This is a genomic window from Staphylococcus sp. HMSC062A01 (assembly GCF_001836805.1).
GTDB lineage: Bacteria > Bacillota > Bacilli > Staphylococcales > Staphylococcaceae > Staphylococcus > Staphylococcus haemolyticus.
This window is the reverse complement of the sequence record NZ_KV830621.1, coordinates 57672-100924: the sequence shown is the minus strand read 5'-3', so window position 1 is coordinate 100924 and position 43253 is coordinate 57672. Positions and strand designations below refer to the sequence as shown.

At 30.6% G+C, this 43253-nt stretch carries 48 protein-coding genes, 1 pseudogene and 1 riboswitch (1 of these 50 only partly in view); of the genes and pseudogenes, 3 read left to right on the top strand and 46 right to left on the bottom strand.

All coding sequences use genetic code 11. The annotated features are described in order from the left end of the window. Positions 1-150: 150 nt before the first annotated feature. The 17 genes from HMPREF2715_RS05850 to HMPREF2715_RS05770 all read right to left on the bottom strand — a co-directional run bounded on the left by HMPREF2715_RS05850 (position 151) and on the right by HMPREF2715_RS05770 (position 15998). Positions 151-1128, bottom strand: coding sequence for an aromatic acid exporter family protein (locus HMPREF2715_RS05850; RefSeq protein WP_070581631.1), 978 nt, complete (start codon positions 1126-1128; stop codon positions 151-153). A gap of 12 nt (positions 1129-1140) precedes the next feature. Next, positions 1141-1578: a bacilliredoxin BrxB gene (gene brxB, locus HMPREF2715_RS05845; protein ID WP_070581629.1), complete on the bottom strand. Its 438-nt coding sequence runs from the start codon at positions 1576-1578 to the stop codon at positions 1141-1143. A 102-nt stretch (positions 1579-1680) separates the two neighbouring features. Further along, the gene (locus tag HMPREF2715_RS05840; protein WP_070581628.1) at positions 1681-3009 is read right to left on the bottom strand and encodes a dihydrolipoamide acetyltransferase family protein; all 1329 of its coding nucleotides are present in this window, start codon (positions 3007-3009) and stop codon (positions 1681-1683) included. A gap of 12 nt (positions 3010-3021) precedes the next feature. Continuing rightward, positions 3022-4005 carry an alpha-ketoacid dehydrogenase subunit beta gene (locus tag HMPREF2715_RS05835; protein ID WP_070442873.1) on the bottom strand — a complete coding sequence of 328 codons (984 nt, stop codon included), beginning with the start codon at positions 4003-4005 and terminating at the stop codon, positions 3022-3024. Then, positions 3998-4999, bottom strand: a complete 1002-nt coding sequence (locus HMPREF2715_RS05830) for a thiamine pyrophosphate-dependent dehydrogenase E1 component subunit alpha (protein WP_070442870.1) — start codon at positions 4997-4999, stop codon at positions 3998-4000. Before HMPREF2715_RS05830 ends, HMPREF2715_RS05835 begins: the two co-directional genes overlap by 8 nt. A gap of 17 nt (positions 5000-5016) precedes the next feature. Beyond that, complete coding sequence (lpdA, locus tag HMPREF2715_RS05825) at positions 5017-6441, bottom strand: dihydrolipoyl dehydrogenase (RefSeq protein ID WP_070581626.1); 1425 nt, start codon at positions 6439-6441, stop codon at positions 5017-5019. Between the two features lie 176 nt (positions 6442-6617). After that, positions 6618-8303 carry a DNA repair protein RecN gene (gene recN, locus HMPREF2715_RS05820; RefSeq protein WP_070581624.1) on the bottom strand — a complete coding sequence of 562 codons (1686 nt, stop codon included), beginning with the start codon at positions 8301-8303 and terminating at the stop codon, positions 6618-6620. Positions 8304-8318: 15 nt separating this feature from the next. Beyond that, positions 8319-8771 (bottom strand): transcriptional regulator AhrC/ArgR, encoded by a 453-nt coding sequence (gene ahrC / locus HMPREF2715_RS05815; protein WP_037550574.1) that lies wholly within the window; start codon positions 8769-8771, stop codon positions 8319-8321. Between the two features lie 296 nt (positions 8772-9067). Beyond that, a complete protein-coding gene (locus tag HMPREF2715_RS05810; RefSeq protein ID WP_070581622.1) occupies positions 9068-9949 on the bottom strand; it encodes a polyprenyl synthetase family protein in 882 nt (293 codons plus the stop codon). Then, entirely contained in the window at positions 9927-10157 is a 231-nt protein-coding gene (locus tag HMPREF2715_RS05805) for an exodeoxyribonuclease VII small subunit (RefSeq protein ID WP_011275689.1), read from the bottom strand. Before HMPREF2715_RS05805 ends, HMPREF2715_RS05810 begins: the two co-directional genes overlap by 23 nt. Continuing rightward, complete coding sequence (gene xseA / locus HMPREF2715_RS05800) at positions 10150-11487, bottom strand: exodeoxyribonuclease VII large subunit (protein WP_070839619.1); 1338 nt, start codon at positions 11485-11487, stop codon at positions 10150-10152. Before xseA ends, HMPREF2715_RS05805 begins: the two co-directional genes overlap by 8 nt. Positions 11488-11505: 18 nt before the next feature. Next, positions 11506-11892, bottom strand: a complete 387-nt coding sequence (gene nusB / locus HMPREF2715_RS05795) for a transcription antitermination factor NusB (protein WP_011275687.1) — start codon at positions 11890-11892, stop codon at positions 11506-11508. A 31-nt stretch (positions 11893-11923) separates the two neighbouring features. Beyond that, the gene (locus HMPREF2715_RS05790) at positions 11924-12283 is read right to left on the bottom strand and encodes an Asp23/Gls24 family envelope stress response protein (protein ID WP_011275686.1); all 360 of its coding nucleotides are present in this window, start codon (positions 12281-12283) and stop codon (positions 11924-11926) included. Between the two features lie 13 nt (positions 12284-12296). Then, complete coding sequence (gene accC / locus HMPREF2715_RS05785; protein WP_037536540.1) at positions 12297-13652, bottom strand: acetyl-CoA carboxylase biotin carboxylase subunit; 1356 nt, start codon at positions 13650-13652, stop codon at positions 12297-12299. Next, positions 13652-14137: an acetyl-CoA carboxylase biotin carboxyl carrier protein gene (gene accB, locus HMPREF2715_RS05780; RefSeq protein WP_070442849.1), complete on the bottom strand. Its 486-nt coding sequence runs from the start codon at positions 14135-14137 to the stop codon at positions 13652-13654. Before accB ends, accC begins: the two co-directional genes overlap by 1 nt. A gap of 217 nt (positions 14138-14354) precedes the next feature. Beyond that, the gene (gene efp / locus HMPREF2715_RS05775; RefSeq protein WP_011275683.1) at positions 14355-14912 is read right to left on the bottom strand and encodes an elongation factor P; all 558 of its coding nucleotides are present in this window, start codon (positions 14910-14912) and stop codon (positions 14355-14357) included. A gap of 27 nt (positions 14913-14939) precedes the next feature. After that, positions 14940-15998: a M24 family metallopeptidase gene (locus HMPREF2715_RS05770; protein ID WP_070581618.1), complete on the bottom strand. Its 1059-nt coding sequence runs from the start codon at positions 15996-15998 to the stop codon at positions 14940-14942. A gap of 103 nt (positions 15999-16101) precedes the next feature. On the opposite strand from HMPREF2715_RS05770, the gene HMPREF2715_RS05765 reads away from it, so the two are divergent. Beyond that, complete coding sequence (locus tag HMPREF2715_RS05765) at positions 16102-16683, top strand: putative periplasmic lipoprotein (protein ID WP_070442843.1); 582 nt, start codon at positions 16102-16104, stop codon at positions 16681-16683. Between the two features lie 14 nt (positions 16684-16697). After that, positions 16698-16913 carry an SA1362 family protein gene (locus tag HMPREF2715_RS05760; protein ID WP_070581616.1) on the top strand — a complete coding sequence of 72 codons (216 nt, stop codon included), beginning with the start codon at positions 16698-16700 and terminating at the stop codon, positions 16911-16913. Between the two features lie 43 nt (positions 16914-16956). Here the strand turns inward: HMPREF2715_RS05760 and HMPREF2715_RS05755 are convergent, their stop codons facing one another. Continuing rightward, on the bottom strand, positions 16957-17787 hold the full coding sequence (locus HMPREF2715_RS05755) for a lipoate--protein ligase family protein (RefSeq protein WP_070581615.1): 831 nt from the start codon (positions 17785-17787) through the stop codon (positions 16957-16959). Positions 17788-17938: 151 nt separating this feature from the next. On the opposite strand from HMPREF2715_RS05755, the gene HMPREF2715_RS05750 reads away from it, so the two are divergent. Beyond that, positions 17939-18325, top strand: coding sequence for a rhodanese-like domain-containing protein (locus HMPREF2715_RS05750; protein ID WP_011275678.1), 387 nt, complete (start codon positions 17939-17941; stop codon positions 18323-18325). Between the two features lie 178 nt (positions 18326-18503). Here HMPREF2715_RS05750 and gcvPB read toward each other — a convergent pair whose 3' ends face one another. The 28 genes and pseudogenes from gcvPB to dnaG form a co-directional block, all read right to left on the bottom strand. After that, positions 18504-19982 (bottom strand): aminomethyl-transferring glycine dehydrogenase subunit GcvPB, encoded by a 1479-nt coding sequence (gene gcvPB, locus HMPREF2715_RS05745; protein WP_070581614.1) that lies wholly within the window; start codon positions 19980-19982, stop codon positions 18504-18506. Then, positions 19969-21321, bottom strand: coding sequence for an aminomethyl-transferring glycine dehydrogenase subunit GcvPA (gene gcvPA / locus HMPREF2715_RS05740; RefSeq protein WP_070581613.1), 1353 nt, complete (start codon positions 21319-21321; stop codon positions 19969-19971). The genes gcvPB and gcvPA overlap by 14 nt, the downstream gene beginning before the upstream one ends. A gap of 16 nt (positions 21322-21337) precedes the next feature. Beyond that, positions 21338-22429 carry a glycine cleavage system aminomethyltransferase GcvT gene (gcvT, locus tag HMPREF2715_RS05735; RefSeq protein WP_070839616.1) on the bottom strand — a complete coding sequence of 364 codons (1092 nt, stop codon included), beginning with the start codon at positions 22427-22429 and terminating at the stop codon, positions 21338-21340. Positions 22430-22505: 76 nt separating this feature from the next. Then, a riboswitch (glycine riboswitch) is annotated at positions 22506-22622 on the bottom strand. After that, positions 22619-23137, bottom strand: coding sequence for a shikimate kinase (locus HMPREF2715_RS05730; protein ID WP_070581611.1), 519 nt, complete (start codon positions 23135-23137; stop codon positions 22619-22621). (Overlaps the previous riboswitch by 4 nt.) A gap of 159 nt (positions 23138-23296) precedes the next feature. Then, positions 23297-23548 (bottom strand): hypothetical protein, encoded by a 252-nt coding sequence (locus HMPREF2715_RS12230; RefSeq protein WP_240556425.1) that lies wholly within the window; start codon positions 23546-23548, stop codon positions 23297-23299. A gap of 157 nt (positions 23549-23705) precedes the next feature. Next, positions 23706-24005: a hypothetical protein gene (locus HMPREF2715_RS05720; RefSeq protein ID WP_011275672.1), complete on the bottom strand. Its 300-nt coding sequence runs from the start codon at positions 24003-24005 to the stop codon at positions 23706-23708. Next, the gene (gene comGD, locus HMPREF2715_RS05715; RefSeq protein WP_245164761.1) at positions 23986-24438 is read right to left on the bottom strand and encodes a competence type IV pilus minor pilin ComGD; all 453 of its coding nucleotides are present in this window, start codon (positions 24436-24438) and stop codon (positions 23986-23988) included. The genes HMPREF2715_RS05720 and comGD overlap by 20 nt, the downstream gene beginning before the upstream one ends. Next, the gene (gene comGC, locus HMPREF2715_RS05710; RefSeq protein WP_011275670.1) at positions 24419-24739 is read right to left on the bottom strand and encodes a competence type IV pilus major pilin ComGC; all 321 of its coding nucleotides are present in this window, start codon (positions 24737-24739) and stop codon (positions 24419-24421) included. The genes comGD and comGC overlap by 20 nt, the downstream gene beginning before the upstream one ends. 13 nt (positions 24740-24752) lie before the next feature. Continuing rightward, positions 24753-25817: a competence type IV pilus assembly protein ComGB gene (gene comGB / locus HMPREF2715_RS05705; RefSeq protein ID WP_070581608.1), complete on the bottom strand. Its 1065-nt coding sequence runs from the start codon at positions 25815-25817 to the stop codon at positions 24753-24755. Continuing rightward, positions 25789-26763, bottom strand: coding sequence for a competence type IV pilus ATPase ComGA (gene comGA, locus HMPREF2715_RS05700; protein ID WP_070581607.1), 975 nt, complete (start codon positions 26761-26763; stop codon positions 25789-25791). Before comGA ends, comGB begins: the two co-directional genes overlap by 29 nt. Positions 26764-26814: 51 nt before the next feature. Next, positions 26815-27441, bottom strand: a complete 627-nt coding sequence (locus HMPREF2715_RS05695) for an MBL fold metallo-hydrolase (protein WP_070839613.1) — start codon at positions 27439-27441, stop codon at positions 26815-26817. Between the two features lies 1 nt (position 27442). Continuing rightward, complete coding sequence (locus tag HMPREF2715_RS05690; protein ID WP_011275666.1) at positions 27443-27766, bottom strand: MTH1187 family thiamine-binding protein; 324 nt, start codon at positions 27764-27766, stop codon at positions 27443-27445. Beyond that, positions 27766-28752, bottom strand: coding sequence for an ROK family glucokinase (locus HMPREF2715_RS05685; protein WP_070581605.1), 987 nt, complete (start codon positions 28750-28752; stop codon positions 27766-27768). Before HMPREF2715_RS05685 ends, HMPREF2715_RS05690 begins: the two co-directional genes overlap by 1 nt. Further along, positions 28749-28952: a YqgQ family protein gene (locus HMPREF2715_RS05680; RefSeq protein ID WP_070581604.1), complete on the bottom strand. Its 204-nt coding sequence runs from the start codon at positions 28950-28952 to the stop codon at positions 28749-28751. The genes HMPREF2715_RS05685 and HMPREF2715_RS05680 overlap by 4 nt, the downstream gene beginning before the upstream one ends. Then, the gene (locus HMPREF2715_RS05675; RefSeq protein ID WP_070839611.1) at positions 28936-30393 is read right to left on the bottom strand and encodes a rhomboid family protein; all 1458 of its coding nucleotides are present in this window, start codon (positions 30391-30393) and stop codon (positions 28936-28938) included. Before HMPREF2715_RS05675 ends, HMPREF2715_RS05680 begins: the two co-directional genes overlap by 17 nt. 15 nt (positions 30394-30408) lie before the next feature. Further along, entirely contained in the window at positions 30409-30945 is a 537-nt protein-coding gene (locus tag HMPREF2715_RS05670; protein ID WP_070581602.1) for a 5-formyltetrahydrofolate cyclo-ligase, read from the bottom strand. Between the two features lie 236 nt (positions 30946-31181). Further along, a complete protein-coding gene (gene rpmG / locus HMPREF2715_RS05665) occupies positions 31182-31331 on the bottom strand; it encodes a 50S ribosomal protein L33 (protein ID WP_011275661.1) in 150 nt (49 codons plus the stop codon). Between the two features lie 117 nt (positions 31332-31448). Further along, the gene (locus HMPREF2715_RS05660; RefSeq protein ID WP_070839608.1) at positions 31449-33494 is read right to left on the bottom strand and encodes a peptidoglycan D,D-transpeptidase FtsI family protein; all 2046 of its coding nucleotides are present in this window, start codon (positions 33492-33494) and stop codon (positions 31449-31451) included. A gap of 127 nt (positions 33495-33621) precedes the next feature. Continuing rightward, positions 33622-34221, bottom strand: coding sequence for a superoxide dismutase (locus tag HMPREF2715_RS05655; protein ID WP_037558187.1), 600 nt, complete (start codon positions 34219-34221; stop codon positions 33622-33624). A 457-nt stretch (positions 34222-34678) separates the two neighbouring features. Beyond that, positions 34679-35101: a Fur family transcriptional regulator gene (locus HMPREF2715_RS05650; protein ID WP_070839605.1), complete on the bottom strand. Its 423-nt coding sequence runs from the start codon at positions 35099-35101 to the stop codon at positions 34679-34681. After that, positions 35088-35950: pseudogene (locus HMPREF2715_RS05645) on the bottom strand (metal ABC transporter permease). Before HMPREF2715_RS05645 ends, HMPREF2715_RS05650 begins: the two are co-directional and overlap by 14 nt. 62 nt (positions 35951-36012) lie before the next feature. Beyond that, the gene (locus HMPREF2715_RS05640; RefSeq protein ID WP_070839602.1) at positions 36013-36789 is read right to left on the bottom strand and encodes a metal ABC transporter ATP-binding protein; all 777 of its coding nucleotides are present in this window, start codon (positions 36787-36789) and stop codon (positions 36013-36015) included. Between the two features lie 247 nt (positions 36790-37036). Further along, the gene (locus tag HMPREF2715_RS05635) at positions 37037-37927 is read right to left on the bottom strand and encodes a deoxyribonuclease IV (protein ID WP_070581598.1); all 891 of its coding nucleotides are present in this window, start codon (positions 37925-37927) and stop codon (positions 37037-37039) included. Positions 37928-37936: 9 nt separating this feature from the next. Next, a complete protein-coding gene (locus tag HMPREF2715_RS05630) occupies positions 37937-39283 on the bottom strand; it encodes a DEAD/DEAH box helicase (protein ID WP_070839599.1) in 1347 nt (448 codons plus the stop codon). Positions 39284-39329: 46 nt separating this feature from the next. Further along, positions 39330-40430 (bottom strand): Nif3-like dinuclear metal center hexameric protein, encoded by a 1101-nt coding sequence (locus tag HMPREF2715_RS05625; protein WP_070581596.1) that lies wholly within the window; start codon positions 40428-40430, stop codon positions 39330-39332. Beyond that, positions 40420-41109 (bottom strand): tRNA (adenine(22)-N(1))-methyltransferase, encoded by a 690-nt coding sequence (locus tag HMPREF2715_RS05620; protein ID WP_070581595.1) that lies wholly within the window; start codon positions 41107-41109, stop codon positions 40420-40422. Before HMPREF2715_RS05620 ends, HMPREF2715_RS05625 begins: the two co-directional genes overlap by 11 nt. A 241-nt stretch (positions 41110-41350) precedes the next feature. After that, entirely contained in the window at positions 41351-42457 is a 1107-nt protein-coding gene (gene rpoD / locus HMPREF2715_RS05615; protein ID WP_011275651.1) for an RNA polymerase sigma factor RpoD, read from the bottom strand. Positions 42458-42758: 301 nt separating this feature from the next. Beyond that, on the bottom strand, positions 42759-43253 hold the 3' portion of the coding sequence (gene dnaG / locus HMPREF2715_RS05610) for a DNA primase (protein ID WP_070581593.1). The gene runs 1311 nt beyond the window's last position; the window shows 495 of its 1806 coding nt (coding positions 1312-1806); its start codon lies beyond the right edge, outside the window; the stop codon is at positions 42759-42761.

Below are 43253 nucleotides of genomic sequence, written 5' to 3'. Positions count from 1 at the left end.
AAGACTACAGGCTGAAGCTGTCCCCTAAGAAAGCGAGCCAAGAATACGAAGTATTGTAAATAAAGAAGCCAGTAAATGAATTTATAAAAATTCATTTACTGGCTATTTTGCTAGGAATTATGTACCAGCCTTTTTTTATTTAATCACTAATTATATTTCATTGTGTAACCGTAGTGATCCAAATTGAGATTTAATGTTTAAATACTTTTCTAGTTCATTTAATATTTGCATCATACTTGAACGTGATTTTAAAGATTGATGAGATTTAGGAAGTGGTAATTCGTCTAGTGATAAACGGATTTCATACAGTGAATGTAATCGTAAAGCAGTATAATCATTACTATTTACGTTATTACCAATTTCTGACATTAAATGAGATACATCAGTCAGTAATGGATCATCGACAGTGACTTGATTTAATAACGGTTTAATTCTACGCAATAATTCAAGTTGTTCTTGTCTCATATCAAAATAGTGATAATATGAATTTTCATTTCTAATAAAATGATTTTTAACATCTCTAAATGCGATAGATTTGGCCTTTCGAATGTCTAATTGGAGTTTTTCGAAAGATAAAGTAAGATCATTATTATAATTTGAGCAAGCTTCGCTATATGTCATAAAGATTTCTTTAAAGCCTTTTTCTATATCTTTCTTAAAAGAAACTAATGTTTTGTCTAAACTTGGCATAATTAAATTCATAATGAATGCGATTCCTAGTCCAATAGTTAATAAGAGTAATTCATTAATGATTAAATGTAAATTAATCGTAGTTGCATTGAAAACATGTAATAATATAACACAACTAGTTACAACACCCTCTTGAACTTTCAACATAACAGTTATCGGAATAAATAATAATACAATTAATCCCAAAACAATCGCATTCTGACCTAATAAGCTAAAAACCAATGAACCAAACAGTAGAATTAGTATACAAGATACAAATCTTGATACGATAGCTTGTACTGAGTGAACTTTAGTATGTTTAATACATAATACAATGAGGATAGCACTTGATGCATAATTATCAAGCCCCATCCATTTAGCTAAAATAACACCTAATGTGATACCTACTGCTGTTTTAAGCGTTCTTAATCCAATCTTATAAGGATTTAACTTTAACATTAGTAAATCCTCTTATCTTTCGTTGCAATATTTATCAAATAGGCCTTGTAACTGATTAATAACATCCATTACATCATGACCTTCAATTTGATGACGTTCAATCATTTCAGTGATTTTACCATCTTTAATTAATGCAAATGATGGACTTGAAGGTGCATAACCCTCAAAATAGTCTCTAGCCTGTTGTGTAGCCGCTTTATCTTGTCCAGCAAATACTGTAACAAGTCTATCAGGTAGTTTATCATAGTGTAATGCATGTGATGCTGCTGGACGTGCAATTCCTCCCGCACATCCACAAACTGAATTAACCATTACTAATGAAGTACCATTTTGTTGTAATACTTTGTCAACTTCATCTGCAGTTGTTAATTGTTCATATCCCGCATTTTCAATTTCATTACGAGCTTGTTCAACCACGCCGTTCATATATAAATCAAAATTTAAATCCATTTTAATCACCTTTCAATCTTTTATTTATTCAATGCTATTCTACTAAATATAAGTGTTAGAGTTCAAACAGCTTGTCCATGGAATATGATATATCATTTTAAACTAGTAAATACTTGTATTTTCTATTGTGAATTGTTCAATACGTTCTTTAACTTGAGACATGAAGCGCCCTGTTTGAACACCATCAAGTATTCTATGATCAATCGAAATACACAAATTAACCATGCTTCTAATTGCAATCATATCATCAATAACTACTGGTTTTTTTACAATAGATTCTACTTGTAAAATCGCTGCTTGTGGATGATTTATAATTCCCATTGATGAAACGGATCCAAATGTACCGGTATTATTAACGGTAAATGTTCCACCAGACATATCTTCTTGGGATAATTGTTTGTTTCTTGCTTTAAGTGCTAGTTCATTTATCTCTCTAGCAATACCTTTGATTGATTTTTCATCAGCGTGTTTAATAACAGGAACATATAATTTATCTTCATCTGCTACAGCAATTGAAATATTAATATCTTTATGAAGAATAATTTCTTCTCCATCCCAGCTACTATTTAATAGTGGGTTTGATTTTAATGCTTCTGCAACAGCTTTTACAAAGAATGCAAAGAAAGTTAAATTATAACCTTCGTTCTGTTTGAACGAATTTTTATGATGATTTCTAGTTTTAACTAAGTTAGTTGCATCAACTTCAAGCATCATCCAACCATGTGGGATTTCAGTTACACTTGTCACCATGTTTTGAGCTATTGCTTTACGAACACCTTTGACTGGTATAGATTGACCAATTTGACTCTGATTAGAATCCACGTTGGATTTCGTATGTTCAAAACTAGATTGTGAATTGTTATTTATTTCAGGTTCCTGATGACTTGAATTAATATAATTTTCAATATCTTTTTTAGTCACACGTCCTTCGAAACCTGTGCCAGGAACTAATGATAAATCAATATCATTTTCAGATGCAATTTTAAAAACTACTGGTGAATATCGACCGTTATTAAGTAAAGATGCTTGTGTATGTGCATTTGTTTTAACAGAATGATGAACTTCTTTATCAGAAGTATTTTTTGAAGCCGATGCTGACGTTTCGACTGTTAAAGTATCATTACCATTTATATTTAAATTTGTTGAATCCTTAACGGTTTCAATATCGATATTTTTAGTGTTGGTAGAATTATCTGTTTCAGAAGTTTCAATTTTACAAATAACATGATCTATTTGAACGGTTTCACCTTCTGAAACTAAAATTTCAGTGATAGTACCAGAAACAGTTGAAGGTACTTCAGCAGTTACTTTATCAGTAATTACTTCACATAAGGGTTCATATTCATCAACATAGTCACCCACTGAAATAAGCCATTGCTCAATAGTACCTTCATGAACACTTTCGCCTAGTTTTGGCATTTTTATATCCATAACTTTTCCTCCTTAAAATTGTGCAAGTTCTCGCATTTTTTCTAAGATTTTATCAGGATTCATCATAACTTCATTTTCAAGATTAGGAGAAAATGGCATTGAAGGAACATCTGGTCCAGCTAATCTCATAATAGGTGCATCAAGTTCAAATAAACAGTTTTCAGCTATGATTGCAGAGACTTCTGACATGACACTGCCCTCAAGATTATCTTCTGTTACTAATAAAATCTTGCCATTCATTTTAGCACGTTCAATAATTGTTTCTTTATCTAGAGGATAAACAGTTCTCAAATCAACTATTTCAACACTAATACCATCTGCTGCTAAAATATCAGCAGCTTGCATACAATAATTTACACACAAACCATATGTAAATACAGTTATGTCATTCCCTTCACGTTTTACATCAGCTTTTCCAAGAGGAACTGTATAATAATCTTCTGGCACTTCTTCTTTCAAGAAGCGATATGCTTTTTTATGTTCAAAGAATAATACTGGATCATTTGACTCAATAGAGGATAATAATAATCCTTTAGCATCATAAGGAGATGAAGGTATGACAATAGTTAGCCCCGGTGTAGACGCAAAGATGCTCTCGATACTTTGAGAATGATATAAACCACCATGTACCCCACCACCAAAGGGTGCTCTGATTGTGATAGGACATTGCCAGTCATTATTTGAACGATAGCGCATTTTAGCTGCTTCACTAATAATTTGATTAACTGCTGGAAGTATAAAATCTGCGAATTGAATTTCTGCAATTGGTCGTTTACCAATCATTGCTGCTCCAATAGCAGTCCCTACAATATTAGATTCAGCCAAAGGTGTATCTATTACTCTTTCAACACCATATTTGTCTTGAAGACCTCTAGTTGCACCAAAAACGCCACCTTTACGTCCTACATCTTCACCTAATATAAATACGTTATTATCATGTTCCATGGCTAGGTCTTGCGCTTGTTGTATTGCTTCAATATAACTCATTTTACTCATTGCCCATACCTCCTTCTGGGTCATAAACAAATTGATATGTTTCTTCTACAGATGGATATGGCGCTTTTTCTGCATCTTTAGTGGCTTTATTAATAATTTCTTTATGCTCTTGCTCTATATTGTCTAACCATTCTTGATTAATAATCTCTTTTTCTAATAAATAATCTTTAAATTTAAGGTTACAATCAAAAGTTTTTAATGCTTCTCTTTCTTTTTTCGTACGATATGTATCATCATCATCTGAAGAATGTGGTGTCATACGATGTGTTATAGCTTCAATTAGAGTGGCACCCTCACCATTTAGTGCACGTTCTCTAGCATCTTTCATAGCTTTATACATTGCTATCGGATCATCCCCATCTACTGTCTCACCATATATGCCATATCCTAAGGCTCTATCAGAAAGTTTTTCTGCGGCGTATTGTAATGTATTAGGCACAGATATCGCATATTTATTATTGATGATGACACAAACAAATGGTAATTTATGAACGCCTGCAAAGTTTAAACCCTCATGAAAATCTCCTTGATTTGAACTTCCCTCACCGACAGTTGCCGTAGCAATATTTGGTTTTTTATCCATTTTTAAAGCTAATGCAGCTCCAACTGAATGTGGTATTTGTGTAGCAACTGGAGAACTTTGTGATAATATGCCCTTTTCACGATGACTAAAATGGGAGGGCATTTGTTTTCCTCCAGAATTAATATCATCTTTTTTTCCAAATGAAGCTAGCATTGTATCATATGGAGAAATCCCCATAAAAGTAACAAATGCTAAATCTCTATAATATGGAGATGAAATATCTCCTTCTTTCATAGCGTATGCCATTCCTATTTGTGTAGCCTCTTGTCCTTGTCCACTAACAACAAATGGAATTTTACCTGCGCGGTTTAATAACCATAATCGTTCATCTACTTTTCTACCTAAATCCATCCATTTATAGATTTCTTTAAGGTCTTCTTCTGAAAGTCCGACAGATTTATAATCAATCATCTTTTATGTTCCTCCTGTTAAACGTTTATTGCTCTATTTTCTACTTTCAATCCCAATTCCATAAGTACTTCTGATATAGAAGGATGTGCATGTGTTGTCAGACCTAACTCAATTGCTGAACCATTCATAAATTGCAATAAAGAGGCTTCGTTGATTAATTCAGTAACCTGAGGACCTATCATATTAATACCGATAATTTCATTAGTTTCATCATTAATTATCATTTCACAAAATCCTCTGTCATTAGTAGTTTCCTCTATAACTGCTTTACCAATTGCATTAAAGCTTACTTTAAATGATTTGGTTTTAATGTTTTTGGCTTCGGCTGATTCTTTATTGTAACCAATTGAAGCAACTTCTGGGTGTGTATATATGCATTTCGGCATCTTGTCATAATTTAGAGGTAGGCCATTGCCATTAAACATGTGTTCAACAGCAAGTATTGCCTCTTTAGAAGATACATGTGCTAATTGAAGCTTACCTATGCAATCACCTGCAGCATAAATATGCTTATCTTCGGTTTGTAAAAAGTCATTAACAAGTATATTACCGTTATCATCAGTTTTAATTTTAGTATTATTTAATCCTATATCATCAGTATTAGGCTTGCGACCAATTGATACTAAAACTTTTTCTACTTCTATAGTTTTATCTTTATTTACTTGTATAGTTACAGAATTAGAGTTGACTGTAACTGCAGATTCATTTAAAGCGCAATTTTCATAGAACGTTACTCCTCTTGCTATAAGTGATGTTTTTAGAAAATTTGCAATTTGAGCACTCTCATTAGGCAAGATTCGTTCGCCAGCCTCTATCACACTAACATTTACACCTAAGTCAATTAATAAAGAAGCAAATTCAAGACCTATCACTCCACCGCCAATGATTGCTATGCTTGCAGGTAAATCTGTGAATTGCAATATGTCATTACTAGATAGAACTGTATTGTGATTGAAAGGCAAGAATGGTAATTGAGTTGGTAGTGAACCTGTAGCTATCAATACATTCTGATTAGGTAATAATTCAGATTCTCCATTATCATATTCAACTGAAATGGTACCACTTTGAGGTGAGAAAATAGATGTCCCCATAATTCTACCTTTGCCATTAAATATATCTATGTGATTTTTCTGCATTAAACTTTCAATACCTTGATGCATTTGATTAACAATTTTGTCTTTACGTTTCATCATAGATTTTAAGTCAAATGAATATTGACCAACATTCACTCCAAAATGAACTGAATCTTTAACTGTTCTTAAAATTTCAGCAGATTTTAATAAAGCTTTTGTAGGAATACATCCTTTGTGAAGACAAGTGCCACCCAACAAAGATTTCTCTACTATAGCTACTTTTTTACCTAATTGTGATGCTCGAATTGCCGCTACATAACCAGCGGTTCCTCCACCTAAGATGACTAGGTCATATTGCTTTTCACTCATAATTTTACTCCTAACTTGCTTTGCGATTGGATTTAATAACGTTAATCTGTAAGTGACTTTAAATTTTAAATGAATTTAGTAACTCAATGAGTAGGTTACATATAAAATTAAAATATTCATTTTATAATGTTAATATTTATTTTACAGCAATTATAAATATTAATAAATTCAATGAATTACTTACTACTTTTTCTTTGATTTTGGCTAATCATTTCTTTTGCATTTTCTTTAGTTAATTTAGTAACACTAGCACCAGAAATCATTCGTGCGATTTCATCAATTTTATCATCATTTTCTAATTCTTTAACTTGAGTTGTTGTACGATCATCATTGGATGCTTTACTAATTAATAAATGATGATTACTCATAGATGCAACTTGTGGTAAGTGCGAAATACATATTACTTGAATATATTCAGCTATATCTCTCATTTTTTCAGCCATTTTTTGAGCAGCTTGTCCTGACACTCCTGAATCTACCTCATCAAATAAAATTGCAGTTTGTCCCCTTGATTGTACAAAAATACTTTTTAGGGCTAGCATAATACGAGACAACTCACCGCCAGATGCAATTTTATTTAAACTTTTGAGTGGTTCCCCTTTATTAGGACTGATTAAAAACTCTACAAATTCTATACCATCAATTGTTGGTTTATCTAATAATTGGAATGAAATTTCTAAATTAGCATCTTTCATTTGTAAATTTTGTATTTCAGAAACGATATGATCTCTTAATGTTCGAGCTACTGAACGACGCTCTCTAGATAACACTTTGCCTTTTGACATCACTTCATTATATAATTGACTAATTTCCTCACGTAATTGTGATGTACTTTCTTCATAATTTTCGATTTTGGCTATTTCATTTTGAAGCTTATCTTTGTATGTAATTAATTCATAAATGTCTTTGCCATATTTCCTTTTAAGATTGTTTAATAAATTCATTCTTGATTCTAGCTCATTAAGCATTTGCTCATCAAATTCAGTGTTTGACATTTCATCATATAACTCGTGCTTAGCATCTTCAAGCGTGTAATAAAATTGATCAATATCCTCTTTTAATTTACTAAATTTATCAGGCAAAATATCATCTATAGATTCTAAATGATTACTTAATTCATATAGTCTATCTGTAATTGCATGCTCATCAGTCAAGGTAACATGCGCATTATTAAGCGCCATGCTTAGTTTTTCGGAATTTTGAATTCTACGTATATCGACTTCTAATTGCTCAATTTCGCCCTCTTTTAAAGAAGCTTCTTCTAATTCTTCATATTGAAATTTCATTAAATCCAAACGTTGAAGTAATGCTTGGTCTGCAGACTCTAATTCTTCTAATTCCTTTGTTTTACTTTTATATTGATTAAACACATTTTGATATTTTTCTTTAGTTGATAAATACTTGTCTTCTGCATAATCATCTAATAATTTTAAATGATACTTCTGTTTAAGAAGTGTCTGTGTTTCATGTTGACCATGAATATCTAATAGTTCTTGCATAACTTTTCGCAAATCTTGAAGCGTAACAATTTGATTATTCAATCTACAAATACTTTTACCAGTGCTAAATATTTCTCTTTTTACTAATAAGAAGTCCTCGTCGATTTCTATATCAAGATTATGAAGTATATGAATAACATCTTTATTTTCATCTATATCAAATATGCCTTCAATAATCGCTTTCTTTTCACCATGTCGAACATAATCTGATGATGCACGCATTCCAATTAACTGGCCAATCGCATCTATGATGATTGATTTACCTGAACCCGTTTCACCACTTAGAACTGTTAATCCATCTGAAAAATGAATTTCTAATTCATCAATAATTGCAAATTGTTTTATTGATAAGGTTTGTAACATGAATTCATCGCATCCTTATAATAAATTGAAAATTCTTGTTTTAATTGTATTACTTGCGTCTTCATCTTTACAAATTAAAAGGCAAGTATCATCACCACATATAGTACCGAGAACTTCATCCCAATCGATTTGGTCTAGTATAGCGCCAATAGATTGAGCGTTACCAGGTAAGGTTTTTAAGACGAGTAGATTACCTGTACCTTCTATATTCACAAATGAGTCCATGAGATAACGACCCAATTTTTCTAATGGATGGTATTTTCGATCATTAGGCAAGCTATATACATACTGACCTGATGTTGCAGGAACTTTGATTAACTGTAATTCTTTAATATCACGTGATACGGTAGCTTGCGTAACATTAAGGTCGTATTCATTAAGACGTTTTACTAGTTCGTCTTGAGTTTCTATTTGTTCGCTTGAGATAATTTCTCTAATCTTTATGTGTCTCACAGATTTTTTTGCCATTATGAACACTCCTATTTTCGAATAATTATACAATAATTTTAACACATCATTTTTTTTACTACTACTATTGTTATTATGCATACTTAACTGATAACTCAATAATCGTAAATTGTTTTATTTAAATACTAATAGGTACAATTAGTTAATTTGTATTGAAAAAATGTATAAACGAATAAATAAATATGTAAACTAAAATTAGGATATAAATGTAATACCACAATTTAAAATAGTGTACTAAAACACCCTTCAACGCCAGTTTTTAAACAGTAGCTTTGAAGGGTTAATATTAATGATAATTAATGATCACGTGTGTAGAAAAGCTCAACGATATCTAATAGAGGTTTAATATCATAGTGAGAAGAAAGTTGTTCTATTGATTCTATGGCAGCATCTTTATGGAAATTTAATTTATTTTCAGCACCATCTTTACCTAATAAAGAAACATACGTACTTTTGTGATTTTCGATGTCACTACCAACTTTTTTTCCTAATTTAGATTCATCACCATATACGTCGAGCAAATCATCTTTAATTTGGAACATCAAACCCATATGATTACTAAAATCTTCAAGAGATTGTGATGTAGACTTGTCTACTTTAGCAATATCAGCTGCACTTAATACCGCGAATTGAAGTAATGCTCCTGTTTTAGCTTTATGTATCTGTTCAAGTGTATCCAAATCAACAGGTGTATCTTCACTTTGCATGTCTAATGTTTGTCCTCCGACCATGCCTAAGTGACCACTGTTATGCGCTAATCTGGAAAGTATTTTAACTTTGACGTCAGATTCTAATAATTCATCATCAGCAATGATTTCAAATGCCTTAGTTAGTAGTGCATCACCAGCTAGAATAGCTTTCCATTCACCATAGACTTTGTGATTGGTAAGTTTACCACGACGGTAATCATCATTATCCATCGCAGGAAGATCATCATGAATTAAAGAATATGTGTGAATCATTTCCAATGCCAATGCAGTTTTTTTACCTTTTTTATAATCTTGATTTAATACATCTAATGTTAAAAATAAAAGAAGTGGTCTTATTCTTTTACCACCTGCATTGAGAGAATATTGCATACTTTCTTCTAGATTAGTATTTAGTGGTGAAGTTTCGATTACACCGTCAAGAGCACTATTAATTTGATCAATTAATTCATTCATTGACTTCTTTGCCATTTTCTTCATCCTCTGCTTCATCTTTAATAAGTTGATTTACTTTCTTTTCAGCATCTTTAAGTGTTGCATCACATGTTGCAGAAAGTTTCATACCACGTTGATATAACTCTAATGATTCTTCTAATGATACAGTCTCATTATCTAACTTTTGAACGATATTTTCTAACTCTTGCATCATTTCTTCAAAACTTTGTTGATCTTTACTCATGTTCACACCTAACCTTTTTAACGATGGCATCTACGCTACCATCTTTCATTGCTAATGTAATTTCATCATCTTTACTTAAATCCTGTGTACTTGTAATGACTTTATCATCTTTATTAATAATAGAATAGCCTCTTAACATAGTATTAGTAGGACTTAAATTATTTAATAGTTCAACTTTATTTTTGAGCTCTAATTTATTATTATGAATGTTTTTAATTGTTAGATTTGATAAACGATTTTTTACATTCATTAGTTGCTTACTATTTTGTAATATAGTTTGATTTAATGTTTTTACATTAAAATTCTGATGAAGAACTTTTAATTGATATTTTTTATTCTCAATTTTGGATAATAATAATTGAGTTAGTTGTCTTTCTAAATCATCTTTGCGTTGTATCTGTTGATCGTATAATAATGAGGGTTGTTTAAACTTATAATAAGATGCTAAATGATCTAGTTGTTTATGTTGTTTTTCAAGATATTGTTTAATATACCTTGATAATGAAAATTGGTATTGCTTAATTTGTTGCATCAATTCGTACTGGTCTGGAGACGCCATAACTGCAGCTTGTGTTGGTGTTGCTGCTCTGACATCTGCTACGAAATCACTGAGTGTAAAATCGGTTTCATGTCCAACAGCTGAAATAATGGGTGTTTGACACTCAAAAATCGCTTTAACAACATCTTCTTCATTAAAGTTCCATAAATCTTCTATAGATCCACCACCACGGCCTACTATAATAGTATCAACGCCAAGTGAATCAGCATACTTAATATTTTTTATAATATCCTCTTTGGCTTGTGTACCTTGTACTAAAGTACTTATTTGGATTTTATCGGCCAAAGGATATCTACTATTTATTGTAGATTGAATATCTCTAATTGCGGCACCAGTACTAGCAGTTAAGATTGCAATTTTCTTAGGGAATCGAGAAATAGGCTTTTTATGTTCATTATTAAAAAAGCCTTCTTTTTTTAATTTTTGTTTTAATTGTTCTAACTTTTGATACAAGTTCCCTATACCATCTAATTCCATTTTATTCACATAAATTTGATAATTTCCACGTCGTTCATATACTGAAACACGTGCTTCTAAAAGAACTTCATCACCTTCTTTTGGCTCAAAAGTAAGCTGACTCGCATTACCTTTAAACATCATTGCACTTATCACACTATCCTTATCTTTAACGTTGAAATAAAGGTGTCCACTTGAATGTTTTTTAAAGTTAGATAGTTCACCTTTTAGTAAGATAGATTGCAAGTGTGGGTCCTGATCAAATTTATATTTAATATATTTCGTTAAAGTTGTAACGCTTAAGTATTCAGACATTGTCATCACTCAAATTAATTATTTTATGTTACTCAACACACCATTTATAAATTTATAATGCTCATCGTCGCTAAATTGTTTTGCTAATTCTACAGCTTCATTAATGATTACTTTTGGTGGTGTATCACTATGCAATAATTCAAATGTAGCCATTCGTAATATTATTCGGTCTGTTTTTAATAAACGTTGAAGTGACCAATCTTTAAGATGTGGCTTAATAGTATCATCTAGAACTGGCTCATGATCTTTAACACCTGTTACTAACCAGTGTATAAAATCAAAGTCTAATTCAGGCTCATCATCTTTTATGAAATTAATGGCTTCATTTATTGTTAATTCTGTGTCTTTCATTTCTAACTGAAACAAAGTTTGAAATGCTTGCATTCTTGATTCTTTACGACTCATAAATAACTCCTTATTAAATGTAATCTATATATTATTCGACAGTAATATGCATGATGTGAACGTTAATTTCTTTTGGCTCAATAGCAGTCATCGTTTTAATTGAGTTAAAAATAGATGTTTGAATTTTGCTTGCAAATTTTGAAATATTTATACCATGCTTAATAGAGCAATATACATCAATTTGAATGCCATCTTCTTTAACATCAATTTTTAAATTTCTATTGAGGTTTTTACGACTTATTTTTTCAATGTTACTATTTTTCAATTCTGAAAAATGTCCAGTTACCCCTTCTACCTCAGAAACAGCTATACTTGCAACTACAGAAATAACTTCAGGTGCAATTTCAATTTTACCTAAGTTTGAATTTGAATAATCTGCTACTTTAACCATTTGGTTTAACCTCCTACTCCTCGTCATCCATAATATTATATTGTTCTAAGAAGTTAGTATTAAAAGATCCACTTCTAAATATATCATTATTCATAAGTTTTAAATGGAAAGGAATTGTTGTATCGATTCCTAAAATTAAATACTCACTTAATGCTCTAATACCAGTCATAATTGCTTCATCACGCGTTGGTTCATGAACAATGAGTTTAGCTACCATAGAATCATAATATGGAGGAATTGTATAATTTGTATAACAAGCTGATTCGATTCTCACACCATATCCGCCTGGAGCTAGGTATTGTGTGATTTTACCAGGAGATGGCATGAAGTTCTTATATGGATTTTCAGCATTTATACGATATTCTATTGCATGACCATTGATGGTAATATCTTCTTGAGTGTATGGCAGTGCTTCACCCATCGCAACTTTTAGTTGTAATTTTACTAAATCAATGCCAGTAACCATTTCAGTGACAGGATGTTCAACTTGAATACGTGTATTCATTTCCATAAAATAAAATTGATTATCATTTAAATCATATATAAATTCAATAGTACCTGCATTTTCATAATTAACTGCTTTTGCGGCTCTTATAGCTGCATTACCCATCTCTTCACGTTGCTCATCAGATAAAATAGGCGATGGAGATTCTTCGACTAACTTTTGCATGCGTCTTTGAATCGTACAATCTCTCTCTCCGAGATGAATGACATTTCCATGTTGATCTCCAATAATTTGAATTTCAATGTGACGGAAGTTCTCAATAAATTTTTCAAGGTAAAGACCGCCATTACCAAAAGCAGTTTCTGCTTCTTGTTGAGTCATACGATAGCCATTCTCAAGCTCTTTCTCTGTTCTAGCCACTCGTATACCTTTTCCACCACCACCTGCAGTAGCTTTAATAATTACTGGATATCCAATTTCTTTAGCAATTTGTTTTGCATCTGAAATGGTTGTAACTAGCCCATCACTACCTGGAACAACTGGGACATTAGCTGCAATCATTTCTGCTTTTGCAACGTCTTTGATGCCCATTTTTTGGATAGACTCATAGCTAGGACCGATAAATTTCAATTGGCATGCTTCACACAACTCTGCAAAGTCACCATTCTCAGCTAAAAAGCCATATCCTGGGTGAATACCATCACAACCGGTTGAAGTCGCAATTGATAATATATTTGGAATGTTCAAATAAGAATCTTTAGACTGAGTTGGACCAACGCAATATGCTTCATCAGCAATTTGAGTATGTAACGCGTCTTTGTCACCCTCAGAATAAATGGCAACAGTTTGTATGCCTAAATCATGACAAGCTCTAATGATTCTAACCGCAATTTCTCCACGATTAGCGATTAAGATTTTTTTCATTATTTCACCTTAAATAACGGTTGGCCATACTCTACCATTTGTCCGTCCTCTACTAATATTTCAACTATTTCTCCAGTAACCTCAGCTTGTATTTCGTTAAATAATTTCATTGCTTCTAAGATGCACACTGTAGATTCATTGGTAACTTTATCTCCGACTTGAACAAATGCATCTTCTTCTGGCGATGGCGATTTATAAAATGTACCCACCATAGGGGCATTGATTGTTTGGTATGATGAATCATCTGTATCGATTTGATCATTATTTTGTGGAACAGGTGATTCTGTTGCACTTTGATTTGGTGTTGCCATCGTTGATGCTGCTGGTGCTAATGGTGTTTGTTGTGTATATTGCGGTGTAATTATTTCTGTCTCTTTCTGTTTTTTTAGGTTGACTACACTACCTTTGTTATCTTCAATATTAATTTCAGTTAAACTTGATTGATTAAGAATTTCGATTAATTCTTTTATTTCTTTAAAATTCATAAGTTACTGACTCCTTGAATTAGTTTTCATCTACCAATATATTTTACTTGACTGAACTTGCCAATTCAAGCATGTGTCATTTTAGGGAATTACATCTTACTATTTAATACTTACTATTATTGATAAATGGACTTTTGTAATTTATATAAAATAACGATTTAGATATTAAAAAAAGTCTTTCCAATTAGTAATTTAGAAAGACTTTAGCTAGTGTTAACTAAGCTCTTGAGATATAGCTTCCGTCGCTAGTGTTAATAACTAATACATCACCTTCATTAACGAATAAAGGTACATTTAGAGTATAACCTGTTTCAACTGTAGCTGATTTAGTTGCTCCAGTGGCAGTATCACCTTTGATACCTGGCTCAGTTTCAGTAACTTCTAATTCAACAGTTTTAGGTAGTTCAACTCCGATTGTTTCACCTTCATATGATTGGATCTGAACTTCCATGTTAGCTTTTAAATATTTTAATTCATCTTTTAAATAATCAGCTGATAATTCAGTTTGATCAAACGTCTCATTATCCATGAATACATGATTATCTCCATCAGCATATAAATATTGCATACGACGATTTTCAATCATCGCTTGTTCAACTTTTTCCCCAGCTCTAAATGTCTTTTCTTGAATTGCACCTGTTCTTAAATTACGTAATTTAGAACGTACAAATGCAGAACCTTTACCTGGTTTTACATGTTGGAAATCGATAACTTTCCAAATGCCATTATCTACTGAAATTGTTAAACCTGTTTTAAAATCATTAACCGAAATCATTCAGTTTCCTCCTCAAATATGCGCTTTCTATAAAATAATAAGGTCTTTTGTACATTTAGTAAAGACTTCACAACCATTTTCAGTTATTAAAATGTCATCTTCTATGCGTACACCACCAAGACCATCAACATAAATACCTGGTTCAATAGTAACACAATTATTTACTTCTACTATACCGTTTGCATTTTTAGATAATAGTGGTCCCTCATGTATGTCTAAACCAATACCATGTCCAAGAGAGTGGCCAAATGCTTCTCCATAACCGTGAGATTCAATATAGTCTCTTGATAACGCGTCAGCCTCAGCTACAGTCATTCCAGCTTTGATTTCGTTTATTGCTTTAATTTGGGAATTGAGAACGATGTTATAAATATCTTTCATCTTGGGGTCAGGTTCCCCAATAGCAAATGTTCTTGTTATATCAGAGCAATATCCTCTGTAGTATGCCCCAAAATCAAGCGTAATCATATCGCCTTGCTCTATGACTTTATCGCTTGCTACACCATGAGGTAAAGCGCCTCTATTGCCAGATGCTACAATCGTGTCAAATGAAGGGCCATCTGCTCCTAATTCTAACATTTTAGCTTCTAATTTAGCTTTTAATTCTCTTTCAGTCATTCCAACCTTTGCAATATCTAATACATAGTTATATGTATCATCAACTATTTTAGCAGCGTATTTGATCTTTTCTATCTCTTCGGGTGTCTTTATTTCCCTGATTTTTTCAATCTCATTGCCAATAGAGATTAATTTAGCTTTCGATTGATCTAATGTTTGGTATGTATCGTAACTCACTAAGTGTCCTTCAAAACCAACATGATTAAATTGTTCATTATTAATAATTTCTACAATCGCTTCAATTAAACCACCACTGCGTTTGATGATGTTAAATTCAGTTGCCTGATTAGTTGCTTGTTCAATATATCGAAAATCAGTAATTAATTGATAGTTATTTTTTGAAATTATTAATGCACCACTTGTACCAGTGAAATCTGATAAATATCTACGATTATAATCTGATAAAATAACTAAAGCATCTAATTGTTGAACCTCTAGTAAGTCTTTAACTTTTGCTAATTTATTCATACAAATCACTCCTAGTATAACGTTTGTACATTTGCTCTATTTACATTAAAATAATAGCATAATTATTTTAGAAATAAAGAGATTTTGGTTTAGGGAGATTTTAATGAAAAAATTAATCGTTATAATTGGAGCTTCATGTTTATTGGTTGGTTGTGGCTCTCAAAATTTAGGACCATTGGAAGATAAGACAACCAAATTAAGAGATCAAAACCATAACTTGAAGTTAGATATTCAACAGCTAAATCAAGATATAAGTAATCAAAAAGCACAGGTTGAGGCTCTTAATAAAGATAAAAAAAATGTTTCCAAAACAGTTGATAATAATAAAGAAGCCAAATTTTTAGATGCTTCGTCTAAATATTATCAAGATATTACTAAAATTATTAGTAATTATAATCAGTTGGATTTGTCTAAAAATAAGAAAGAAGACAAAAAGCAAAATCTTGAAAAATTAAATACTATTGCTAATGGTATTGATGATGCTTATGGTAAATATAAGGGTGCCGTAACTAAAAAAGATTTATCTAGTGCAAATAAAAATGAAGATAAAAATATTAGACAAATTAACAAAGAGTTACAATCAGCATTTAAAGATATTAAAAGCGGATATGAAAATAATAATACGAATAAATTGAATAAAGGTAAGACTAAACTATCTCAAGTGAACATGTCTAACAATTCATAATAGGAGTTTTTGATTTGAAAAATATATTTTTTTATTTAGTAATTTTAATCGCTGCGATTGGCTTGATTTTGAATTTAAATGTATTCATGATGTCTTTTGCTAAAACGATTTTCACCTTTTTAATCATTGCGTTAATTATTTATTTAATATACTATTTCTTTTTCTTAACTGAAGATCAACGTAAATATAGGAGAGCAGCAAGAAAATATAAAAAGAGAAATAGAAAATAAAAATAATCATAGGATGACCAATTATTAGCCATCCTATGATTTTTTATTTTTTATATAACCATTCATCAGAACGATATTTTTCTTCTAATTCTTTTACTTCTTTTATTTGATCATCTGATAAAGTAAGTGGTTTAAATTCTATGTTTAACCCCTTTTTAAATCCTTCTTCAAATGCTTTTTCCATCTCTTCAATTGATATATGTCTATCAGCAATATCATTAATCGCTACAGCTTTATCAACAAACGCTTTTTTCATCTTATCTTTTAGACGATCATTTTTGAAAATGAACATATCGAACAGCTCATCAACGTTAACATCTTGTAATAAGGAACCATGTTGTAGTATAACGCCTTTTTGTCTAGTTTGAGCGCTTCCTGCAATTTTTCTGCCTTCAACAACTAATTCATACCAACTAGGTGCATCAAAACAAACAGCACTTCGAGGTTGTTTTAATTTTTCTCGTTCTTCTTTGGAACGTGGAATCGCAAAATATGCTTCAAAACCTAACAATTTAAATCCTTCAAGTAATCCTTCAGAAATGACACGATATGCTTCAGTTACGGTAGAAGGCATATTAGGATGTTCTTCCGAAACAATAACACTATATGTTAATTCTTTATCATGAAGAACCCCTCTACCACCAGTTTGTCTTCTTACTAATCCAAATCCTTTTTCTTTAACTTTATCAATGTCAATTTCTTTCTTTAATCTTTGAAAATACCCTACAGATAACGTTGCAGGATTCCAAGTGTAAAATCTGACAACAGGGTCAATTTCCCCTCTTGATACGAAGTTTAAGAGTGCTTCATCCATTGCCATATTATAATATGGATCATGGCTTCCTGTATTTATAAAATTCCATGTCTCTGTCATAAAATAATCTCCAATCACAACATATAATTATCTATAGAAAAATATTAAATTTTACATATAAATCTTTGATAAAAATAGCTAATAAAAAATTTTGATAAATTTAGCTAACAGCCTTATAATTATAATATCGGTTAATTAGGGAGGATGCAATATGAATGTATCTTTGATTATAGCTTTAGCTATTATAGTCATAATTATTTTATATATGCTTGGAAATTGGTTTATGAATAAACGAGCAGTCACTGAACTTGAGCAGAATGAATTTCACAAAGGTTTAAGAAAAGCCCAAGTGATTGATGTTCGTGAGAAAGTAGACTATGATTACGGACATATTAACGGCGCTCGTAATATTCCAATATCAATGTTTAGTCAAAGATATCAAGGTTTACGTAAAGATCAACCTATTTATCTTTGTGATGCAAACGGTGTTGCAGGGTATCGTGCAGCACGTATCCTTAAAAAAAATGGCTATAAAGATATTTATATGTTAAAAGGTGGATACAAAAAATGGACAGGTAAGATTAAAACTAAAAAATAATCTCTTGTCTGCTTACTAACTCTTAAAGATGTTCTTTAAGAGTTTTTTAATTATTTATGTGAAAATCATTTAGAAACGTTATCTAAATATAGAATAAACATAAAATATTTCACATAAAATTAAAATAAGGAAGACCCTATAATCAATTAAATTGGTTACAGGGTCAAAGTTTTGAATATTATTCTTTTTCTTCATGTAGATTATCAAATTTTAAAACAGGCTTACGCGCAGCTGTAGTTTCATCTAATCTATCAATTATTGTATTATGTGGTGCTTCTAATACTTTATCTGGATCATTTTTAGCTTCTTCAGCAATTTGAATCATAGCATCAATAAAGTAATCTAACGTTTCTTTAGATTCTGTTTCAGTTGGTTCAATCATCATACCTTCCTCAACGTTAAGTGGGAAGTAGATTGTTGGTGGATGAACACCAAAGTCTAATAAACGTTTTGCCATGTCTAATGTACGGACACCATGTTCTTTTTGTTTAGAACCACTTAATACGAATTCATGTTTACAATATTGTTCATATGGTATTTCATAGTGGTCTTTTAAGCTAGCTTTAATATAGTTAGCATTAAGAACTGCTGCTTCAGAAACCTCTCTTAAACCTTCAGCACCCATAGTTCTGATATATGTGTACGCTCTTAAGTAAATACCAAAGTTACCGTAGAATGGTTTTACACGTCCAATTGAGTTTTTAATATCATTATCGTATTTAAAAGTATCTCCATCTTTGATTACCATTGGCTTTGGTAAATAACTAGCTAATTCTTTTTTTACACCAACTGGACCTGAACCTGGACCACCGCCACCGTGAGGACCAGTGAAAGTTTTGTGTAAGTTTAAATGTACCGCATCAAATCCCATATCTCCAGGACGTACTTTATCCATAATGGCATTTAAGTTTGCACCGTCATAGTATAATAATCCGCCTGCTTCATGTACAATTTCACGGATTTCCATGATGTTTTTCTCGAAAATACCTAAAGTGTTAGGATTAGTTAACATTATTGCAGCAGTATTTTCATTAACAACGCGTTTTAAGTCTTCGATATCAACTTCACCACGTTCATTTGATTTAACTGTAACAGCTTTAAAACCAGCAAACGACGCAGATGCAGGGTTTGTACCATGAGCTGAGTCAGGAACAATAACTTCATCACGATGACCTTCACCATTATCTAAATGATACGCTTTGAAAATCATTAAAGCAGTCCACTCACCATGAGCACCTGCAGCTGGTTGTAATGTAACTTCATCCATACCAGTAATTTCTTTAAGTTCTTCTTGTAAACTATACACAATTTCTAAAGAACCTTGAACTTGCTCTTCTTCTTGTAAAGGATGTGACTCTGCAAATCCAGGTATGCGAGCAACTTTTTCATTGATTTTAGGATTATATTTCATAGTACATGATCCAAGTGGATAAAAACCTGAATCTACACCAAAGTTTTTATTTGATAATTCAGTATAATGACGAACTAAATCTAATTCTGCAACTTCAGGAAACTCTGCTTTATTTTTACGAATAAATTTATCATCAAGAATACTTTCAACTGAATCTGTTTTTATATCGCTTTGAGGTAATGAGTATGCATATCTACTTTCTCTAGATCTTTCAAAAATTAATGGACTTGATTTACTTACTACCATTTAGCTCACCAGCTTTCTTAACAAATGTATCAATTTCATCTTTAGTTCTTAATTCAGTAACAGCAATTAACATATGATTTTCAAAATCTGCTGAGGCTTCACCTAAATCAAAGCCTCCAATGAAACCATGTTCTGCTAATTTTTTATTTATATCTTTGATTGGTTGATCGAATTTGACAACAAATTCATTGAATGAAGTACCATCAAGCACTTCAAAACCATTGTCTTTAAATTGATTTTTAGCATAATTTGCGTGTTCTAAGTTTTGAACTGCAATGTCGTAAATACCTTGTTTACCAAGAGCTGACATAGCAATTGATGATGCAAGTGCGTTTAATGCTTGGTTTGAACAGATATTAGAAGTGGCTTTATCACGACGAATATGTTGTTCACGGGCTTGTAAAGTTAGAACGAATCCACGGTTACCTTCATCATCTTGTGTTTGTCCCACTAATCTACCAGGCACTTTACGCATTAATTTTTTTGTAGTTGCGAAATAACCACAGTGTGGTCCACCAAATTGTGTTGGTATACCAAATGGTTGTGTGTCTCCTACTACAATATCAGCACCAAATGAACCTGGAGCTGTCAATAGGCCTAAAGCTAGTGGATTAGCATAAACGATAAATAATGCTTTTTTGCCTTCAATAAATGATTGAATTTTTTCTAAGTCTTCCACTGAACCATAGAAGTTTGGATATTGAACTGCTACTGCAGCAGTTTCATCGTCTACAGCCTGTTCTAATTTTTCTAAGTCTGTAATTGTTCCATCTAAATCAACTTCAACAATTTCAAATTCTTCTCTAACTTTAACGTAAGTTTTTAACACTTGAAGTGCTTGATAATGAAGACCTTTAGATACTACAATTTTATTTTTCTTAGTATGATTAAATGCTAAGATACAAGCTTCAGCAAAACTAGTGATACCATCATACATAGATGAGTTAGCTACATCCATATCTGTTAATTCACAAATTAATGTTTGGAATTCAAAAATCGCTTGTAATTCACCTTGTGAAATTTCTGGTTGATATGGTGTATATGCTGTATAGAATTCAGAACGTGAAATCATTGCATCTACAACAGCTGGAGCATAATGGTCATAAACGCCAGCACCTAGGAAAGACGCATGAGTTTCTTTAGTTACGTTTTTATTTGCAACTGTATTAAGTCTTCTTAATAAAGAAGTTTCAGCTTCACCACTAGCAATATTTAAATCTCTATTTAGTAAAATATCTTTTGGCACATCTCCGAACAATTCATTAATTGAACTTGCGCCAATTTTATCAAGCATTTCTTTTTTATCTTTTTCAGTTAATGGTATATAACGATGACTCACAATACACACCCCTTAATTATTTTTCAATTTGGTTTTTCTTAACAATTTTAGCTTTAAGCTGTCTTTTACGTACTTGAACTAATAATTCTCGTCCCATTTCAAATTCATCTCGCTTAATAATTGCCATAGCGATTGATTTACCTGAAGATGGTGCTTGTGTTCCTGAAGTAACTTCCCCAATTTCGTTACCATCAAGGTCTAAAACAGGATAACCAGTTCTTGCAATACCTTTATCAAGTAACTCTAAGCCAACAGTTCTACGTTCTGAACCATTTTCTTTTTGGTCTTTTAACACTGATTTACCGATGAAGTCTTCTTCAATCAGTGGTTTAGCAGCAAAAGCAATTCCGCCTTCATATGGTGTGATAGATTCTGTTAAATCTTGACCATGTAATGGAAGGCCAGCTTCTAATCTTAATGTATCACGTGCACCGAGACCGCATGGCACTACATTATATTCAATGAAGCCGTTCCAAATGTCTACTGTGTCTTTTGCTTTACAATAGATTTCAAATCCGTCTTCACCTGTATAACCAGATTGAGATAAGATAACATTTTTTCCAAATAGAGTAACGTTTTGTTGGAAATCAAATGGTTTCATTTCACTTACATTTATATCAACTAACCCGCTTACCAAATCTCTTGCTTTAGGACCTTGAACAGCTAACTGACCGAATTGATCAGATACATTTGATACTTCAACATCAAATTTAGGTGCATGTTTTTGTACCCAAGCAAAATCTTTATCTGTATTTGCAGCGTTAACAATCAATAGATAATCATTGTCGCCGATTTTGTATGTTACTAAGTCATCAATAATACCGCCTTCTTCGTTACATAAAGCAGTATATTGAGCTTTAGTATCAGTAAGGTTGTTAGTATCGTTTGAAAGTAAGTATTGGACAAATTTACTTGCATCATTGCCTTTTATAGAGATTTCTCCCATATGGCTTACATCGAACATACCTACTTCATATCTAACTGCATTATGTTCTTCTTTGATACTTGTAAATTGAACAGGCATTGCCCATCCACCGAATTCTACTATTTTTGCACCACTGTCAATATAATTTTGATACAATGGTGTTTTTTTTAATTCGCTTGTCATTAGAAAACCCCCTATAATTTTTATAAAAAACAGAGTAGCAAATAGCTACCCTGTTTATACACTTAATCCAGGAATGCGTAGCAGTATTATCCTTTTGCCTGAGAGTTTAGTAGTTAACTTGCACCTTCGGCGATAAAAATTATTATACTTAAATTTAAGTATAATAATTTTTATTCTCTCTAATACTGATCAACCGCAAATAAGATAATTTATAATCTCATTATAAATTTCTCTGATTGTTTTATCACTATTCACTTTCATGAATGCGATTTCATTATATCTTGAAATCCTTGATAAATACAAGTTATTTAACTGTTTTTTGGATTTATCAATTGCATTTGGTCTATGATTATCGTTTATTACTCTCTTGAAGATAACATCTATGTCACAATCTAGCCAAAAAATGTATTTATACTGTCTCAAATGATTTAGTGATTCATTATATTCGATAACACCACCACCTGTTGCAATAACATCGTATTTTTTTGTACATTCAATTAAGTAGTTATATTCAATTTTCCTAAAACCGATTTCTCCAAGTTCCTCAAAGATATCTGGTATTGTTTTATTTTCTTTTATTTCTATATATGCATCTAAATCTATGAAACTTAATCGATTTTCTAATGATAAGTATTCTCCAATAGTACTTTTACCTGTGCCCATAAAGCCGATAAGAATTATTGGTGATTTTTTTTTATTCAATAGCATCACCCTTTTTAAAATAGTTGATTTATCTTCAAATCATAATAACTACTAATGTTATGAATTGTCTTCAATTTTAAACTATATTGAGTTGTATAAAAAGAGATGATTGATAAATATATGATAAATATGAGCATAGTATAGATGCTTATGAAACCTTTATAGTTATAAATAAAGTGTTTTGTCATAGAAATTCTCCCTACTTCCAATTCTTAAAAACACTTCTATAATTCCTTTATGATTAGAAATGAACTTCGCATTTAAAACATTATTTAGTAGTGTAATATTCCCTCTATTATTACTTACAAAAATAATTTTTTGATTTTGATATTTAATGAAACTATTTTGATTCTGTTGTTTAAGTAAAATTGAATGTTCATCAATTAATTTTAAAGAAATTGCTTTAGAATTGGTCATTTTATTAAGGTCCAATTGAAAAAATGAATATTCTAATTGGTCAAATTCATAGGCCGCACTTAAGTAAGTATCAGTCAAACGAAATAGATGGGGTATTATAGTTAAAATGATTATAGTAATTAATAAGGATATTAGCATTTCTATAAAAGTAAATCCTTTAGTTACTAAGCTGAACACAGACCTTATTCTTAGATAAACTATTATTATTGCATATCGTATTTTTATAAATTTTAATTTCATATTTTCCTATAGTAATCCCCTTCTTTAATTCTTTAATACTATAATGTTTTTGGCTTGTGATAATAGCACTTTTCATATCTAAAATTTCGTATTGATTACGTAAATTGAAATTTAATTGTTGTAATAGAGGTAAGAATATTAAAGTAATAAAAGTTAGAATCAAAAAACCTAATAAACTATCAATTAATAAACTTCCCCTAATTTGATAATTTAACAAATCTTATCCTTCCTTTATCAATGTTAAAAATTACTCTGTAAATATTCTCTTTAGCTTTCAAAATGATTGAACCAAAATGATTAATTTTACCTTCATTATTGAATGTTATGGTGTGTACTTTTGCAACTGAAATAATTTTAGTGCCAAATAATCCTAATTTGTATTTATTTCCATTTTGTTCAATAATATTCATTGCTGTTGCTTGTTTGCTAAATACAATTGTAATTGATTGGTTCTCAGCAATTGCTTTTGATTTGATAAACTCTAATTGGGTGATGATATTTTTTACTTTTAATTCATTTTCGATTAAATCTAATTTAGTTTTAGTATAAATGCTTGGGGAAATCATAATAATTATTATTAAAATTAATAAGGTAAGCAATGTTTCAAGAAGAGTAAACGCAGTAAATTGACTAGTTCGCAATAGCCTCACCATTAGATATTGTAATAGTTTCTCCCGATCTGCATTGTTTTTGTCCTTCTTTTATAAGGCCATCATTGATAAGATCATTTATATTAGAAGGTGTACGATTATGTTTTAAAGTATATGCTTCTATTTGACTATTTATCATTTTGACTTGAGCTTCACAACCTGTGGACTGGATATGTGCTGTTTGTTTTGCAATGTTTGGAATAATTAATATTAGTAATACACTGATAATTAGTAATACTAATAACATTTCTATTAGAGTAAAAGCTTTTAACTTTTTTAAATTTTCAAAGTGATTTTTCATATTAAACTCCTTATCATTTAATATTTTGCATTAACTGAAACATTGGTAACATAATTACTAAATACAAACTAACAATGAACAAGCCTAGAAACAGAAAAATAATTGGTTGAATGATTTTTGTATGAAGAAGTGATTTTTCTTTAAATCTATTAATTAAAATACTTGAGTAAATTTTAAGTTCTATATCTAATTTAGCACTTTTTTCTCCCTGCTTTATAAATTTAATTAAGTCTTTTTGAAAACACGGCATCATAGCTAAACTATTTGCTAAAGTTTCACCACTATTAGTTTTATCCATTAAAAACTCCCCTAGAAACCTTAAATATTCATTATCATTTTGTTTAATATATGTTGTAACAATGTCCTGTAAACTTACGCCATTTTTATAAAATAGACTTAAATCATTAGATATTTGATAAGTTTTAAAAATTTTATAATAGCTATTAAACAAAGGTATTGATGATAAAATAATTATTTTTTTAGAAGTTTCTATTCGTAATAATACTATGGTTAAAATTACAAAAATTAAAATTAAAATAGTAATGAAAAAGATAATAAAAGTAGGAAAAGAAGTAATCATTGAGGTTAGAAATTTCTGATAAAATGATAAATTTACATCCAAAGAAATGTATAGTTGTTCAAATTGCGGAATGACAGTATAGTTTAATACTACTATCATACACATAAAAATACAGCATAATAAGAGTGGATATTGAACAGCTTTAATTACTTGCTGTTTTGCAGATAAATTTGTCTTTAAATATTTGATGGACTCCTCTAAAGCGTCTTCTAAATTTCCATATTTTTGTGAAAAATAGATTTGAGTTGTAATTGAATTTGGATAACCTATCAAATTTAATACTTCATAACATGTTTCACCTGATTTAATAGATGCTATGATTTTATTTTTTAATTCTTTATCTCTGTATTTGAAATATAGGTTGATGAACTCAAAACTCTCTAAAAGTGTGAAGCCACTTTTTAATAAGTTTGACAGTGTTTCAAGTAAGTGAATCATTTGTGCACTCGTTAAATTCTTAGATGACAATTTAAAAATATTTACTTGCAGTATCTTCACAAATTGTTCCTTCTTTAGATAATAAATTTAATTGCTGTTCTAAATTATTAAAATTATGTGGCATTGTTTGTTCATGCTCGAAGAAATATTGTATCTGCTTTTTATCTATTGTTTCACAAATTAAGCGACGCTCATTCTGAGTAGTCGTTATTAATCTTTGATTAGAAATGATATTGATAGATTGAGTTAATTCTTGAATTGAAATTCCCATCTCAAGTAATCGAAGTAATGCACCTCTACAATTAGTAGAATGCATGGTTGATAATACAAGGTGTCCACTCAAACTAGCTTGAATAACACATTTAGCAACTTCTGCGTCTCTTATTTCACCTATTAAAATAATATCAGGATCACATCTTAATATAGCTTTAAATGAACTTATGTAGTCTATACCTGCCTTTTTATTTATTGATATTTGGGTAATGCCTTTTAGTAATTGCTCAACTGGGTTTTCGATAGTGATAACATTAAGATTTAATTCTTTATATGCATGTAGAACCATTTGATACATCAGAGTACTTTTTCCGGATCCTGTGGGTCCAGTTAATAGAATTAATCCCTGTTTTTTATTTACTAGGTGTTTAAAATCGTTAAATTCTTTATATTCTTTTTTTGCTTGAAAATATTGAGGAATTATCCTAATTACACAACTTTCTACACCTAAGGACAAAGGTAATGTTGAAATCCGTAAATAAAAAGTAGATTTAGATTGATAAGTATAACGACCACTTTGAGCGGATTGTTGAGATGAAACATCCAAACCTGATTTGAACTTCATAAATACTAATAATTTTTGATATACATCTAAGTTGAATATTTCATAAAGTTCAAGATAATCATTAATTCTAAATTTAATATGAACTTCATCAACTGAAGGGATAAAATGTATGTCGCTCGCATTTTTTGAAATAGCTTTATTAACTATCTCTCTGAATAATAGTTTCAAAAAAACACCTCCTACATATATAAACGTAAGAGGTGAAGAAATTACTTTATTTTATTGGCCATCTAAAAATGGATTTAATTGCTCGTCATCGACTGTTGTATATGGACCATGGCCAGGGAATAATGGTAAATCGCCTTCTAATTCAAATAATTTATCTTTAATAGAATCAACCAGTGTTTCATAATCACCGCGATATAAGTCAGTACGACCTATACCATTGTTAAATAACGTGTCACCGACTACTGCGAAATCATCAAATACATACGTCAAACTTCCAGGAGAATGACCAGGAGTATGCAGTACATTGAATTTAAATCCTTCAATATTGGACTCACCTTCATCTAATTGGTTTGGTTTGACGTTACTAGTAATTAAAGGCATACCATATTGCTTAAACTTAGCAGAACCATTTTTATCAGGATCCTTTAGAAAACTAAACTCCTCTTTATTCATGTATAAAGGTACTTCATATTTATTAACGACATCGTCTAATGCACCAATATGATCAAAGTGCGCATGTGTTAATAAAATTGCTTTTAATGGTTTGTTAATTTGATTTAATTTTTTTAAAATCTTATCTGGTTCACTAGCAGGATCGATTAATATAACACTTTCTTCATTCTCAATAAAATATGCATTAGTATCTACCAATCCTAAAGTTAAGCTTGAGATTTTCATATTATTCTCCTTGATTATCGATATGTTTTTGAACTGATTTTAGTTTATCATTCATTTTACGAGATTTATCGCGTCTATCATCTATACGTAAGTTTGTACAAACTCTATCAATACCTTTATTAAATGGCAATTCATGGATTGCTTGTACTACTTCGAATAAGTCTTTTAAATCCCCTTCGATTAGAGTATTCATTGGGGTTAATTGATAATCAATTTTTCCTTCTTGTTTAAAACTTTCTAATTTCATTTGTATCTCTGCAATATATTTACTAACACTTGGTCCTTCAGTTCCAACTGGAATAATAACTACATCAACAATAGCCATTATTTAACACCACCCTTTTCTAATATATATGTTTTAATTAGCCCTGCTGCACCAGTTATTCCTGCATCATTTCCTAGTTGAGCTTGAACAATTTCAGTATCTTTTTGAGCGGGAGTGAATGTTAAGTTGTGGTACTCAGTTTTAATATTTTCGATTAAAATCAAACCAGCTGTTGACATACCTCCACCTAAAACGATGTATTTGGGGTTGCTTGTTGCGCTAATAATACTACATAAATAAGCGATGTGGTTTGCCACTTTTTCAGTAATAAAGATACAGAATTGATCACCGGCTTTAGCGGCATCAAATACGGCTTTAGCTGTAACTTTATTGTCTTTTATTAACGGTAATATTGATGATTTAAACGTTAATTTTGGATAATAAAAATTAACCAAATTAACGACACCAGTAGCAGAAGCAACAGTTTCTATACAACCTGATTTACCACAATTACAATTAAAGCGTTGATCAAAATCTGTTCTGATGTGACCTATTTCTGCACCTGATCCATTATGACCATGGACAAGTTCACCATTAGAGATAATACCTCCGCCTAAACCGGTACCTAATGTTATAGCAACTACATCGTTAGCACCTTGGCCTGCACCTTTATGTTTTTCTCCTAATGCCGCTACATTAGCATCATTATCAACATAAACAGGACAGTTAATAAATTCACTAAATATTTGTCGAACATTTACACTACCTGGCCAATGCAAATTAACTGCCCCATTAACAATGCCAGTTTCAAAATCAACAGGCCCTGGTACACCAATTCCAACACCAATGACATCATCAATTTTTAATTGGTGAGTTGAAAGTGTTCCGTTAAATGAATCATAGATATTCTTTAATAATGTTTTGCCCGTGTGGTCAGACGTATCTGTTTTAATAGACCATTTGTGTAGTTGTTCGAGTTCCCCATTGAATATTCCAAGTTTACAAGTTGTTCCACCAATATCTGCTGCTAAAATAATATCTTTCATTTATGCTCATTCCTTCTTTGTTTAATTAGTAAAATACATTTTAGGTATTCATCTTTAGATAGTAGTTCGTAATGATATAATGATTTTATTTCTTGTAGCATCATTTCATACATATCGTTTGGATTTTTAAAATAGATAATAAATCCATAACGCTTTAAAAGCTGTAATACATCATAGAAATTTTTAATTTCTCGATTCATTTGATTGATCCAACTCTTTTTTTAAATTTTTATAATCATTATTGTCAGAATTAATAGTTAAAGCTTTTTTTACATATTTGAGTGCTTTTTCATTATCATCAAGTGCTCTATTAGCAATTGCAAGTTCATAGTTCAAAAGACCAGAATTTGGATGGTTTTTTAAACCGCGTTCCCAATCCGCCATGCCCTCTGCTCTAGAACTTGTAGCTGCTGTTATAAGCCCCTTTAAATAATACGTTCGATCGTCATCATAACCTTTGTCAATTGTATGGTTTACAATTGAACTTGCCTCTTTATAATTATAGTCTAATATAGCATCCTCAATTAATTTATCATAAATATTTTCTTCTTTAATAGTAAAAATTCTTACCTGTAATGCAACAAACAAAACAAGCAATATAATTAAGAAAATCCAAAATAAATTACGGTTGTGTGTGAAATAATAACCAATTAAAGTGATTAAAACACCACCAATAAATCCTCCTAGATGAGCCATAATATTAATATTAGACATAAATAATGATAAAGCAATTAGCACTAATAATGCGATTAACATTTGACCAATTGTTTTTCTAGAATAGGTCTTACTTACAAACATCATTGCAAAAATTGAGCCTATTAGCCCGAAAATAGCTCCGCTAGCACCTACAGATACAGTATGAAGATTAAATGATAGTGAAATAAAATTTCCGAGTAAACCAGAAATTACATAAATCCCTAGCATTCTTAATGGGCCGACTATAGATTCGACTATCTTACCGAAAATAAATAATGATAGCATATTCATTAAAATGTGCTCAAAATTAAAGTGTAGAAACATGGATGTTATTAGACGATACCATTCACCATGAACGACGTTAAAGTGTACTAATCCACCTAAATCTAACAATTTAACATCGGAAAAATGATTTAGATAAAGAATCATTATTAGCCATATCAAAACGTTAATTATGATTAACCCATATGTCATAGGTGTAAAACGCAAAATATGTTTATCAATTGGGTTTTGTGACAATACACGTCGTTTATAGTAATTTGATAGTTTGTTATCTTGTCTAAACATTAATTTAGTTAATATATTATTATGAATCAATTTATATAAATCATTGTTATTTGAAACACTCATGCTTTCTATTTTAATGGGACTAGAGTCAGCGGATTTGATATTATCAAATATTTGATCTGTGAAATAATAATATTTAACGCTTTTTAATTTAAAATTGAGGTCATCCTCATATTGTTGATAATTATCCAACATTTTAGCTTTATCAAACTGAATTTCTTGGTTAGAAGCGATATCTTTCCTAAATATCACTAGCTTGTTTTTCTTTTTATGTATAAGCCAAATTTCAGTATCATTTTTATCAATATTTACAATGTGATAATTGTAATATTTTATAAAATAATAGATAGACTTCCAGAAGTATTTTTCTGTATCCATTAATTCCTCCAAAATTTAAGTATTGAAAATTATTAATTTTTCAACAGGTTGATCATGGGATTCGATATCAAACTGTGTTAATTGTAGGTCATAAATTAAACTAATAGTATTGGCATTTGAATCACTTAAGAAGCGATCATAATATCCTCCACCATAACCTATTCGATAACCATCATCTCTAAAAGCAACTCCAGGAACAACAATTAAATCTAATTGATCAGTAATTTCAGTGTCATCATTAACATATAATAAGCCTTTTTCATCCTTTTCAAGTTGGTTTAAAGATAGTAGCTGTTTAAAATTCATTTCTTTTAATTTGTAGTTTGTATTAGGAACAAAGACTTTCTTATCATAAGTTAACATCGTTTCGATGATGGGATAAGTATCTACTTCATGAGGCATAGATAAAACAATACCTATTCTTTTCGCGTTTTTATATTCAGTATTATTGATTAATTGATTCTTCAACCATGCGTCTGCACGAAGTTTGTGTTCTTTTTCTAATTGTTTCATTTGAGATAATATTTCTTTTCTAATCTCTTTTTTACTCATAACATCCCCACTCTCTAGACACTATATATATTATAACGTTATTAAAAGAGGATGTCATTTATATGAAATAAAAAAGGAGCTAGACAGAATCCATTATGGATTCATAGTCTTGCCCCTGTAAGGATGACTTGAGCCAAAAAACGCAACTTTAGCGTTTTTCGGCTCAAGTCGGCTACTGCAAATTAGCAATGTAGTCTTATAATATTATTTTTGAAACAAACTCTTTAGATGAGTTATTATTTAGTTTCACGGTGTAAAGTGTGTTTATTATCACGTGAACAATATTTTTTCATTTCAACACGTTCAGGATTAGTTCTTTTGTTTTTAGTAGAAATGTAGTTTCTATCTCCACATTCTGTACAAGCTAATGTTACATTTACGCGCATGTTAAATCCTCCTTACCTTTTCTAAATACGACTTTATAATCATACCACTTAGTTTAAAAATTGAAAAGTATTATTTTTGATGCTCTAAAAACTTTCAATTCATTAAAAGTAAAATAGTTATTTTTTATCGTCAAAGTAATAATTAATTACATCTCTTCCTAGGTCTCCACCATTTAACCATGGTGGTGGGACAGGTTGATTTGTATATACAATCGAGAATGATAGTTTAGGATTTTTGATAGGTGCATAACCTATATATGTTGAATTAACTCTAGATTCACCATCTTGGAATACTTCAGCAGTACCTGTTTTTCCTGCAGATGGTACTTTAGTTTTGTGGAAACTTGAATAACCTGTTCCATCTTGCTTATTGAATGCCATCTCAAACCCTTTTTGAACTTCATTAATTTCATCTTCAGAATTATTTACTTTGTTTAATACATTACCTTTGATTTTTAGTTTAACAGGTCCAATGTCATCACTATTTGTAGCATCATGAATTGCTAATCCAATGTGCGGTTGAATTCTATAACCATCATTAGCTATTGTAGAAACGTACTGTGATAATTGAATTGGACTATATGTGTCATATTGACCAATTGATAAATCAAGGTAATTGCCTGAATTGTTTGTTAATGATTCAATTTGACCAATTGTTTCATTTGGCAAGTCAATACCTGTTTTAACTCCCAATCCGACTTGATTAAGTCCTTTTCTTAATTTCTTGCCAGCTTCACTTATATCTGTAGGTAAGCCCATTCCACTATAGTAAGGATCTCCGGCTAATTTAAGAGCAGTTTTAAACATATACACGTTTGAAGAGTGCATTAATGCTTCTTTATCATTAATTCTGACTTTATCATTTTTATTAAAGTATGAGCGTTTTGTTAATCCACCTTTAAAATGAAGTGGCTCATCTATCATTTCCTCGCCAACTTTAATCGCATTATTTTGATATCCAGCTAATAGGGTTCCACCTTTTACTGAAGAACCAACTGCAAATTGACCAGTAAAGTTTCCTAAATCATAATCTGTTAGCTTACCATTTTTATCGATTTGTTTTCCTGCCATAGCTAAAATATCGCCATTTTTAGGATTTTGCACTACAATAAGCGCGTTATCCATATCTTTAGCACCTTGACTGCGTAACGTCTTGATTTGACTTTCTAATAAAGATTCTACTTTTTTCTGTAAGTCTATATCAATTGTTAACTGTAAATCATCGCCTCTAGATCCAGGATTGATTACTTCAGAGTTTATAACTTTTCCAGATTTATCAGTAGTATATTTCATTTCTTTTTTCTTACCACGTAATATATCTTCATATTGATATTCTAAATAAGATTTACCAACTCTATCATTTCGAGAATAACCTTTAGCTAAATATTGTTCGGTCAATTCTTTAGGAATACCTTCACTTGATGTAGATACACTACCAAATATACTTCTTAATGTATCTCCATAAGGATAGCGTCGGTCCCAATCCATAGTTGTATTTACACCTGGAAGACTATCAAGTTGCTGTGACACTGCAGCATATTCTTTTTCACTTACATCTTCATTCTTAATTGTTTGCGGGTTCATGGTAGAACCAGCAGACATTTCACGATAAATTGCTAAAACTTGCAAGTCTTTTTTTGATAAATTATTAATTTGTTTGTCTCCAACTTTTTTATATAATTGTTTATCATATTGATCTTGGGTAATACTACCTTCATTTAACATTGAAGTTTCTTTTTTCATTAATTTGTCTACTTCATCTTGATGTTTTTGAATCCAAAAATCTTGTTTATCTCTTTCAGTAATTTTGTCAGTTTTCATAGTAATAAGAGATGACAATTTTTTTGCAGTATCGAGCATATCTTTTTGACTTGTTTTCCTAGATCTTGTGTATGTAATCGTTAGTTTAGAAGCATTATCTACTAATACTTTTCCATTCCTATCAAGAATTCTTCCCCTAGGAACAGATTCATTTACAGTTATGTTTTCATCGTTTTTTACTAGTTGGCTATAATGGGAGCCTTGCGCAATTTGTAAATATCCTAACCTTAAAACTATAATTCCAAATATAACTACAATAGCACCAAACACAAAACTTATTCGTTTATTCATTGTGTGCTTTATTTTTTCATCATTAGACTTTTCCTTTAACCTTTTAAGCAAGATAACCTACCTCAATTATTAAACATGTTTACTCATAAATGATATATGAAAATTAAACATATTACCATCATTTTAATAAAAAAAGTGGCCTCTTATAGAGGCCACAAATTAATTAGGAAATATAGAATTATTTTGTTGCATTGTATAATTCGTCAACTTTTTCCCAGTTAACAACATTCCAGAAAGCACTAATATAATCTGGACGTTTGTTTTGATATTTAAGGTAATAAGCGTGTTCCCAAACATCTAAACCTAAGATAGGTGTTTTACCTTCAGTTAATGGGTTATCTTGGTTAGGTGTAGTAACAATTTCTAATTGACCATTGTTAACAACTAACCATGCCCAACCTGAACCGAAACGAGCTGCTGCTTTGTCAGCGAATTCTTTTTTGAATTCATCTAAAGAGCCCCATTGTTCTTTGATTTTATCAACAACAGTACCTTTTTCTTCAGAATTAGGAGTTAATAATTCCCAGAATAATGAGTGATTTAAGTGTCCGCCACCATTATTACGAACAGCTGTTTGAATATCTTCAGGTACACTATCTAAGTTAGCAACAATTTCTTCAATTGATTTAGATTCAAGATCTGTTCCCTCAACTGCAGAATTTAATTTGGTAACATAAGTGTTGTGATGTTTGTCATGATGGATTTCCATAGTTTGTTTGTCAATGTGTGGTTCTAATGCATCTGCTGCATATGGTAAATTTGGTAATTCAAAAGCCATAATTAATCATCCTCCTAAAAATTCGTTACATTTATAATAACAAGTTATTAACTAAGCAACAAAATATTTGCTTGCAACTAATATTAATACGCTTATTATTAACTTACTTTTATAATATAACTCAAAATGATAACTTTTAAACATAATTACAAATTATAATTGGTTATTTTTAAATAATTCCTACTTTTGACCTATGTATATCAAAATTTTTTAATTACATTTAATTTTAAGATTGTTAAATTGAATTAAAATATGATTTGTTTTCTATTTTGTTAATCTATTAATTCTTTAATGGAATTTTCAGTCGACTGACTCAAAAAAACTGAGAAAACTACAATTAACACTTTCTCAGTTTAGATTGCTAATATATATTTGCAATTTTGTCTTACAATAATTCATTATTAAATTATTTAAGTGTATTAGCAAAAAACAATTGATATTTATAATTCAAAAAAATTTATTTTGAGTTTTGTTTTTGACATTCTTCACATACGCCATAGACTTCTAGTTTATGGGTGTGAATATCTACATTAGGTAGATACATCTTTATTTGATCAATTGGGCAAAAATCAATAACTTTAGTATCACCACAATTTTCACAAATAAAGTGATGATGGTGATGATTCATACAAGCAATTCTAAATTTCATTTCACCATCTAATTCAGTACTCTCAATAATTTTTAAGTCTTTAAATAAATGTAAATTACGATAAATTGTATCGAAAGAGATACCTGGATAATCTTTGTCTAATTGTTGTTGAATATGTTTTGCATTAATGTATTTATCTTCTTTAACAAAAATATTAATCATATCTTCACGTTTCTTAGTATATTTCAAACCATTATCTTTTAAAATTTTAATTGCATCATTTGTATTCATAAGTTATTGCCCCTTTTTAAGTCTTACAATTGATTTTTGGAATAACATTGTAAGTCCTAATAATAAAACTAATAGTACTACAATAACACCACCAGGTGAAATATTCATATAAAATGCTAAAACAAGGCCCATTATAACTGAAAATTCGCCAATTATGACACTTAAAATGATTAATTGTTTGAAACCTTTAGTTATTCTCATTGCTATAGCAATGGGTAATGTTATTAATGCACTGACTAAAAGTATGCCAACCACTCTCATTGAAGCAGAAATTACCATAGCCACGATAACTATAAATAAAAATTGAATCCATTTAGGAATATTTACAACTCTACTATATTCTTCGTCAAATGAAAGTATAAATAATTCTTTATAAAATAAAGTAATAAATAAAACAACGACAATTGCTATAACTACAACCGTTAAAAAATCACTAAGACTGACCGCACTTATGGAACCAAATAGTAAACCTACAATTTCTTGGTTAAATCCATCTGCAAGAGAAATAAAAATGGCACTTAGTGCAATCCCTGTGCTCATAATAATTGGTATGGCAATCTCTTGATAGTTAGAATACGATGTTCTTAACTTTTCAATTAAAAGCGCACCTACAATAGCATATAATATACCAAACCACATCGGATTAATAATAGCTAGTGCGGGTGACAAAGTTAGTATAAACATGCCAAATGAGATACCGCCTAGTGTAACATGGCTAAGCGCATCTGCAATCAAAGATAATCTTCTTACAACTATAAAAGCACCAATTAAAGGTGCAATAAATCCAATTAAAATACCACTAAGTAATGAATATCTCATGAAGTCGAAATTTAATAACGCTTCAATCATGGATATCACTACTCACTTGTTTAATTAATACATTCATTTTGTTACTCCTAATATATTAAATTTTAAACTTCACAACATTCTCTATTATGTTGATGATCTACAAATTTAATGGGGTGACCATAAATTTTAGAAATTTCAACTTCGTCTAATTTTTTGAAGTCCTCGGTTGATCCATGGAAATGTAAATGCTTATTTAAGCATGCTACTTTTGTTGCTGTATCAGCTACAACGCCAATGTCATGTGTTACTAATATAATCGTTATACCTTCATCTTTTAATCTTTCAAGCGTTTCATAAAATTCACTTACATGTTTTGCATCAATACCATTTGTAGGTTCATCTAAAACTAAGACAGAAGGATTGGAGATTAAAGCTCTCGCAATTAATACACGCTGTTGTTGTCCGCCGGAAAGTTCTGCAATATTCTTGTTGATAAGATGATTGATATTTAATCTAGTTAAAACGTCATCGACAAGTGCTTCATCTTTTTTATTAAACTTTTGAAATAACTTTTTTGTTTTAGTAAGACCACTAAGTACCACTTCTTTAACACTTGCTGGAAATCCAGCATTAAAAGCTGTAGCTTTTTGTGATACGTAACTAATCTTTAAAGCAGATTGATTTTGCTTTTTATATGATTTACCATCTATATATATTTCGCCCTTTTGCAACGAAAGCAATCCTAATATGATTTTTAGTAAAGTAGACTTACCTGCTCCATTGGGACCCACAATTGCTAAAAATTCACCTTTATTTATGTGTATATTAATATTTTCTAAAACTTGTTTATTATCAAATTGATAATCGATATTTTTTAATTCAAAAACAGGTTGATTCATTATTTCACCTCGTTTAATACTATACAGTTAAGTTTAGAAGTTGTAAATAGTAATGTTTACGACTTGATTTAATAGATAATAAAATGGAGCGATACTGAATTATTGTAAAATTAATTGTATCACTCCTGAGAAAATTATTAAGTCTGTGAAGAGTTATGGTTTAACGCCTTTTAAGGTTATACAGCTATTGTTTTATTACATCATAGCCTTAAATATTAATATTTGATTCACTTCCAATTAATAATAATTATTGCTGAAGAATTTTATATTTTAATTCTGAATCAAATTGTTGTGCTTTTAACATCTCTATTTCAAATTTATAAGGTGGTTTCTTATTTTTTTTATCTTCACCAACATAGGGTGTTTCTAAAATTTTAGGTATATCCTTGAAAACATCATGGTGTACTACATAATTTAATGCGTCAAATCCAATGTGACCGAATCCAATATTTTCGTGTCTATCTTTATGAGCACCTTTCTCATTTTTACTATCATTAACATGAACCACTTTTATTCGATCTAAGCCAATAATTTTATCAAATTCATTTAATACACCATCGAAATCCTCTTTAATGTTATATCCAGCATCATGAGTGTGACATGTATCAAAACAAATTGATAGTCGATCATTATGAGTAACCCCGTCAATAATTTGTGCGATTTCCTCAAAACTTCGTCCAACTTCAGATCCTTTTCCAGCCATAGTTTCTAGAGCGATGCGCACATCATTATCATGAGTTAAAACTTCATTCAATCCTTTAATAATCTGTTGAATACCTTTATCAGCACCAGCGCCAACATGTGAACCAGGATGTAGAACAATATCTTTAGCACCTAAAGCTTGTGTTCGTTCAATTTCATTTTGAAGGAAATCTACCCCTAATTGAAAGACTTCCGGTTTAGTAGTGTTAGCGATGTTTATAATATATGGAGCATGGACGACTAAATTAGATAAACCATATTTATCCATGGCTTCATGTCCTTTTTCGATATTTAAATCCTCTATGCTCTTTCTTCTTGTATTTTGAGGTGCGCCAGTATAAATCATAAATGTAGACTCACCAAATTTGTGTGCTTCTTCTGCAGAACCTTCTAACATCTTTTTACCACTCATAGAAACATGTGACCCAAGTAACATTGCTTTCACCTAACCCTTTTTATTATTTTTTCGTTGTTGTCTATTTTGTCTTTTACTAAATTGTTTTCTTTCTTGTCTCTTCATTCTTTCGACTTCTTGTTTGAATTTCTTTTTATAACCTGGTTTGACTTTATTTTTAGTCTTACTTCGCACTTTATGTTTTACTTCGTTCGTTAAGTGATCGTCTTTTCTTACACGCTTACGTCGAGTATTATGTGCTTTAATTGGTGTTAATTCATTATTTTTCACATCAACATTTTCAAAATGGTAGCCTTTATCTTCAATTAGTGTGATTAAATGTTCTTCATCCGGACTATAAAGTGTTATTGCCACACCTCTATAATTACCTCTACCTGTTCTACCCACACGGTGTGTAAAGAAGTCAATATCTTTAGGTACGTCAAAATTAATAACATGACTAACGCCTTCAATGTCTATACCTCGAGAAGCTAAATCACTTGCGATAACAAATTGAAATTCTAAATTACGTATACGTTTCATTTGTTGCTTACGCTCTCTAGGTGTTAAACCACCGTGTATCATGCCAACTTTAATACCGGCTGCATTTAATGAATTAGCTAATTCATCCGCATTATCTCTACTATTACAAAATACAATACATAAGTACGGATTTAAAATATTAATTAATTGAAGTGTTTTATCTACTTTTTCAGTACCTTTAGTTGGAATTAGATAAAATTCGATATTTTTTTTATTTTGAGATTTAGAATCAACTTCTACATACTCAGGATTACTAAGATATTTATTTAAAAATGGTTGTAAGGATTTAGGTATAGTAGCACTGAAGACAGCTATATGTGCATTTTCATCAAGGCGTGATGCAATTAAATCTACATCTTCAATTAATCCTAAATCAATCATTAAATCAGCTTCATCCACTATAAGATAAGATGCTAAGTGCGCATGTAAATGACCATTTTGAGCTAAATCATTAATTCTAGTTGGTGTTCCTATTACTAATTGCGGTTGATTACTTGTACGCTGTCTATCTTTTTCAATATCTGTACCACCAATAAACAAACTAACTTTAACGCCCTGTTTAAAAGTAGCTAGATGGCTTGCTGCATAATATAACTGTTGTGCTAATTCTCTTGTAGGTGCCACCACGATAGATTGAGGTTCTTTATTTTCAACGTCTATTTTATCCATTAACGGTAATAAAAATGCATGCGATTTCCCTGTACCTGTTTGAGATTGACCTATTAAATTAACTCCTTTTTTAATTCTAGGAATTATTCTATTTTGAATTTCAGTTGGTTTTTCAAATTTTAAATCTTTAATTGCTTCTATAAGTTTTGAGTCTAAATTAAATAACTCAAATGGATGAGTTGCCATCGATTAGGCCTCCTTAAAATATTCAATTGATGTTGATTAAATTTTTTTAGCTATATTTGAATGGGTCTGTATTAATATTAGAAGCTTCAATTGGGAAGTTTACATTTTCAGTATTTAACCAATGCTTCAATAAATCTTTAAGTCCCTCTCTCATTACATATTCACTATAATGATTAATATCTAAAATGGTTATGCCGTTAGTCTGTGCATCAAGTGCATCATGGTGTTTAACGTCCCCTGTTATAAAGATATCAGCACCCTTATTGAAGGCAAGTGATTCAAATCCAATTCCAGAGCCACCAATAATTGCTACATTTCGAATGAGTTTACCAGAATCACCAGTATATCTAACACTAGGTATATCAAGCTGCTTTTTCACAAATTTCACAAATTCAGCTAATGGCATTGCTTCTTCCATATTCCCGATTTTACCAAGTCCATAATTAGCAGTTTTAGTCATTTTAATAAAATCATAAACTGGCGTTTCATAAGGATGGTTGCTAATAATTGCTTTTTCAGCTAATTCATATTGACTATCTTTAATCATAAATTCAATTTTAACTTCGTTCACGTATTCAATATTGTTTATTTGACCTAAATATGGTTTAGCTTCACCTACAGGTTTGAACTGACCGCGACCCTCAGTTTCATAAAAACAATATTCATAATTACCTTCTTTTGCAAGTCCTACTTGATCAAGGCTATTTTTAAAGGTTTCTATATTTTCCTTAGGTATATAAGTCTGAACTTTAAAATAGGTTTCATTTTCTTGTGTTAAAAATTGTATATTGTTTAACTTTAATTTATTAGCTAGCATTTGGTTTACACCATTAACGTGGTTATCAAGGTTCGTGTGTAGAGCAATGAGGTTAATATCATGACGAATAATTTTTTGAATTAATTGTCCATAACCATCATCAATAATTGATTTTACTCCCTTAAAAATGAGTGGATGATGAGCGATAATCGTGTTGTAACCATTATCTATTGCTTGGTTAACAATTGAGTCGGTACAATCCAGAGTAGTTAAAATACCATTGATTTCAGATTCATTATTACCTATAAGTAATCCAACGTTGTCCCAACTTTCTGCTGTTTTGAGAGGAACGTGATTATCAACAATAGACATTAACTCTTTAATCTTCATAATTTAACACCTCAGTAATTAATGATATATCATTCTCTATTTCTTTAAGTCTCTCATGATGTGATTCTGAATTCAATTGATTGCGAATATGTTTAAGTGCTTCTAATTCATGATTCCATTTCTTATAAAAAATTTCATTTTTCTTTTGTAATAGCTTAGGTCCAAATTTTAATTCTTTATTATTCAAATTTTCACTATTAGTATTGTATTCAGCTACAACTATTTCGTAAATATGTCCTTTTTCTTCCATAATAATCTCATCAACAATGTGATAGTTGATAGACATTAAAGTATATCTTAATGCTTCAGTCTGAATGTTACTTTGAAGAACTAGTCTAGGGCCTTGAACTAGATGCTCTTTTCCTTCTTTTAATATTTTAGCAATTAACGGACCGCCCATACCACAAATAGTTATATTCTGTATTGATTCGCTTTTGCTTATAACACTCAATCCATCCCCTAATCGAACATCAATTACATCATTAAGTTGATTTACTAATACATTTTTTTTTGCTGCTTCATATGGACCTTTAATAACTTCCCCAGCAATAGCACTAGAGATTAAATTATTTTGAATTGCATAAATTGGAAGATATGCATGGTCAGAACCAATGTCAGCCAATTTTCCAGGAACAAGGTAATTGCAAACAGAGGTTAATCTTTGATTTAAAGTTATCATAGGTATCTCCTTTACTATAAAAAGAGACTGGGACAAAGTTAAGTGTCTCAGCCTAAAATTCTCTTTAGCTCAATATAGTAACGTTTAAAATGAAATTGAATTATCATGGTAGATAATAGAATCATTAATTAGTAAATGCTACAAATTAACTAATTAATTGAAATGAATATTTCAAAATTTTAAACATTAATTACTCTATGAGCATTGAAAATAAATAAAGTTTTAACTCGAATTATTAAAATTAATCCATAAAGTCCTTTAATCTCTTACTTCGACTTGGGTGTCTAAGTTTTCTTAGTGCTTTTGCTTCAATTTGACGAATTCTTTCACGTGTAACACCAAAGACTTTACCAACTTCTTCAAGTGTTCTTGTTCGACCATCGTCTAAACCAAATCTTAAGCGTAAAACATTTTCTTCACGGTCAGTAAGCGTATCTAAAACATCTTCTAATTGTTCTTTTAAAAGTTCGTAAGCTGCATGGTCAGATGGACTTTGCGCCTCTTGGTCTTCAATGAAGTCACCTAAATGACTATCATCTTCCTCACCTATTGGCGTTTCTAATGATACTGGTTCTTGAGCAATTTTAAGAATTTCACGTACTTTTTCTGGAGGTAAATCCATCTCTTCTCCGATTTCTTCAGGTGCAGGATCACGACCTAAATCTTGTAATAATTGTCTTTGAACACGTATTAACTTATTAATTGTTTCAACCATGTGGACTGGAATTCTAATTGTACGTGCTTGGTCGGCAATCGCTCTTGTAATTGCTTGTCGAATCCACCAAGTTGCATAAGTGGAGAATTTAAATCCTTTGCTAAAATCAAATTTCTCAACAGCTTTTATTAATCCCATGTTGCCCTCTTGAATTAAATCAAGGAATAACATGCCACGTCCAACATATCTTTTTGCGATACTTACAACTAGTCGTAAATTAGCTTCAGCTAACCTAGACTTAGCAATCTCATCACCTTGCTCAATTCGTTTAGCTAATTCAATTTCTTCTTGAGCACTTAGTAGATTAACTCGGCCAATTTCTTTTAAGTACATTCTTACAGGATCATTAATTTTGACACCTGGAGGGGCACTTAAATCATTTGGGTTTAATTTTTCATCAGTATCTGAGCTATCTTTCTCATTTACTAAACTAATATCATTATCATTTAATTGGTCAAAGAAATCATCCATTTGATCAGAATCCATATCGAAATTTTGCAATTTTTCGGCTATTTCCTCATGACTAAGGTGACCTTCCTTTTTACCTTTATCGATTAATTGTTTCTTAACATCTTCTAATGTTAATGTCGGATCTATTGTTTGTTTTTTAATTTTAACTTGGTTATCAGACATGAAAAGGCCTCCCAATAGTAATATTTGCTTTCAAACAAGATATTTAATTATATAATATTTCAATATAATAAGAAAAGTATTAATAAAAATTCATAATAATGGTAACATTTCATATTCAATATTTGAATGTTTAATATCAATTATATTTAAACGACATCACATTAATTAAATATTACTTATATTCCATATCTACCCGTTAAAAACGCATAATAACCATTATACAATAATGGTTATTAAATAGAAATACTATTTATATGATTTATTAAAGTATGCAATTTTATAGCAGTTTTTATAGTAATAGTTACATACGAGCTTTATTTTTATTAACGATTTGTTCCAAATAATATTTTTGCAATTCTACGTCGCCTATCCGTGACGCTTCACGTAATTTATGATTTAATTCTTCAAGTGTATCTCCATACTTTGATTCATTGATGACATTCATGTAATCTTCTATTTCACTATCATAAGGCTCTTGATTTAAATCATAATTATCCAAAGCGATAATTGCATCTCTCAAATTATCATTATCTGTGTAAAGTATCATATCGCTAATTGTATAACTGTCATTTTCAGCGTAAAAATCTTCTAAAACACTATATATACGTTTGAAAAATTGATTATCAAAGTCACCACTCTCAAGATGCTTATGATAATTTAAGAATAAGTCTTTATCATTCATAAAATGTTTAAGTAAGGCTCTTTCAGCACTTTCATGTTTTGATAAATGACTAAATAAATTATTTGTATTATTTTGTATTTCACTATCATATGATTGATAATCGTTAAAATGAGG

What these genes read in the sequence shown, in the direction of transcription:
- HMPREF2715_RS05850 (WP_070581631.1), bottom strand. Translation starts at nt 1,128, where the DNA reads ATGTTAAAGTTAAATCCTTATAAGATTGGATTAAGAACGCTTAAAACA.
- brxB (WP_070581629.1), bottom strand. Translation starts at nt 1,578, where the DNA reads ATGGATTTAAATTTTGATTTATATATGAACGGCGTGGTTGAACAAGCT.
- HMPREF2715_RS05840 (WP_070581628.1), bottom strand. Translation starts at nt 3,009, where the DNA reads ATGGATATAAAAATGCCAAAACTAGGCGAAAGTGTTCATGAAGGTACT.
- HMPREF2715_RS05835 (WP_070442873.1), bottom strand. Translation starts at nt 4,005, where the DNA reads ATGAGTAAAATGAGTTATATTGAAGCAATACAACAAGCGCAAGACCTA.
- HMPREF2715_RS05830 (WP_070442870.1), bottom strand. Translation starts at nt 4,999, where the DNA reads ATGATTGATTATAAATCTGTCGGACTTTCAGAAGAAGACCTTAAAGAA.
- lpdA (WP_070581626.1), bottom strand. Translation starts at nt 6,441, where the DNA reads ATGAGTGAAAAGCAATATGACCTAGTCATCTTAGGTGGAGGAACCGCT.
- recN (WP_070581624.1), bottom strand. Translation starts at nt 8,303, where the DNA reads ATGTTACAAACCTTATCAATAAAACAATTTGCAATTATTGATGAATTA.
- ahrC (WP_037550574.1), bottom strand. Translation starts at nt 8,771, where the DNA reads ATGGCAAAAAAATCTGTGAGACACATAAAGATTAGAGAAATTATCTCA.
- HMPREF2715_RS05810 (WP_070581622.1), bottom strand. Translation starts at nt 9,949, where the DNA reads ATGGCAAAGAAGTCAATGAATGAATTAATTGATCAAATTAATAGTGCT.
- HMPREF2715_RS05805 (WP_011275689.1), bottom strand. Translation starts at nt 10,157, where the DNA reads ATGAGTAAAGATCAACAAAGTTTTGAAGAAATGATGCAAGAGTTAGAA.
- xseA (WP_070839619.1), bottom strand. Translation starts at nt 11,487, where the DNA reads ATGTCTGAATACTTAAGCGTTACAACTTTAACGAAATATATTAAATAT.
- nusB (WP_011275687.1), bottom strand. Translation starts at nt 11,892, where the DNA reads ATGAGTCGTAAAGAATCAAGAATGCAAGCATTTCAAACTTTGTTTCAG.
- HMPREF2715_RS05790 (WP_011275686.1), bottom strand. Translation starts at nt 12,283, where the DNA reads ATGGTTAAAGTAGCAGATTATTCAAATTCAAACTTAGGTAAAATTGAA.
- accC (WP_037536540.1), bottom strand. Translation starts at nt 13,652, where the DNA reads ATGAAAAAAATCTTAATCGCTAATCGTGGAGAAATTGCGGTTAGAATC.
- accB (WP_070442849.1), bottom strand. Translation starts at nt 14,137, where the DNA reads ATGAATTTTAAAGAAATAAAAGAATTAATCGAAATTCTTAATCAATCA.
- efp (WP_011275683.1), bottom strand. Translation starts at nt 14,912, where the DNA reads ATGATTTCGGTTAATGATTTTAAAACAGGTTTAACAATTTCAGTAGAT.
- HMPREF2715_RS05770 (WP_070581618.1), bottom strand. Translation starts at nt 15,998, where the DNA reads ATGAATAAATTAGCAAAAGTTAAAGACTTACTAGAGGTTCAACAATTA.
- HMPREF2715_RS05765 (WP_070442843.1), top strand. Translation starts at nt 16,102, where the DNA reads ATGAAAAAATTAATCGTTATAATTGGAGCTTCATGTTTATTGGTTGGT.
- HMPREF2715_RS05755 (WP_070581615.1), bottom strand. Translation starts at nt 17,787, where the DNA reads ATGACAGAGACATGGAATTTTATAAATACAGGAAGCCATGATCCATAT.
- HMPREF2715_RS05750 (WP_011275678.1), top strand. Translation starts at nt 17,939, where the DNA reads ATGAATGTATCTTTGATTATAGCTTTAGCTATTATAGTCATAATTATT.
- gcvPB (WP_070581614.1), bottom strand. Translation starts at nt 19,982, where the DNA reads ATGGTAGTAAGTAAATCAAGTCCATTAATTTTTGAAAGATCTAGAGAA.
- gcvT (WP_070839616.1), bottom strand. Translation starts at nt 22,429, where the DNA reads ATGACAAGCGAATTAAAAAAAACACCATTGTATCAAAATTATATTGAC.
- HMPREF2715_RS05730 (WP_070581611.1), bottom strand. Translation starts at nt 23,137, where the DNA reads ATGCTATTGAATAAAAAAAAATCACCAATAATTCTTATCGGCTTTATG.
- HMPREF2715_RS12230 (WP_240556425.1), bottom strand. Translation starts at nt 23,548, where the DNA reads ATGACCAATTCTAAAGCAATTTCTTTAAAATTAATTGATGAACATTCA.
- comGC (WP_011275670.1), bottom strand. Translation starts at nt 24,739, where the DNA reads ATGAAAAATCACTTTGAAAATTTAAAAAAGTTAAAAGCTTTTACTCTA.
- HMPREF2715_RS05695 (WP_070839613.1), bottom strand. Translation starts at nt 27,441, where the DNA reads ATGAAAATCTCAAGCTTAACTTTAGGATTGGTAGATACTAATGCATAT.
- HMPREF2715_RS05690 (WP_011275666.1), bottom strand. Translation starts at nt 27,766, where the DNA reads ATGGCTATTGTTGATGTAGTTATTATTCCAGTTGGAACTGAAGGACCA.
- HMPREF2715_RS05685 (WP_070581605.1), bottom strand. Translation starts at nt 28,752, where the DNA reads ATGAAAGATATTATTTTAGCAGCAGATATTGGTGGAACAACTTGTAAA.
- HMPREF2715_RS05680 (WP_070581604.1), bottom strand. Translation starts at nt 28,952, where the DNA reads ATGAATCGAGAAATTAAAAATTTCTATGATGTATTACAGCTTTTAAAG.
- HMPREF2715_RS05675 (WP_070839611.1), bottom strand. Translation starts at nt 30,393, where the DNA reads ATGGATACAGAAAAATACTTCTGGAAGTCTATCTATTATTTTATAAAA.
- HMPREF2715_RS05670 (WP_070581602.1), bottom strand. Translation starts at nt 30,945, where the DNA reads ATGAGTAAAAAAGAGATTAGAAAAGAAATATTATCTCAAATGAAACAA.
- rpmG (WP_011275661.1), bottom strand. Translation starts at nt 31,331, where the DNA reads ATGCGCGTAAATGTAACATTAGCTTGTACAGAATGTGGAGATAGAAAC.
- HMPREF2715_RS05655 (WP_037558187.1), bottom strand. Translation starts at nt 34,221, where the DNA reads ATGGCTTTTGAATTACCAAATTTACCATATGCAGCAGATGCATTAGAA.
- HMPREF2715_RS05650 (WP_070839605.1), bottom strand. Translation starts at nt 35,101, where the DNA reads ATGAATACAAATGATGCAATTAAAATTTTAAAAGATAATGGTTTGAAA.
- HMPREF2715_RS05640 (WP_070839602.1), bottom strand. Translation starts at nt 36,789, where the DNA reads ATGAATCAACCTGTTTTTGAATTAAAAAATATCGATTATCAATTTGAT.
- HMPREF2715_RS05635 (WP_070581598.1), bottom strand. Translation starts at nt 37,927, where the DNA reads ATGTTACTTGGGTCACATGTTTCTATGAGTGGTAAAAAGATGTTAGAA.
- HMPREF2715_RS05630 (WP_070839599.1), bottom strand. Translation starts at nt 39,283, where the DNA reads ATGGCAACTCATCCATTTGAGTTATTTAATTTAGACTCAAAACTTATA.
- HMPREF2715_RS05625 (WP_070581596.1), bottom strand. Translation starts at nt 40,430, where the DNA reads ATGAAGATTAAAGAGTTAATGTCTATTGTTGATAATCACGTTCCTCTC.
- HMPREF2715_RS05620 (WP_070581595.1), bottom strand. Translation starts at nt 41,109, where the DNA reads ATGATAACTTTAAATCAAAGATTAACCTCTGTTTGCAATTACCTTGTT.
- rpoD (WP_011275651.1), bottom strand. Translation starts at nt 42,457, where the DNA reads ATGTCTGATAACCAAGTTAAAATTAAAAAACAAACAATAGATCCGACA.